Annotated in this window: 46 protein-coding genes (1 of these 46 running past the window's edge); 4 read left to right on the forward strand and 42 right to left on the reverse strand. The window is 46.4% G+C overall.

Annotated features, from left to right (window positions below; all coding sequences use genetic code 11):
* Positions 1-238: 238 nt before the first annotated feature.
* The 7 genes from RT269_RS12455 to RT269_RS12485 form a co-directional block, all read right to left on the reverse strand.
* The gene (locus RT269_RS12455) at positions 239-3,349 is read right to left on the reverse strand and encodes an alpha-mannosidase (RefSeq protein WP_313183025.1); all 3,111 of its coding nucleotides are present in this window, start codon (positions 3,347-3,349) and stop codon (positions 239-241) included.
* Between the two features lie 18 nt (positions 3,350-3,367).
* Complete coding sequence (locus RT269_RS12460) at positions 3,368-4,615, reverse strand: serine hydrolase domain-containing protein (protein ID WP_313183027.1); 1,248 nt, start codon at positions 4,613-4,615, stop codon at positions 3,368-3,370.
* A gap of 7 nt (positions 4,616-4,622) precedes the next feature.
* Positions 4,623-6,125 (reverse strand): response regulator, encoded by a 1,503-nt coding sequence (locus RT269_RS12465; RefSeq protein WP_313183029.1) that lies wholly within the window; start codon positions 6,123-6,125, stop codon positions 4,623-4,625.
* A gap of 1 nt (position 6,126) precedes the next feature.
* Positions 6,127-7,911: a sensor histidine kinase gene (locus tag RT269_RS12470; protein ID WP_313183030.1), complete on the reverse strand. Its 1,785-nt coding sequence runs from the start codon at positions 7,909-7,911 to the stop codon at positions 6,127-6,129.
* 161 nt (positions 7,912-8,072) lie between these two features.
* The gene (locus RT269_RS12475) at positions 8,073-8,903 is read right to left on the reverse strand and encodes a carbohydrate ABC transporter permease (protein ID WP_313183032.1); all 831 of its coding nucleotides are present in this window, start codon (positions 8,901-8,903) and stop codon (positions 8,073-8,075) included.
* 1 nt (position 8,904) lies between these two features.
* Complete coding sequence (locus RT269_RS12480) at positions 8,905-9,762, reverse strand: carbohydrate ABC transporter permease (protein WP_313183033.1); 858 nt, start codon at positions 9,760-9,762, stop codon at positions 8,905-8,907.
* Between the two features lie 173 nt (positions 9,763-9,935).
* Entirely contained in the window at positions 9,936-11,309 is a 1,374-nt protein-coding gene (locus RT269_RS12485) for an ABC transporter substrate-binding protein (protein ID WP_313183034.1), read from the reverse strand.
* 302 nt (positions 11,310-11,611) lie between these two features.
* Between RT269_RS12485 and RT269_RS12490 the strand changes: the two genes are divergently transcribed.
* Positions 11,612-13,804 carry a family 78 glycoside hydrolase catalytic domain gene (locus RT269_RS12490; RefSeq protein ID WP_313183035.1) on the forward strand — a complete coding sequence of 731 codons (2,193 nt, stop codon included), beginning with the start codon at positions 11,612-11,614 and terminating at the stop codon, positions 13,802-13,804.
* A 230-nt stretch (positions 13,805-14,034) separates the two neighbouring features.
* Here RT269_RS12490 and RT269_RS12495 read toward each other — a convergent pair whose 3' ends face one another.
* The 5 genes from RT269_RS12495 to RT269_RS12515 are packed head-to-tail and all read right to left on the reverse strand — an operon-like array spanning position 14,035 to position 19,768.
* On the reverse strand, positions 14,035-14,841 hold the full coding sequence (locus tag RT269_RS12495) for an HAD-IIA family hydrolase (RefSeq protein WP_313183037.1): 807 nt from the start codon (positions 14,839-14,841) through the stop codon (positions 14,035-14,037).
* A 46-nt stretch (positions 14,842-14,887) separates the two neighbouring features.
* Positions 14,888-16,657: a glycoside hydrolase family 2 protein gene (locus RT269_RS12500; RefSeq protein WP_313183039.1), complete on the reverse strand. Its 1,770-nt coding sequence runs from the start codon at positions 16,655-16,657 to the stop codon at positions 14,888-14,890.
* A gap of 11 nt (positions 16,658-16,668) precedes the next feature.
* On the reverse strand, positions 16,669-17,499 hold the full coding sequence (locus tag RT269_RS12505; RefSeq protein WP_313183041.1) for a carbohydrate ABC transporter permease: 831 nt from the start codon (positions 17,497-17,499) through the stop codon (positions 16,669-16,671).
* A gap of 8 nt (positions 17,500-17,507) precedes the next feature.
* Positions 17,508-18,398 (reverse strand): carbohydrate ABC transporter permease, encoded by an 891-nt coding sequence (locus RT269_RS12510; protein WP_313183043.1) that lies wholly within the window; start codon positions 18,396-18,398, stop codon positions 17,508-17,510.
* Positions 18,399-18,448: 50 nt separating this feature from the next.
* Complete coding sequence (locus RT269_RS12515; RefSeq protein ID WP_313183044.1) at positions 18,449-19,768, reverse strand: ABC transporter substrate-binding protein; 1,320 nt, start codon at positions 19,766-19,768, stop codon at positions 18,449-18,451.
* 306 nt (positions 19,769-20,074) lie between these two features.
* Between RT269_RS12515 and RT269_RS12520 the strand changes: the two genes are divergently transcribed.
* Together RT269_RS12520 and RT269_RS12525 are read left to right on the forward strand one after the other, a co-directional pair.
* Positions 20,075-21,043 carry an ArsR/SmtB family transcription factor gene (locus RT269_RS12520; RefSeq protein WP_313183046.1) on the forward strand — a complete coding sequence of 323 codons (969 nt, stop codon included), beginning with the start codon at positions 20,075-20,077 and terminating at the stop codon, positions 21,041-21,043.
* A gap of 22 nt (positions 21,044-21,065) precedes the next feature.
* Positions 21,066-21,872 carry a sugar phosphate isomerase/epimerase family protein gene (locus tag RT269_RS12525; protein WP_313183048.1) on the forward strand — a complete coding sequence of 269 codons (807 nt, stop codon included), beginning with the start codon at positions 21,066-21,068 and terminating at the stop codon, positions 21,870-21,872.
* 169 nt (positions 21,873-22,041) lie between these two features.
* On the opposite strand, the gene RT269_RS12530 is transcribed toward RT269_RS12525, so the two are convergent.
* The 24 genes from RT269_RS12530 to RT269_RS12645 form a co-directional block, all read right to left on the reverse strand.
* Entirely contained in the window at positions 22,042-23,445 is a 1,404-nt protein-coding gene (locus RT269_RS12530) for an FAD-binding oxidoreductase (protein ID WP_313183050.1), read from the reverse strand.
* Between the two features lie 2 nt (positions 23,446-23,447).
* Entirely contained in the window at positions 23,448-24,641 is a 1,194-nt protein-coding gene (locus RT269_RS12535) for an electron transfer flavoprotein subunit alpha (RefSeq protein ID WP_313183052.1), read from the reverse strand.
* 11 nt (positions 24,642-24,652) lie between these two features.
* The gene (locus RT269_RS12540) at positions 24,653-25,441 is read right to left on the reverse strand and encodes an electron transfer flavoprotein subunit beta/FixA family protein (RefSeq protein WP_313155222.1); all 789 of its coding nucleotides are present in this window, start codon (positions 25,439-25,441) and stop codon (positions 24,653-24,655) included.
* 16 nt (positions 25,442-25,457) lie between these two features.
* Positions 25,458-26,999 (reverse strand): L-lactate permease, encoded by a 1,542-nt coding sequence (locus tag RT269_RS12545; protein ID WP_313183053.1) that lies wholly within the window; start codon positions 26,997-26,999, stop codon positions 25,458-25,460.
* 31 nt (positions 27,000-27,030) lie between these two features.
* Complete coding sequence (locus RT269_RS12550; RefSeq protein ID WP_313183054.1) at positions 27,031-28,014, reverse strand: electron transfer flavoprotein subunit alpha/FixB family protein; 984 nt, start codon at positions 28,012-28,014, stop codon at positions 27,031-27,033.
* A gap of 12 nt (positions 28,015-28,026) precedes the next feature.
* A complete protein-coding gene (locus RT269_RS12555; protein ID WP_313155228.1) occupies positions 28,027-28,803 on the reverse strand; it encodes an electron transfer flavoprotein subunit beta/FixA family protein in 777 nt (258 codons plus the stop codon).
* Positions 28,804-28,821: 18 nt separating this feature from the next.
* Positions 28,822-29,958 (reverse strand): acyl-CoA dehydrogenase family protein, encoded by a 1,137-nt coding sequence (locus RT269_RS12560; RefSeq protein WP_313183056.1) that lies wholly within the window; start codon positions 29,956-29,958, stop codon positions 28,822-28,824.
* Between the two features lie 34 nt (positions 29,959-29,992).
* Positions 29,993-31,420, reverse strand: coding sequence for an FAD-binding oxidoreductase (locus RT269_RS12565; RefSeq protein WP_313183058.1), 1,428 nt, complete (start codon positions 31,418-31,420; stop codon positions 29,993-29,995).
* A gap of 22 nt (positions 31,421-31,442) precedes the next feature.
* Positions 31,443-32,738, reverse strand: a complete 1,296-nt coding sequence (gene larA, locus RT269_RS12570; RefSeq protein ID WP_313183060.1) for a nickel-dependent lactate racemase — start codon at positions 32,736-32,738, stop codon at positions 31,443-31,445.
* A gap of 22 nt (positions 32,739-32,760) precedes the next feature.
* Positions 32,761-33,600: a 3-hydroxyacyl-CoA dehydrogenase family protein gene (locus RT269_RS12575; protein ID WP_313183062.1), complete on the reverse strand. Its 840-nt coding sequence runs from the start codon at positions 33,598-33,600 to the stop codon at positions 32,761-32,763.
* Positions 33,601-33,652: 52 nt separating this feature from the next.
* Positions 33,653-34,429 (reverse strand): enoyl-CoA hydratase-related protein, encoded by a 777-nt coding sequence (locus tag RT269_RS12580; protein ID WP_313183064.1) that lies wholly within the window; start codon positions 34,427-34,429, stop codon positions 33,653-33,655.
* A gap of 40 nt (positions 34,430-34,469) precedes the next feature.
* Entirely contained in the window at positions 34,470-35,651 is a 1,182-nt protein-coding gene (locus RT269_RS12585) for an acetyl-CoA C-acetyltransferase (protein WP_313183065.1), read from the reverse strand.
* Between the two features lie 50 nt (positions 35,652-35,701).
* A complete protein-coding gene (locus RT269_RS12590) occupies positions 35,702-37,114 on the reverse strand; it encodes an AMP-binding protein (protein WP_313183067.1) in 1,413 nt (470 codons plus the stop codon).
* Between the two features lies 1 nt (position 37,115).
* Positions 37,116-38,315, reverse strand: coding sequence for an acyl-CoA reductase (locus RT269_RS12595; RefSeq protein WP_313183069.1), 1,200 nt, complete (start codon positions 38,313-38,315; stop codon positions 37,116-37,118).
* The gene (locus RT269_RS12600) at positions 38,305-39,378 is read right to left on the reverse strand and encodes a LuxE/PaaK family acyltransferase (RefSeq protein ID WP_313183070.1); all 1,074 of its coding nucleotides are present in this window, start codon (positions 39,376-39,378) and stop codon (positions 38,305-38,307) included. The genes RT269_RS12595 and RT269_RS12600 overlap by 11 nt, the downstream gene beginning before the upstream one ends.
* A 23-nt stretch (positions 39,379-39,401) precedes the next feature.
* Complete coding sequence (locus RT269_RS12605; protein ID WP_312446501.1) at positions 39,402-39,638, reverse strand: acyl carrier protein; 237 nt, start codon at positions 39,636-39,638, stop codon at positions 39,402-39,404.
* 6 nt (positions 39,639-39,644) lie between these two features.
* Positions 39,645-40,370 carry a MaoC family dehydratase gene (locus RT269_RS12610; protein ID WP_313183071.1) on the reverse strand — a complete coding sequence of 242 codons (726 nt, stop codon included), beginning with the start codon at positions 40,368-40,370 and terminating at the stop codon, positions 39,645-39,647.
* Positions 40,371-40,390: 20 nt separating this feature from the next.
* On the reverse strand, positions 40,391-41,281 hold the full coding sequence (locus tag RT269_RS12615) for a LysR family transcriptional regulator (RefSeq protein ID WP_313183072.1): 891 nt from the start codon (positions 41,279-41,281) through the stop codon (positions 40,391-40,393).
* A gap of 106 nt (positions 41,282-41,387) precedes the next feature.
* The gene (locus RT269_RS12620) at positions 41,388-41,711 is read right to left on the reverse strand and encodes a hypothetical protein (RefSeq protein WP_313183074.1); all 324 of its coding nucleotides are present in this window, start codon (positions 41,709-41,711) and stop codon (positions 41,388-41,390) included.
* A 21-nt stretch (positions 41,712-41,732) separates the two neighbouring features.
* Positions 41,733-43,046, reverse strand: coding sequence for an acetyl-CoA hydrolase/transferase family protein (locus tag RT269_RS12625; protein WP_313183075.1), 1,314 nt, complete (start codon positions 43,044-43,046; stop codon positions 41,733-41,735).
* A 4-nt stretch (positions 43,047-43,050) separates the two neighbouring features.
* Complete coding sequence (locus tag RT269_RS12630; protein WP_313183076.1) at positions 43,051-44,367, reverse strand: acetyl-CoA hydrolase/transferase family protein; 1,317 nt, start codon at positions 44,365-44,367, stop codon at positions 43,051-43,053.
* 118 nt (positions 44,368-44,485) lie between these two features.
* A complete protein-coding gene (locus tag RT269_RS12635) occupies positions 44,486-45,934 on the reverse strand; it encodes a 4-hydroxyphenylacetate 3-hydroxylase family protein (protein ID WP_313183078.1) in 1,449 nt (482 codons plus the stop codon).
* 111 nt (positions 45,935-46,045) lie between these two features.
* Positions 46,046-47,161 (reverse strand): 4-hydroxybutyrate dehydrogenase, encoded by a 1,116-nt coding sequence (locus RT269_RS12640; RefSeq protein WP_313183080.1) that lies wholly within the window; start codon positions 47,159-47,161, stop codon positions 46,046-46,048.
* Between the two features lie 12 nt (positions 47,162-47,173).
* Positions 47,174-48,532, reverse strand: a complete 1,359-nt coding sequence (locus RT269_RS12645) for an aldehyde dehydrogenase family protein (protein WP_313183081.1) — start codon at positions 48,530-48,532, stop codon at positions 47,174-47,176.
* Positions 48,533-49,192: 660 nt separating this feature from the next.
* On the opposite strand from RT269_RS12645, the gene RT269_RS12650 reads away from it, so the two are divergent.
* Positions 49,193-50,554 (forward strand): MATE family efflux transporter, encoded by a 1,362-nt coding sequence (locus tag RT269_RS12650; protein WP_313183083.1) that lies wholly within the window; start codon positions 49,193-49,195, stop codon positions 50,552-50,554.
* A gap of 510 nt (positions 50,555-51,064) precedes the next feature.
* Here RT269_RS12650 and RT269_RS12655 read toward each other — a convergent pair.
* The 6 genes in view from RT269_RS12655 to RT269_RS12680 are tightly spaced (at most 39 nt apart) and all read right to left on the reverse strand, a layout consistent with a single transcriptional unit that may run on beyond the window.
* Complete coding sequence (locus RT269_RS12655; RefSeq protein WP_313183085.1) at positions 51,065-52,309, reverse strand: CaiB/BaiF CoA transferase family protein; 1,245 nt, start codon at positions 52,307-52,309, stop codon at positions 51,065-51,067.
* 14 nt (positions 52,310-52,323) lie between these two features.
* The gene (locus RT269_RS12660; protein WP_313183087.1) at positions 52,324-53,505 is read right to left on the reverse strand and encodes an FAD-binding protein; all 1,182 of its coding nucleotides are present in this window, start codon (positions 53,503-53,505) and stop codon (positions 52,324-52,326) included.
* Positions 53,506-53,531: 26 nt separating this feature from the next.
* Entirely contained in the window at positions 53,532-54,317 is a 786-nt protein-coding gene (gene etfB, locus RT269_RS12665; protein ID WP_313183089.1) for an electron transfer flavoprotein subunit beta, read from the reverse strand.
* A 27-nt stretch (positions 54,318-54,344) separates the two neighbouring features.
* The gene (locus RT269_RS12670; RefSeq protein ID WP_313183091.1) at positions 54,345-55,487 is read right to left on the reverse strand and encodes an acyl-CoA dehydrogenase family protein; all 1,143 of its coding nucleotides are present in this window, start codon (positions 55,485-55,487) and stop codon (positions 54,345-54,347) included.
* Positions 55,488-55,499: 12 nt separating this feature from the next.
* Entirely contained in the window at positions 55,500-57,083 is a 1,584-nt protein-coding gene (locus RT269_RS12675) for an AMP-binding protein (RefSeq protein ID WP_313183093.1), read from the reverse strand.
* A gap of 39 nt (positions 57,084-57,122) precedes the next feature.
* On the reverse strand, positions 57,123-57,671 hold the 3' end of the coding sequence (locus tag RT269_RS12680) for a YkvI family membrane protein (RefSeq protein ID WP_313183095.1). It continues 585 nt past the right edge of the window; the window shows 549 of its 1,134 coding nt (coding positions 586-1,134); its start codon lies off the right edge, out of view — the gene reads right to left on this strand; its stop codon occupies positions 57,123-57,125.

The raw sequence follows: 57,671 nt of genomic DNA on the forward strand, positions 1-57,671 counted from the left end.
TTTATACATTTACATAAACTATTCCTTGACATATGAAGCCTTTCAACTTTGATGCTTAATTTTATACTTATCCACAATTGCAATAAAGGACCGCATTTCTACGATCCTCTACACTCATTACAATCAGCTGAATTTATATTTCACATCACAACCGTTTCACAGATAATACTTCACGGGCTACTATACGCAATTCCCAATTCGCGTTTTACCTTTTATATTCTATCCTTAAATTTTTTCTTCACACTTCCATCCACACCTTAAAGCTCCTGCTTTCAAATGGCTGCAAAACTGCGGATATGCCTGCAGCTTCCCTGATTCCCGCATCCTGTTCCAGCATATTGCAGACCGTCCATTCTTTTATCCGGTAATCTGATTTTATGCCAACTTTCTGCCTGCTGCCTGTCGTCTCATGAATCCTTACCACCAGGCATTCCTCTTTCTCCGCCTTTTTCACCGTATCCACAAGCACTGCCGGGTTATCGGTCCACAACAATCGTTTGCCTGCAAATGCTTCCTTTTCCATTCCCTTCACGGAGCCCACCGGCAGATTCAAATTTATACTTTCCGGAATCGTTCCGCCTTCTGTCACCGTCCCTGCATGGGGGTAGAGGGAATAGGTAAATGAATGTACGCCCATGTCCGCTTCCGTATCCGGATATTTTGCGCTCTTTAACAGGGAAATTTTAAGGGTACTGTCCTTTGCGCTGTATCCATATTTGCAGTCGTTCATAAGGCTGACTCCGAAACTGCTGTCGGAGATATCCGCCCACTTGTGTCCCACCACCTCGAACTTCGCCTGGTCCCAGCTGGTGTTGTAATGGGTTGGACGCTCCACATGGCCAAACTGAATATCATAGGATGCTTTCGTGGCCCTGACATCGAAATCAAAGGCAGCCTTTAAAAGCCGGTGATCCTCATGCCAGTCCACCACAGTTTCAAAATCAATCCGGCGGCTTTTTGCATACAGTACCATGTCCTGTTTGATGGAAGAGCTCCGGTAAATGTAGGAGAAGCGGATCACCGCCCTGACCCCGTTATTTTCCACAAGCCTAGGCGCTTCCTTTACCGCTGCCGTCTCCATTTTCTCCATGTAGAACATATCGATATCCCACGCATCATACCGCATGGGCCTGTCTTCAAAGATTTCCAGACGGTTTCCTTCTCCTCTCAGCACTTCCCGCTCATTTTCCCTGTCATAAACAGAAACAAGCTGCCCTTTCTCGTTCCAGCGGATTTGGTAATACGGTGTCTTTGCCTCCACGTTCAAAAACTCCGCCGTCATCTTCTGTGCAGCGGCTTCCTTTCCCGGAAGAAAACGGATGGTCCTCATTTCAAGCCCGCCCATCTTTACATGAAGGAAACAGCCTTCTCCGGTTCTGCCCGCCAAGATGGGGGTTCCGTCCTGCTCTGCAAAGCTTCCCTCTCTCATTTCCTCGACAAACACAAGGTCGTTCCGGTCAAAGCTGCTGAAATTCCAGAGCGTCCAGTGATCATCGTCAGCCTTTACAAGCCGGCTTAGGAGCACGTCTCTCGTCTCATTTAACAGGCGGTCTGCCTCCCGGTATTCCTTTTCCGAATCCTGGTAAACCTCATGAATGGAGGAGCCCGGAATGATATCGTGGAACTGGTTTCGCAGAACGATTTCCCAGGCGTGGTGAATCTCGTTTTGGGGATATTCCCTATCCTCTGTCATCACCTGACTGGCCAGCCATTCCGTTTCCGCCAGCTTCCATTCCAGCTTCCTGTTCCACTTCTTGTTTCTCGCCTGAGAGGTATAGGTGCCCCGGTGGTATTCTAAATACAGCTCGCCGTCCCATACCGGCTGCCGGCTCTTATTTTCTTCCATATCCTTATGAATCTTCTCAAAGTAATTCCCAGCCGTGTCATTCACCACGTTGGGAACGCCCGGAAGTAAATTCATGGAACGCCTGCTCTTTAACATGCCCGGCGTCACCCCTCCTCCCCCATCGCCATGGCCGAAGGATATCAGCACGTCCTTTGTCAGATCCTTATCCCGGAATTTCTCCCAGCTTCCAAATACCTCAAACGGGGTCAGCTTACCGTTATAAGTGGCTCCATGCTTATGTTCTGAACCATCCTGCTCATAAGGTGTGGTTATAAAATAGGTCAGGACCTCACTGCCATCAATCCCTCTCCACCAGAATAAATCATGAGGCATCCGATTGACATCATTCCAGCTGATTTTCGTGGTCGCAAACGTCTTAATGTTACACTGCTTTAAAATCTGCGGCAGGGCCCAGCTGTAGCCAAACACATCCGGCAGCCAGAGATGGGTGCAGTCCCAGCCGAATTCATCCTTAATAAAGTTACAGCCATACAGGAACTGGCGCACAAGTGCTTCGCCGGAGGTGATATTGCAGTCCGCTTCCAGCCACATACCACCGTCCACTTCCCATCTTCCCTCAGCAATCCTGTTTTTGATCTGCTCATAAATCTCCGGACAGTCCTGTTTGATAAACTGGTAAAGCTGGGGCTGACTCTGCAAAAATAAGAAGTCGTCGTTTTGTTCCATCAACCTGAGCGCGGTAGAAAACGAACGCACCGCTTTTTCATGGGTGTGCTTCAGCCTCCAAAGCCATGCCACATCAATGTGGGTATGGCCCACGCAGTGCACCGTGACCTGGCTGTTTTTCGGCATCCGGGCCAGCTGTTCCTCCAGATTCTCCAGCGCCTTCTTCACCGTGGGATAAAACCGGTCCCGATCCCAGTCAATGAAAGAAAATGCGCCGTCAAGTGCTTCCAGAAGTGCGCCCCGTTCTGTGCCTGTATCCGGCATCAGGGCTGTACTCTTAACAATCCCATCGGAATGGTAATAGAAGCGGTCTGCAGCCAGATTCAAGTATCCGATGCCTGCTTTCTTAAAACAATGGATCTGGTCGGTGGGGACACCGCCACCCTCCAGCCCTGTCCAGAGCAGGAAGGTCAGTTCGATATTCTTCCCCGCAAATGCCTCCAGCACCACCTCATTATGGAATGTATCCACTCCCTGATATGGTTTTCCGTCAATAAAAAGCAGAGATTCAAAACCGCTGTTGAAGCCATCCCCTGTCTTTCCAAAATCAAAGACACCGGTAACCTGGCTGCCTTCCTTTTTCTCCGGAACCTTCGCGGTTGTCTGAAGCCAAAGATAGCGGTCCCTGCCGATAAAAAAGTCGCCTTTTCGGACCTGTTTATCACCATTTAACTGCCCCGGGTATTGGACGATGACCTCATCCGTTTCACAGCCGGCGTCCCTGGAGGCCAACGGGAATAAATCCATTGATTCTTCATACCTCCGGTCCCATAGTTCTTTCGTGTAAGCAGTCAATTTCTCATGAGTTAAAAACATCCTGGTTTCCTTTCTGCATCATAAGTCATGCGAAAATAGTATATTTTTCAGTCTTGCAACCAGCTTTCCGGCATCCTTTTTCTGCTGCATCACAAGAAATGTCACCTTTTCCTGGGGACAGTTCACAAAATAACAGCCGAGCCATCCATCCCAACAGTATTCCATCTGCCTTCCAAGGACGGCTGACTGCCAAGGGTTCCACAGAACCCTCATAAAGTTCCCATAGCTGAAGCCGGATTGGCCAGACCATTTCTCAAAGCTCTCCTGCCGGCTTCCTGACAGCCGGCCCCTGGTCAGATACTCAACGGTAGCGGGCTGAAGAATCCTTTTTCCTCCAAGGCTTCCATTGTTGAGAAGCATTCCGGCAAACTTCTCATAGTCGCTGATGGTGGAGACAAGCCCCGCCCCCCCGGATTCAAATCTGGCTTTATCATCCATGGCATTTCTGATTCCCAGGAAATTTCCTGTGTATTCTTCTAATCTTCCGTCTTCTCCCGTTTCATAGGCCTTTGCCAGACGGTCCCGCTTCTCTTCCGATACATTGAATGCTGTATCCGTCATGCCTAGCGGTTCAAAAATTTCTTTTATTAAAAAGCCGCCAAATGATTCTCCGGTAACTTTCTCAATGACCGCCCCCATGATGTCGGCAGAAATACCATACTTCCACGACGTTCCGGGCTGAAACAGAAGAGGGATTTTCCCTGCCTTCCCGGCAAACTCCTGTGTGGTCATCGGCTCTTTTTTGTACAGGCTTCTTTCGGCCTCGTTGAAAAGCCCTCTCGTCCCCATCTCCGTCAAGGACTCCGAATCCCCGTATGTGAGGCCGGAAGTCATATGAAGGAGATCGTACAGGTTCATGGGGCGTTCCACATCTTCCAGCTGCACTTCCCCTTCCCCGGACGCGGGGCCAGCAGACGCTCTGCATAATCCATCGGTTGGAAATGCCGATACGTTCGTGCCGCAGCACACCTTTCCTCCTGCAAAGGACGGTAAATACTCTTCCACCGGAGTCTGCAGGCAAATTTCTCCCCGTTCCAGTAAAATCATGGCAGCCACGGCTGTCACGGGCTTAGTCATGGAATACAACCGGAAAATGGTATCCTTTCCGATTTTTTTCCCCGCCGCTATATCCGCGAAACCGGCCTCCAGATAGCACAGCTCCCTGCCGTCTCTGGTCACGAGCACATTGGCCCCGCCAAGCTCCCGGTTTTCGACTGCTTTCTGAAGGACCTCTTTCATTTTCTGTTCTAATTCCCTGCTCATCATGCGTACCTTATCCGTTTTCTTTTTTATGATTCTGAATCTGTTCCATATAATCCGATGGGCTGATTCCCATAACCGAGGTAAAGATCCTGCTGAAATAAAACTGGTCGTTATAACCTGTCCTGGACGCCACGTCCTTCACATAGATGGACGGTTCCTCATTCATGATCTCCCTTGCACATTGGATGCGTGCCAGGGTCAGATACTTATTGAAAGAATTGCCGGAATACTTCCGGAACAGCTTGTTCAAATACGTAGGAGACAGCCCAAATTCCCTGCACAGCCGCCCCATGGAAAGGTCCTCGGACAGATGGCGCTCTATAAAGGCCGTGATCCTTCCGAAAAATTCTTCTGTATCCATCTTCTGCTGCTGCGGTTCTTTCCTGATCTTCTGCGCCAGCATGTTCTGGATGGCGTCTGATACCTCATCCAAGTTTTCCGCATAGTAGAAGATTTCATCCAGAATTCTTTCTCCGTTTTGCTCCGCCTGCGACAGCAGGCCAAATTTATCCAGCAGGATCAGAAGATACCGCACCTGAGCTTCCACGTACATCTGTGTTTTTTTCGCTCGTTTCCAATAGCCGAACAGCTCGCCCACCGCCGGCAGGATCCGGTCCCGCTGTCCTTTTTCGATGCAGCTTTCCAGTGCGCGGAATTCACCAGTCCCCTTTTCCCAGCCCTTTTGCTTTTCTTCCTGCAATTCTTCCGCAATCAGGATCTGATTCACACCGATAATAATGCTGCGGTCCAGGATCTGATACAACTCCTCGAACACACGGGCCCCATGTTCAATTAAAAACGGAGCCTCCCGGATCACGCCTGTCACATAATTGGAATTGCCGTGCTCCCTGCGGATAGTCTCAGAAATAATCTGATAAAAGCTCTTATAGATGAGAATATCTTCAGGATAAAGATACATGGCTTCCATCTCGTCCCTGCCATACAGGAAAATCTTCTCATTCTTTCCCGAAAAAATCTCGAATCCCGAATTGCCGGAGTACCGTCTGGGAAGTCCGTTTCTCCTCACAATCGCCGCATAGTATCTTCCTGCTGGAAAATAGCGTTCCAGGACCTCCTTGCTCACAGCATTTTTTTCGCAGAGGCTCTTCATCAACTGATTCCTTTTTCTGGCATAGATTTCATCGAGACGCTCCCCCATGCTGTTTAAGACGCTCTGAAGTGCCGCCGGCTTGATGGGTTTTAACAGATAATCGTATACGCCTGACCGGATCGCGGCCTTTGCATACTCGAACTCCTGATACCCGCTCACCACCAGTGACAGAACATCCGGATAGCGTTCCTTAACCTTTTCCGCAAGAGCAATTCCATCCATCACCGGCATCTTCACATCCGTGATCAGGATATCCGGCAGATCCTCTTCCATCCGTTTTAATGCCTCCTGCCCGTGCTCCGCCGTCACGGTCACTTCAAACTGCGGGCATTTGATGGCGATAATATTGCAGATATGCCTGATGGCCGCCGGTTCATCATCCACTACGAGTATACGGTACATATTATAACTCCCCCTCTTTGGACTCACGGATTCCAAGAAATACTTCCGCGCCCTGTTCGTAGTTCCCCACACGGTAGATCAGTTGCTCCGAATAGAGCAGATAGAGCCGGGCATAGGTATTGGCATTCCCCATTCCCCCGATCTCCATCTCCACATTTCGCTGAATCGAGCTGATCTGCATCCGCAGCTTCATAATCTCATCCCGGACATAATTAAGGGATTCTTCTGAAAATCCGACCCCATTGTCCCTGATTCTGATATACCAGCCTTCCTGATCCTGCCAGCCGGAAATCTCCAGCCGCATGGTCTCATATCCATGTTCATAGCCGTGGGATATACTGTTTTCTACCAGCTGCTGTAAAACCAACTTCGGCAGAATATGATTTCTGATTTCGGGCTGTATGTCGATATGATACTCCAGCTTATGCTCATAACGGCACTTTAAAAGCTTGATATACGCTTCCACGTAGTCGGCTTCCTTTTCCACCGTGGCATACCGCTCCTTGGTATTGGTCGAATACCGCAGCATAGCCGCCAGCCCGTCGCAGATATCACAGATTACCTCATCGTCATTTAATACTCCCCTGCCGGAAATGACATTTAAAATATTATAGATAAAATGAGGATTTACCTGAGCCTGGAGTGCGTCGAACTGGGCCTGAAGCTGAATCATGGAGGTCCTCTTCTCCTTCAAAATCGCGCTGTCCAGACGCTTTAACATATTTTCATAGGATTGTCTCAGCTGTTCAATCTCATTATTGGTTGTTTTCAGCTCCACATTTTCCGTGATATTATTCAGTTTCGTGCGCTCCATCAGTGCCGCCAGTTCCTGAACCGGCTTTGCCAGATGATTGGAAGCCGCGACGGTATAGAGGATCGCAATGGCGATGAAGCTGGCTGCAAGCAGCAGCGTAATCGTAAAAATATAGTGCAGGTCGCTCTTTACCGCATCAAACCGTTCCGCCACTATGATTGCAACGCCCGTTTCCTCTGATACGCTCTCGGCAAGAAACTCCTCATATCCTGTGACCGTATTCCGGTATCTTTTTGCACTGGTATCTCCCTGCGCCAGGAATTCTTCATATCCTAAATCGCCGTCATACCGGCCGTTGCTGAACAGAAGCTTTCCCTGTCTATCGAACAGAAGGACTTTAATCTCGGGATTGGATACCTCAAGCAGAGCTTTTAAAGACTCCTCCGTACGCTGCACCTCGATATAACCCAGATTATCTCCCTGAATCTCCTTTATAACGGAATATACATTCTGTTTCTTCTCCCCCCAGTCATCTTCATGCAGGCCGATGACTGCGAACTCTCCGTAGCCGACAGAATCCATCTCCCCCATCCAGGGAAGCGTGTCGATACCGGCCCTTGGGTCCATCTTCCGTTTCTCATGAATCGTGGATACCACCACACCGTTCCGGTTAAAGAAGATGACCCGATAGAAATTGCTTATGATATAGTCTGTATTAAGTAAATTCCGCACCGCTCTGGCAGCTTCGCTGAAATACAGGGAAGCATAATCAGCATCCTTGGGAAATACGGACAGCTTTCGTATCGCATCCAGGGCATCCACATCGCTTAAAACGTAATGGCATACGTTCTTCATCGCCTTGACCGATTCCTCATACTGCTGGTTTAATTGTCTTGATATATCCTCCAGATTCTGCAGCTCCTGATTCACAGAACGCCTGACGCTGGAATAGTAGAAGGCTCCTCCCAGCAAAATGGCTGCGGACAGAATAAACACAGAGTATACCATGATCATCCGGGTGCGAAATTTCATAATGTTTTACCTCTTTTTGTCGTTTCCTTATGCCGGACAGACAGCACGTAAAACTTTCCCGTACCGTCCTGCTTTTCTATCATTAGTCTACAGTTCCATTTCCGATTAATCAAGCACAAATATTTTCCCCTAAACAGCAGAAGCTCTGCCCGGATAAGGTCTTATCCCTTCACGGAACCGGCTACCATGCCGTCCACGATCCTCTTGTTAAAGAACAGGAACAGCACCAGCATGGGGATTGTAATCATGATCACGTTGGCAAACAGCAGGTTATAGGAACTGGAGTACCGCCCGATAAAATTAAACAGCGTCAGCTGAATTGTGGCATTCTTCGTTCCCGGCAGGAAATATAAGGGATTCGTAAAGTCATTGAACACGGCCACCGCGTTCAAAATGATAACGGTGGACGTCACTGGCTTGAGGAGCGGAAGAATGATCTTTGTGAACATCTGCTTCCTGGAACAGCCGTCAATATATCCCGCTTCTTCCAGTTCTACCGGAATGGAACCTACAAAGCCGCGGTAAAGCATAATGGTGAACGGGATCTGAAGCGCGCATTCAATCAGTATCATTCCCGGAATCGTCTTATATAAATACAGCCCCTTCATAACCCATATCGTCGGCAGAATGGCCGGAGGCACCATGAGCCCCGAGAGGATGACGCTGTTTACAACGCCGGTTAAGCGGTCTCTCCTTCTCTGAAGCACATAGCCGGCCATGGAACAAACCACGATCAGCAGAGCGACCGATCCGGCGGTAAGAACCGCGCTGTTTTTAAAGGACCGGATGAGCAGATAATTGTTGGCCTTTATCACTTCCAGATAATTGTCCCACTGGAACACCTCCGGCAGAGACAGCTGCAGTAAATTGGCTTCCCGCCTCCCCTTTAAAGAATTGACAAACATGAAAACAAACGGTACCACAAATATCCCGCCGGCCACAATCAATCCCATAACATCTCCCAAAAGCCGGATTCTTTTTTTATTCGTCATGTCAGTCTACCTCCCTGCTCAGTAAGAATTTCTGGAGCGGATACGCAAGAACTGCGATCATGAGAAACATGATCACATTTCCCGCCGTCGACAGGCCGTAATAACCTGCAGCATACTGTTTATACACGGCTGATGCAACCACCTCGGTGGCATATCCCGGTCCGCCTCCGGTCATTGCCCAGATTAAATCAAAGCTTCGCATGCCTCCGATGAATGCCAGCATGATAACGGAATTCATGGCCGGTCTCGCCAACGGAATCGTGATATAAAGCAACTGTTTTAATTTTCCTGCACCGTCGATCACCGCCGCTTCGTAATAAGTCTTGTCAATCGCCTGAATTCCTGCGATAAAGATCACCGCTGCGACACCAACGCCCTTCCATACATCGGTTCCAACCACAGAATACAGCGCCAGCTTCATATTTCCCAGCCAGTCAATTCCATGGACCCCGATCAGTTCCAGCACCTTGTTGATGAGTCCTTTCGACGGATGCATCAGCGCCGTAAACGTAATCCCCACCGCAATGGTGGAAACAAGATTGGGAAAGAACACAACGGAACGCAGCAGATTCTTCGTCCTAATGCTGCTGGTCAAGAAAACGCCGATTAAAAATCCCAGTACCACCTTGAGACCACATGTCAGTACCGCGTAGATCATCGTATTCCTAACTCCCGTATTTAAGGCCCGTTCTGAAAAGAACATCTTAAAATTGTCCAGGCCGCAAAATTTCACTTCATTGAAATTCCAGATCGTCAGACTGAAATACAGGGAAAGAAGCAGCGGTATCAGAAAAAACACGGTGAATACGGCCATAGCCGGAACCAGAAACCATGTGGAATATATTTTTTTCTTATCCATTTCGTTCTCCTTCAGTTATATGTCCGGCGTGCCGGACTTCTGTGCCGGAACACGGTCCCAGATATCATACGGCCACGCTCCCCGGAGTTTTTCCTCCGGCCAGGTACACTTTCCTGTTTAAGAAAGAACGAAGCGTATCACCAGAAGTGAACGCTTCGTCTGTCATCCTCAGTTTACTTCCAATCCAGACCTAACTGCACCGCCTGTTTCTTACAATCTTCATCGTAAGCGGCTGCCGCTTCTAATGGAGTTGTCTGGCCTGTTCCCAGTTCCTGACAAATTGCCGGGCAGTCAGCACCTTTCACCGGCGTGATAAATTCCAGTGCCAGGCCGGTCTTTCCGGAATCAAAGTATTCCTGAAGATCGTATTTAACCGCATCGTAAGCATTATCCGGTAATTCGTATCCCTTCACGCAGTATGGTCCTTCCGGAAGAAGTGCTGCTGTGTAGGTATCCAGCGCCTCGTCGGAAATCATGAATTCCATTAAGCGCTTGATATCATCCACCTTACCGGAATTCTTATTTCCATACCAGGAAGATGGCTCCCATACGGTCAGTCCCTGCTTGTCCGGATCATCACCCGGAATCGCAAATGCTCTTACATTATTTACTTCATCTCCATACAGTTCATAGATATTGGAGAGCGCCTGGGAACTGGAGAAGTAATGAGCACCCTCTCCGTTTACGATCATGTCGCAGGCATCGTTATAGGTGGTCGCCATGTAGTCCTCGTTATAATAAGGTGTGGTATCCGCCAGTTTTTCCCAGCTGCGCAGCCCGGCTTCATTGGTGGCGAACTTAATTTCTCCCTGTTCAAACTTCTTTGCGAAATCCGGTTCCTGTACCATCACATTATAGTAGTCCCCCAGGAATGGGAACTGGGTCGTCCACTGATCCGCGTAGGAACCGATCAGTGCTACCTCTCCGGCTTCCTTTAAGACATCACAGTTATGCAGAAATTCATCCCAGGTCTTCGGTACTTCTAAGTTGTATTTTTCATAGACGTTCTTGTTGTATAAGATCACGCCGCCCTTGGCAGAGGATGTGGGAATTCCATATACCACGCCGTCTATGGTGACTGCCTGCTTATACGTATCGTCCAGTCTGGCCGCCCAGTCTTCGTTGGTGATATCAATGAAATACTCTGCCGGATTGAGTGCGGAAAGGAGTGCTCCTGAATTGGTTCCGCAGAGGTCTGCCATATCGCCGGAAGCCAGACGCGTCTTGATGATGCTGTCTCCATTGTCTCCGCCGCCGCGGACTTCCACGTCTACGTGAATTCCAAGCTTCTTTTCTGCCAGTGCAAATACGGCTTCGTATCCGGCCGGCGCCAAGTCCGTTCCGATGGAAGCAGTCAGCGTCGCTTCCTTATACTCCCACTCCCCGTCTTCTGCTTTTGCTTCCTCAGCAGTCTTACCGGCGGCCTCTGTCGTACCGGCAGCCGTCTGATCCGCCTCCGGAGCCTTTTGGTCTGCCCTGCTGCAGCCTGCCATGCTGCCGGCGGCTACAGCTGCCGCTATCATGATTGCGATTGTTCTTCGTTTCATCGAGTCAACCTCCCTGTTTTTTATGGCCTAATTTTATCATATCCGTTCCCGTTTTTAGAATGGAAAATGACATCATGATATGGTGAAAATTTCACACAAACAGAGGAAAAAACGCCTCCTGAAACGTTATTCTCCATCTGCAGTGGCGGATTCTCCATACATTCTGCCCCAGGATCGGAAGCGGATTTACCCTGCCGCAGGGCTGTGTTAAATTCTCCGTTCAACTGTGGCGGATTTTCCATGGACAAAGTATTTTCATTATACTATCCTTAACAAAAAAGTTCATTCATTTGGAGGAAACTATGAAACTGGAAAATAAGAATTGGGTACAGTCCTCCCGCTCCTGCGATGCACCGTACTTCAGAAAGACCTTTCAGATACGAAAACCGGCAGAGGCAGTGATCGCCATCTGCGGCCTGGGCTTCTATGAGCTGTACATAAACGGCAGAAAGGTAAATGGCGACTGTCTGATCCCAGTCACATCGGATTACCGGCCCAGGGATATTTCCAGCTTTCTCTATCCCATGAAGGGTACATTCACTCACCGTACCTATTACGATGTCTATTCAGCCGGAGAATATTTACGGGATGGGGAAAATGTCATTGCCGTCGAACTCGGTAACGGCTGGTATAATCAGAAGGAGCGGATCGTAGAGGGTCATCAGTCCTTTGGAGAGCCGCGGCTCACCTTTCGGCTGGAGATCGCCGGGGAGCAGAAGATGACCATCGTGTCAGATGAGACCATGCGCTGGCATAATAGTGAAGTTACGTTCAACAACCTTTTTTTCGGAGAAAAACACGACCTGCGTCTTAAGCTTCCCGGCTGGCAGTCCCCGGATTTTGACGACTCTCACTGGGAACCGGCAGTTTCCGTCTCCCCGATCGAAACCACGATGTGCCGTTCCGACTGCCCCGGCGATAAAATTATCCGGACACTGATACCTAAGAAGCTCCGGGACAATGGAAAAAGCGCCATCTATGATGCAGGCGAGAATATAAGCGGCTGGGTGACGGTGACCGGGACCGTAGAAGATGGAGAAACTATAACCATCCGCCACGCCGACGAGCTTACGCCCGATGGCGAACTGGACTTCGTCTCCAGCGGAGGTGAGGAACAGATTCAGACCACAGAATATATCGGTAACGGCCGCATGGAAACCATGTGTCCCAAATTCAGCTGGCAGGCCTTCCGTTATTTCGAAGTGACCGGCAGGCTGTCCCAATCCGGAGATACGCCGTTCCTGTGTGCCGTCGTTCACACGGATGTGGAACAGACTTCCTGCTTCCGCTGCAGCAATGAGACATTGAACTGGCTTTATGAGGCATATGTACGGACACAGCTTTCCAACATTCACTGCGGCGTCCCGCTGGATACTCCAAACAGGGAGCGGCTTGGCTATACCGGCGACGGCCAGTTAGGCGCCCGCACGATCATGCTTACCCTGGGCGTAAAACGGCTGTACCGGAAATGGATCCGCGACGTGCTGGACTGCCAGGACAGGGAAAGCGGCCGGATTCAGCACACGGCACCCTTCCAGGGCGGAGGAGGCGGGCCGGCTGCCTGGGGCGCCGCAATTGTTGAAGTTCCCTACCAGTACTATGTCCACTACAGGGACACTGAGGTCCTGAAAGAATGTTTCCCTGCCATGCTGCACTGGTTTGAGTACCTGGAAAGCCGAAGCGAAGACGGCCTCGTCGTCTCCGGTGAGCCCGGAGGTTGGTGCCTGGGAGACTGGAATACCACCCAGGAAATTCTGCTTCCCATTCCCTTTGTCAGTACGTATTTCTATATTAAATCGTTGCAGACCGCCTCTGAAATCGCCGGAATTCTCGGCATGGCAGATCAGAAGGAGCTCCTGGCCGTGACGACAGAGAAAAAGAAAGAATCACTGACCGCTCACTACTACAGCCAAAAGGACAACACCTACTGCGGCGGAGTACAGGCTGCAGATGCATATGCGGCGGATATAGGCCTGGCAAATGACGCCATGGTGGACGCCCTCAATAAAAAATACGCCTCCATGAACGAATTTGATACCGGAATCTTTGGCACAGACATCCTCATCCGCGTATTATTCCGGTATGGTTACGCACAGACGGCCTATGACCTGCTGACGGCAGACGGCCCATCTTCTTTTGAAAAAATCCGGCGCACAGGCGCCACAACGCTGTGGGAATCATTCTTAGATCCGAAAGAATCAAAGAATCATCCGATGTTCGGCGCAGTAACCCGTTATCTGTTCTTAAATCTTCTGGGAATCAAATACTGCGGAGACCGTGAAATCAGCATCATTCCTGATATGGTAGATGGCCTGGATTATGCGGAAGGAAAGATCACCACCATATACGGTATAATTGAAGTAAGTTACAAAAAGCGGGAAAAAGAAATTGAATTTTTGATCAACTGCAGCAAAGGGATTCATCCTGCCTTGCATTACGAAGGACAAACGGTGGGGATTGTTCCTGGAGAGAAAGTTTTGATCGAACGTAATTGATGGAATCAAAGAATAAGCGAATTACTAAATTGCCTCAGGGGATCTCCTTGCTGAAGAAAGAAAATCAAGTTTTAATTTTTAATGGGACTGTGCCCTAAATGAATGGCAGGCACAGTCCCTTATGTCTGGTATTTCGGTCATAATCATTTTCCGGGCTTTTGCCGGATACTCCCAACAGGAAGAGTCTTAAATATACCGGCGGCGGAATCTTTTGCACCGTGACCCTTTGATTACCGGATATGTAAATGCTTCAAGATATCTCCCATCTCCTTTATGCTTTTAAAAACAGCATCCGGGGATATCTCGGATACCGCCAGATCTTCTTCTTTTGTTTCTCCGGTCAAAACCAGAATTCCTGCTGCTCCGTTTTTCACTCCAGCCGCCACGTCTGTATAAATCCTGTCCCCAACAAACGCCATCTCCTTTCGGTCAAATCCTGTCTTTTCTTCTACCATATCAATGGTTTCTTTAAAAGGTTTTCCCAGGTATTTGGGGGTTACACCGGTGGAACGGCTGATTGCTGCGCAGACAGAACCACAGTCCGGAATAAATCCGTTTTCTGTCGGACAGTTAATATCCATATGAGTGGCTAGAAACACAGCTCCATTCCGTATATACGTACAGGCCTTTTCCAGTTTTTCATATGTAAGTGTAGTATCAAAGCCAATAACCACAAGATCCGGCATTTCCTGAGTCATAGGAATGCCGGCACTTACAAAGCTTTCTTCCAATGTTTTTGTTCCCATCAAATATGCTTTTTTTCCTTTATAAAAGGTATTGATATACTGAATCGTCACATCTCCTGATGTCATGATCTTATCTTTGCTTACAAAACAGTTCATTTTTTCCAGTTTCTTTCTATAGCTTTCCGGTGATCTCGAAGAGTTATTTGTAAAAAAAACGTACTGGCGTCCGCTACTTTCCACTTCCCTTAAAAAGTCCAGAGCACCGGAAAGAAGCTGATCACCCAGATAAAACGTTCCGTCCATATCCAGTACAAATAATTTCGTTTGATTCAAAATTTCCCTGTTACCCATAATTCTCTCCAATTTCATGATTGCCAAGGCTGATCCAAAGGCTTTCTCATCTTTTCTGGTCGTTTATTCTCCGAATATCTTCCGGCTTAAATTTGTATCGGTGATCCCTCGTTAAAAGTCCATTTGATTCCTGTTCCACATCAGTCAGCTGTGTATAACAAAAACCATTGATCAAAACCGAATCATAGATTGCATGAATCACCCTTTCATACTCTTCCAGAAAATCAGTGTCCGGCACAGAGGTATATCCCCAATCCTGGTCTCCCGCCAGTATTGCCTTCTCTCTGGTATTTTCTTCCGTCTTTTCTTTCTTTACCCGGATTCCGCCACACTCTGTAAGAACAATGGGCTGCCCGCTATAAAAAAAACCTTTTGCATAAGGAAGCTTTTCCATGACCAAAGGAAGACTCTCCACCTTCCTGAGACATTCAACAAACAGCTGCTGCTGCTTCTTATCATCTATCTCACCATGTTTATAGCTATGAATTGCACAGATGTCACTTTCTGTCATTTCCCATCCATCATTCGAAATCACCAGACGTGTCGAATCCAGTCCATGTGCCAGATAGTACAATGACTGTGCAAAACTCTGCTGCTGTTTATTGGTATAAATTCTGGGTACTCCCCAGCTTTCATTCAGCATTCCCCAAACCACAACAGATGGATGATTATAATCTCGCTGTATGACGTCCAGCCATTCTCTGGTAAATGCCGCAGCCGCCTGAGGGGTATAGGACCAGAAACTAGCCATACCTTCCCATACAAGAAACCCCAGTTTATCCGCCCAATATAAAAACCTGGGATCTTCCACCTTTTCATGTTTTCTGCAGCCATTAAATCCCATGGCCTTTGCTTTTAATATGTCATTACAATATTCCTGATCATCAGGGGCCGTAATCAATCCTTCCTTCCAATACCCCTGGTCCAAAACCAATTTTTGATAATAGGGCTGATTATTTAAATAAAGTTTACCGTCTTCTACGTGTATTTTTCTCATTCCAAAGTAAGATTCCACCACATCTGCCCGAATACCGGAATCTCCTTCTTCTACCTGAATGAGCACATGATACAGGATCGGATTTTCCGGACTCCAGTAGTTTCCCATAAAATGAAAGGAACCTTCCATCGCTTTTTTCCGAAAGACATCTACAGTCAGACTGTTTCTTGCCGTATTGCAAAGCATATTTCCGTGAAATATCTCATCCTCTCCCAGAGTGATGAGCAAATGCACTCTGCATGGCAAAATTGACGTTTCAGTCAGCTGATAATCGATGCGTACAGTTCCCTCATCAATATCCGATGTAAAATGCGCCCATTCCAGACAGGTTTTGGAAACCGGTTCCAACCAAACCGTCTGCCAGATTCCCGTACTGGGAGTATACCAGATAAAACTGGACTCATCTTTCCAGAACTGCTTTCCTCTGGGAATCATTTCATCGCTTAACGGATCTTCAACCTCAACCCTTATTGTCTCTTCCGCCCATGTCAGATATTCCGCAATTGGAAATGAAAATGGAGTCTGTCCACCAATATGACTGCCAATACAGCTGTTATTAATATAAACCCTGCACTGATAATCCACAGCACCGAAATTTAAGAGAATCTCTTTTCCCTTCCATTCCTCCGGCATACAAAACCTTCGTTCATAAGTCACATGATCTTCCGTTATTCTCTTATTGACACCACTCTTTTCGCTCTGGCACACGAACGGAACCTGAATCTTTGCTTTTTCTTCACCATATATAAAATCCCAGAATCCGTTTAAGTTCATCCATTCGTTCCTTACAAAATCCGGACGGGGGTATTCTTCTCTCATTACTATTCTCCTTACTTAATTCCCGATTGTGTAAAGCCTTTAACAATATATTTGTTGGCAAAAATGAAGATAACCATGACCGGAAGTACCGATATCACAGTCGATGCCATCATCATTCCCGGATTTGTGTAATTTTCTCCCAAAACCAGGGCTGCAATCCCTAATGTGATAGTTCTTGTTTCATTCCTGTTAATCACCAGCGACGGCCACAAGTAGCTGTTATATAAACCCAGGAATGTAATGAATGCCTGCGTAATAACGACCGGTTTGACTGACGGCAGCACGATATGCCATAATACCTGGAAAACATTGGCTCCTTCCACGAATCCGGCCTCCTCCAACTCCTGCGGGAAAGCTAACAGAAAATTGTAAATCAGATATATGCACATAACCCCGGATCCTGACGGCAGAATCAGAGGCCAGAATGTATTTAAACCTCCCATTAATTTAAACGTATAAAACAGAGGGAAGTACGTCACAATTTCCGGGACTGCCATGGCCCAGATCAGTGATACCAAAAGAAAACTCTTGCCTGGCAACGGAAGTCTGGCAAGGGAATAAGCAGCCAGTACACTGACGGTGATTCTGAGAACTGTACCTGCTACCGTAACAATCACCGTATTAAAAAGCCAGAGGAGTATGGGAGACGTAGCGGTATTCATAAACAACTCCCTGTAATTCTCTAATGTCCATGTTTTAGGAAGAAGTGTTTTGGACGTAACGGATTCCGCAATCCCCTTAAAGCTGGTAAAGAACATAAACAGAAGGGGAAGGAGAAATATATATGCAACCAAACAGGCAAGGACTACTAAAAATATTTTACTGACATCTTTTCCTTTCATAATTCCTCCTACCTTAATGCTTCTTTTTCTTTGGTAAGATAATACTGGCCAATTGAGCAAAGCACAATCACGATCCCCATCAATACCGTCATGGCACTTCCGACGCCCAGATCATTCCGGTCCATAATGGTGGATGTAATCACCATTATGAAGGACTTCGTCGTTTCACCAGGCCCGCCCTTAGTCATCAGCCTGGTCTGGCCATATACATTAAAGGAGGCTATGATCGTAGTCATAAGCACAAAGAAAAATACATTTTTAATCCCCGGAAAAATAATATATTTAAGCTGTGTCCAAAAACCGGCGCCATCAATTGCCGACGCTTCATATAACTGCATATCTATTTCATTCAGGGCATTTACAAACAACATCATATTATAGCCGATTGTCCACCATACAGTGGCTGCTGTTAGTGAGACCCACACAAACGGCTGCTGTTCCAGCCATGGAACCGCCTTTTTGATAATTCCCATGCTAAGCATCAGGTTATTGAGATATCCGCCGTTTCCTTTCATAAGCCATATAAAGACGGCGGTTACCGCTGTAACCGATACAGAATAAGATACAAAATATATCGTCCGGAACGCCCCTCTCACCTTCCCGGGAAGCCGGTCCAGCAAAAGTGCCAGAGCCAGACTTCCCACTACAAGAAAAGGTGTTGTCGCCCCTACAAAAATCAGGGTATTTTTTAAGCCAAGCATAAATGCCTTATGATACATGGAAGAAGAAAATAGTATCTTGATATAGTTATCCAATCCAACAAACCCCTGATTTCCCTTAACAAGGCTGTACTTAGTTACGCTCATAATAACGCCATATACAAACGGCATAAGCCAAAACATAATAAAAAAGATAATAAAAGGTACTATAAACAAGACAGCCATACTCTTTTTCTTCATATTTTTCCTTTACTTTCGATAAACCTTGTTATCTTAACTGAATTTATTGATTATTGTTCCGAAAGCTCAATAGCAATATCCGTTGCATTCTTCAATTCTGCCATCAGCTGATCTCTGGTTAATTCAGGTTCTTGAAGCACCAGAGCCCAGACTGTTGAGTTCACATATTTGACCTGTTCGCGGATATTATAAATTGCGGGAAGGATCATCGCATCATCAAATATTCCGTAATTAACATTTGCAACCGGATATTTGTCCGGGTTGTCCTTTACCTTTTCCATGGTGGCCAGATGGATGGGCGCCTGACCGGAATCTGCCCAGTTAAGCATCACATCTGGCTGATAAGCATATTTCATAAATGCAGCGATACCATCAAGTTTTTTTTGGTCTGTCACTTCAGCAGATACGCCGAAAGTATGTCCTCCGGCTGGTACGCATGGCGTATCTCCGTATAACTGAGGAAGAACCCCAATTCCAAGATTGTCGCCCAGAATTTCTTTCGCTGCCGTATAATTCCATGGTCCTGTCAGACATACGGCGCTTTTAACGCTTGCATTATCCGCAGTTTCATTCACAAACGTATTGTAATGATCCTGGTCTCCAAGCCCTTTGGCACTGAGGTGGTCTTTATAAATCAGATTATGTACCTTCATAAACGCATCGCATATTTCTTCGGTATCCATTTTGATGTGTTCTCCTTCGACCCAGTTGCATCCAGACTGGCCAAGGGCAGTCATCCATGCCCACTGCTGGTCTCCTGTCAGAGGAATTCCAATGGGATAAATACCGGTATTTACCGAATCAAGCTTATCGCGAAGTGCTATCATGTCGTCATAATTCTTTGGCGGAATATCAACCAGTTCCTTATTATAGTAAAACGTTTCTGCATAAAGATCCAAAGGGAAGGCAAAGACTCCGTCATCATATTTCGCATAGGATTGAGTGATCGGATGGAAGTCATTATCAAAAGATATTCCCGCTTTGTCATACAAATCCGATACCTCCCTAAGGAGCCCCAATGCATGATAAGTGGAGATCCAGTCAGCATGAATGATCAGCATATCAAAATGGTCAGACTTAAATTTCGTATAATGATCGGCATCCTGCAACTGTTCTATAACATATTGATCCTGGGATTCGTTAAAACCGTCTACGATTTTTCTCATAAAAGGACCGTCGCCCCCGGTAAATCCATTAATAAAGGTAATCTTTGTTCGTTCATCTCCTTTTGCCGCATCGGATGCAGGTGCTGTCTTCTGCGTTGCTGCCTCAGTTTTTTCTGCCGCCGTTTTCGAAGAAGGGGCTCCCCCGCATGCTGCCAGGGAAAAAGCCATCAATGTGGATAATAATAATACCGCCTGTCTTTTCATGTTTTTCTCCTTTTCTTTTAAAATTTTTACTTGAAAATCCTCCTATTATTTATTATAATAATATTGTAATAAATAAGTAATCAATTCTCATTTGTAGCAAGATTGTTACTGCATTTTTGTTAAGCAAATAGTAACATGTTTTGTCTTATTCGTCAATATCGAGGTTGTAATTTGTTTTTTTTTGTAAACAACGCACAAATTATATTGTTCTCATTTGTCGCAATTTATTTTTTATTCCATTTTTCATGTTTTTAATAATCAATTTTAACTCCATAGATAATGTAATAATGTAAGAAAGGGATTCCTATGAAAAAACAAAAAGCTCCTGTTAAAATCATTGGTGAACGGGATATCGCATTAAACCTAAGTAACCCCGCCCATCACAGTCATATTATATCGATTGGGAAAGCGCTTTCCTCTCCGGTTCGGCTCAATATATTAAATTTGTTAAAAACAACCCCTCTGTCAATACAGGAAATTGCTGCCATCTTATCAATTCCTGTATCATCAACCGCCGCCCATATCAAATGTCTGGAAGAAGCCCGACTGGTAGTGACGGAAACCCAGCCCGGAAACCATGGTTCCATGCGGGTATGCATCTGCAGCATACAGACATTTAGTCTGGAAACCTTTGATTCTGATTTGGATGTTGTGGATAACACCATCGTTGTTGACATGCCCATCGGCAATTATTATCAGTGTCAGGTTGAACCCACATGCGGACTGGCAGATGAAAACGGGGCCATTGACACATACGACAGTCCTACTTCGTTTTATTCTCCTTACCGCATGAAGGCTCAGCTTTTATGGTTTCAGCAGGGATTTATTGAATATCGTTTTCAAAATCTGATCAATCCTTTGCTGAATCTTCATGAGATTTCATTTTCTATGGAATTATGTTCAGAGGCTCCCGGTTATCTGGAAGATTGGCCTTCCGATATTACAATTTCAGTAAATGGGCATGAAATCACTACATTCTGTTCGCCCGGTGATTTTGGAGCCAGACGGGGGCGTCTGACGCCTGCTGCATGGTCCAATGGGAGAACTCAGTATGGCCTGTTAAAAACGTTTTCTGTCAGGGAAGACGGCGGATACTTGGACAGAATGCTGATCAATCCGGATCTGCATATCAGTGATCTGGAACTGGAGAAATACCCATATATTTCTCTGATCATAGCCATTAAAAAGGATGCCAGATATATAGGAGGTATTAATTTATTTGGTGAGAAATACGGTGATTATCCGCAGGGAATTATCATGAACTTAATATATTAATTTGAAAAACAGGAGGAAAGTCATGAGGGACATCAATATCTCCACGATAATCGGAAGTGAAGTGTCTGTGGAGGAACAATTCCAACTTATTAAAGAAGCCGGTTTCAACGGTGTTTTTACCACATTCACCGGTAGGGAGCCCATTGATTTCTGGGCAGAGGAAGCTTTTAAAAACCAGTTGAATTTTGAGACCATACATGCTCCGTTCCAGTATGCAAACCGGCTCTGGGAAGCCGGTTCTGAAGGGAAAGAGTATCTGAATTATTTGAAAACCATCATTAATGCCTGCAGAAAAATCCAGGTAGATAAATGTGTCATGCACGTAACAGTAGGCAACACGGCCCCCAACGTTTCCGAGGAAGGGCTGAATCTGTTTGCCGAATTGTGTTATTACGCAAAATCAAAACATGTGCATATCTGTTTTGAAAACCTCGAGCCACTCCCTCACATTGATGCCGTAATGGAACGCATCACAGATCCTTTTCATGGTTTTTGCTGGGACTGCGGCCATAATGCATGCTATACTCCTCACATTGACATGATTGAAAAATTCGGTTCCCGTCTGAAATGCATTCACATCCATGATAATCTTGGAGTGACACAGCCCGGGAACATCGATTACCGGGATGACCGTCACCTGCTTCCTTTTGATGGAATTCTAGATTGGGACTGGTATGCCGGGAAATTAAATGAGGTACATTATGAGGGACCGCTCACTTTGGAGCTTTCCATCCTGGGAAAACCGGAATATAAGAATATTCCCCTTGCCTCCTTTTTGAGCCAGGCATACGAAAGGGGCTGCCGTATAAGAAACAAGCTTGCAAATTGAAAAAACCTCCATCCCCAATCATTACATACCCACCGGCCTTTAAAATGGATCTGGTGGTAATAAGGATTTCCCTATTGGAAAAGAAGATTAAATTTCAATTATAAAAAGGAGCCTGAACCTTATGGATTTTTATTGATCCATAAGGTTCAGGCTCCTTTATTTCATTCCGTTACATCTGGGCAATCTTGTGAGGATTTAAAATATTATTAGGGTCAAACACCTTTTTAATTCCGTTCATCAGAATTAAATTCACCTCCGGGAGAGATTCCCTAAGATAAGGCTTCTTAGCAAACCCAATGCCATGTTCTCCGGACACCTGGCCTCCCAGCTTCCTGGCCTTTTCATAAACCTTCTCCATAGCTTTGCTCATACGTTTTTCCCATTCCTCGTCGCTTAAATCATCTTTCAGCATATAGGCATGGAGGTTCCCGTCTCCCGCATGTCCGAAGCTCTTGATCCTTAACTCACACTCTTTTTGCAGGCTATGCAGATAGGTGACCATTTCATTGACTGAGCTTCTTGGAACGACCATATCAACCTCATCCATGTAGGTAGTAGAACCTTTGATGGCTTCCAGGAATGCTCCCCGGGCCTTCCAGATGGATTCTTCTCGTTCCTCCGTATCAGAAATCAGAACATCTAAGGCACCCTGTTCCAGGCAGAGCTTTGCAACGCTGTCATATGCCTTTTCAATTTCTTCCACCGAATTTCCATCAAATTTTAAGAGCAGATAAGCGTCTGACTGCTTATCCGGAAATGCCTTTCCTAAATACTGCTCTGCATCAATAATAACTTCCCGCTGCATGAATTCAATGGCTGTGGGAATGGTCTTTGATTTGACAATTAAAGGAACCGTATTGATTGCATGATCCAGGGTAGGGAAGGGAATCAGCAGGCTGATCACCATCTTGGGGCGGGGAATCAGCTTTAACGTGGCCTTTGTAATAAAACCAAGAGTTCCCTCAGCTCCGACCATTAAATCCTTAAGGGCATACCCGGAGCTGTTTTTTACGACCTTCCCTCCGAATTCCGTAATCTCACCGCTTGGAAGGACAACTTCCAGACCCCTTACATAGTCACGTGTCACTCCATATTTCACGGCGCGCATGCCGCCTGCATTGGTGCTGATGTTACCCCCAATGGTAGCAGATTTTTCGCCTGGATCCGGCGGGTAGAACAGATCATGATCTTCCACGTAAGCAGAAAGCTCCATCAGCAGAACACCTGGCTCCACCGTAATTGTCAGATTATCTTCATCCAGTTCAAGGACCTGATTCATCAGCGTGGTATCTATCATGATCCCGTGTTCCATGGCTACGGATGATCCTACCAGGCCGGTTCCGGCACCTCTTGGAGTCACGGGGATGACATTTTCATAGGCATACTTCATAATTTTAGATATCTCTTCTGCTGATTTTGCTTTCACTACAATGTCAGGATAGCTGCTGGTACCGCTTAATTCATCATGGCTGTACTCTTCATTAATAAAATCACCGGTCAGTATACGCTCCTCGTCCAGAATGATACTTTTTATGTAAGCGATATCATCTTTATCCAGTTTCTTATATCCCATGATTATACTCCTTTCTTCTCTTTTACCCTTGTTATCAGTTTCGGGAGAATTTCATAGAGATCGCCTACCAGACAATAGTGAGCTGATTTGAAGATCGGCGCCTTGGGGTCGCTGTTGATTGCAAATATGGTATCTGAATGGTTCATGCCGGCCACAAACTGAATGGCACCGGAAACTCCACAGGTGATGATCAGCTTCGGCCTGACAGTACGTCCGCTTAATCCAATCTGATATTTTGCATCCAGCCAGCCGGATTCTGCCATTGGTCTGGTGCATGCCACCTGGCCTCCCATAAGATCTGCCAGCTCCCGGAGCATGTTTAAATCCTCTTCTTTTTTCACTCCTCTTCCGGCAACTACCAGAACTTCAGAATTCTCAATGAAGGTCTCCTTCTCCTTTGGCAGAATATCAATGACATCCATGTGACAGACAAGCTTTCCCTTATCTATATCACAATTCACGATTTCTCCCGATTTTACTTCCGAGCGGGCAGGGGCATTCATGATCTTATACCGAACGGTAGCAATCTGAGGACGATGGTTCGGGGTCTTGATATGAGCCATAATGTTGCCGCCAAAGGCTGGCCGGATCTGGGATAAATCCGTATTTTCATTCATTTCTAAAATGGTACAGTCCGCAGTCAGGCCGGTTTTCATTCTGGCAGCCACTCTTGGCGCAAGCTGACGTCCTACGGTGGTTGCTCCTACCAGAATGGATGAGGGCTTGACCTTTTTGATGAAATCTTCAAAGACTGCTGTATAGGGCTCTATTTTGAAACGATCCAGCTCATCCTTATCATAGAGGTAGACTTTATCAGCTCCGTAATGGAGGATCTCTTCACTTTTTTCACGGATATCTTTTCCCATGAACAGAACGTATACCTCCTGCCCGGTGACTGCTGCCATTTCCTTTGCCTTTCCAATCAGTTCAAAGGTGACCGGATGAACGGCGCCATCTACATGGTCTGCATAAACAGCAATTCCCTTCCATTCATCTTTGTTGATCCCGGTTCTTTTTACGTCCTCCACATACTCTACTGCGCCCTCAGGACCCTTTTTTACACAAAGGCGGCACATCTTGCAGGCAGCATTTACGATAACTTTTCCCTCCTGCTCCTCCAAAGCTCCAAAGGGGCAGATCTTTATCAATTCCTGATGATCAGGAATTCTCTCCTGATGTATGATTAATCTTGCCATTTCTTCACCTCCTAAACAAATTTCAGCTCTTCAATCTTTTCAAACAGCTTTTTCGCAAGCACATCTCCCGACTCATCCCACACTTCCTTTTTATCGTTTGTTTCCGGAGGGAAGATCTTTTGTACCTGAGTGGGCGATCCGTTAAGACCGTAATTCATTTCGTCCTTATCCTTCATATCATCAAGGGTAAGGACCTGAATCTGTCTGTCCTTTGTCTCTGATTTTTTTACATATGACGGGAGTCTTGGCTGAAAGATATCTTTATCCACTGCTAAAAGGCATGGGAATTTTACTTTAGCTACCTCTACCTCATCGGGAAGATCCATATCTACCGTAATTCCATCTTCTTCTAACTTCCGGATCCTCACAACATTGGATACGCTTGGAAGATTTAACCATTCCGATATTTCCGGGCCTACCTGCGCGGTGTCCCCGTCTGTGGTCTGCTTGCCGCAAAGAATTAAGTCATACTCTCCCATTGCCTTAATTCCCTGTGCCAGGGTATAGCTGGTCGCAAGGACATCGGCCCCTCCAAAACGTCTGTCTGACAAAAGCGTTCCATGGTCTGCTCCCATGGAAAACGCTTCTTTAATGACCTGCATGGCCTGAGGAGGTCCCATGGAAATAACGTCAACAATACCTCCCGTTTTCTCTTTGATCCGTAGAGCAGTTTCAATGGCATACAAGTCATAGGGATTCATCTTTGAAGCCGCTCCGTCTCTTTTTAACACGCCTGTAACAGGATCCACCTCAACTTTATTGCTGTCAGGTACCTGTTTGATGCAAACAAGGATCTTCATTCTTTTTCTTCCTTTCCTAATAAACCCTACTTCCAAAATACGCGATACAGCCGGCAATTATAATGAAAGCAGCGCTGTATTTTACTGCCTGATTTAATACCTTGCTCTCATTGCCCAGCAAATTGGCTGCCGCAGCGCCAATGGCTATGCTCTGAGGGGATATGATTTTACCGATGGTGGCGCCTACGGTACTTGACGCAACCAGCCAGACCGGACTGACGCCCAGGTTTGCAGCCGTCTGAGCCTGCAGGCTGCCAAACAGAACACTGGAAGAAGTCCCGCTTCCTGTTACAAATGCCCCAAGCGCACCCACAAGAGGAGCTGTAAAAGGATAGAAACTTCCTGTCAGTGCCAGCATCGTGCCTGCAATGGCGGCAATCATTCCGCTGTATCCCATAATTTTTGACATGGCCATAATGGTAACAATGGTCAGGATGGTTTTCCACATCTGTTTCATGGTACTGATAAATACCTTCCCAATAAGCCTGAAATCCGCTCCCTGTATCTTACCGCCGATCACTGCCGCTGCTGCAATCAAAACCCCCGGTGTTTCCAGCCAGACAAACGTATATGGCTTTGCTCCCTCCCCTGTGTAAATGGAAACTGATGTTTTAACAGCGGAAAACATCTGATTTACAGGGGGAACCATTGGGGAAGTAAGGAGTAAAAATACAAAAATCAATAGGAAGGGCATCCAGGCTTTTGCTGCTTCCCTGCCCGTTATTTTATTTTTCCCACAGGATTTATTGTCATAAGTCCCATAGTCTGGATCCGGGTTTTTAAACCATTTCTTCACAACACCTATGGTAATTGCCATGGAACAAATGGAACCGATGATCACCGGAAGCTCTGCCCCAAGAAAAGCTGCGGCCAAAAGCTCCGGTACCGCAAAAGATATTCCTGAAATAAGGGCAACCGGCCAGACTCCTTTTAAGGCCTTTACTGATTTTCCGATGATGCACACCATAAGAAAGGGTGTGATCAATAGAAACGGAGTCAATTGAAGGGCTGCTGCAAAGGCCACTTCCCCGCTTGGAAGTTCTGCGATCTGGGCTGCGGTGACCGTAGGAATTCCTACCGAACCAAATGCCGTAGGAGATGCATTGGCAACCAGACACGCTGCCGTTACCGCAATCGGAGGAAAGCCCATACCGCACAGCATACTGGCCGGAATTGCAATTGCAGTTCCAAAGCCTGCCATACCTTCCATAAAGCCTCCAAAGCACCAGCCGATGATCAGGAGCAGAATCCGTTTATCCCCGGATACTCCGGCCAGAATTTGTTTGATGCAGTCCATGCTTCCGGTTGCAATGCAAAGATTATAGGTAAAAATGGCTGCCAGAATCACGAGGCTAATGGGCCAAAGCGCAAGAGCGATTCCCTCTAAGCCTCCGGTCAGACAATTTACTGCCGGCATTTTAAAGAAGGTCATAGATAGTACAATGGCAATTGCCAGTGCAATGGGACAGGCTTTAAATGCCGGAAGCTTCAACAGGCTCAAAGCAATCATAAGCCATAGAATAGGTGCCAATGCCAAAAGAAAGATAATCATATTCATAAACGCCCCCATACAACTTTCATGGTTCTCCCTACAGTGACCGAGTCTTTTTGATCTCCTCTATCAGGAGAGGAATCACCTTGACTGCATCACCTACAATCCCCACATCCGCAATATCAAAAATAGGAGCATCCTCATCTTTATTGACTGCCACAATATATCCTGAACCAACCATACCGGATACGTGCTGGGTCGCTCCTGATATCCCGCAGGCAATATATAGTTTTGGCGCCACAATTTTCCCTGACTGTCCCACCTGATGGGAACGAGGTACCCATTCTGCCTCAATGGCCGGTCTTGTCGCCCCCACAACACCATGACAGGCTGACGCAAGCTTCTCCACCAGCTTAAAATTCTCCTTGCTTCCCATCCCACGGCCGCCGGATACAATAACCTCCGCTTCCTCAAGGTTTACCGCCTCTGCCATTTCTTTTACCACATCAACGATCCTTGTGTGAACAGCTTCTTCTGATTCCACCTTCTCTTCCATGATTTTACCGGTTCTTTCCGCCAGAAGTTCCTTTACAAAGGCCCCTGGTCTGACGGCTGCAACTGCCGGTGTGCCCTTTATGACAAGATCATTGAGAATCGTCCCCCCGTAAACCGGGCAGGTAAAGATAAGACGCTCATCTCTGTCTGATATATCCATTACATCCACAGTATAGCCTGTATGAAATGTTCCTGCAACCAGGGAAAGAAGATCTTTTCCCACAAGGGTTCCTGCTGAAAGAATCAGGAAAGGCTTAAATTTCTCTGCCAGTTTTGTAAGGACTGTTCCGTATTCCTCCATCTGATAACTCTCTTTTTTTACAATGACCGCTTTGTCTGCTCCTGCCATAATGGCAGTACGGGCCGCATCCACCAGATCTCTGCCGATTAAAACAGCAATTACCTCTTCTCCCCTGGCTTCTGCCAGCTTATGGGCTTTTGTAAGCACCTCCAGCGCACCGCCCACAGGAATATCGGAAACGGTCTCAACATAAACCATAATATTTTTTCCATCTGAAAAACTCATTTCTTTCACCTCCTAAAAGATCCTGGCCTCTGTCATGACTGCCATCGCCTGTGCAACTGCCTCCTGCGGGCTATCCGCCTTTATTTTAATGCCTGCTGCCCGCTTTGCCGGTTCGAACACCCGGAGAACCTCCAGCATGCTGTCTTCCTCCTCAGAAGGTGTTAATTCCTTAATCTCCTTTTTTCTGGCAGCCATCTTACTTTTAATGGTGGGATACCTGGGATCGTAATTAGGCTTTTGAACCGTAACAACACAGGGAGCAGGGGCTTCCAAAATCCGATAGCCTTCCTCTGTTTCCTGCTTTATTTTTATAATGCCATCCCCAGGCTCTACCTGGATCACATTGGTTGCTGCCGGCAGGGAAAGCTCTTTCGCCAAAAGAAGTCCAACCTGGCTGGAGGCATAGTCCGTGGATTCCTTTCCGCAGAAAATAAGATCAAACTTTTTACTTGAATTTTCTTCTATTTCATGGGCTGCTTTCCTTAAGATCCTTGCGATATTTAAGGGATCAAGAGACTCTGCATTTTCATGCTTTACCAGATATGCACCGTCTGCGCCCACGGCGAGACAGTTTTTCAGAGAATTTTTTACATCTTCATTACCAATAGAAACTACTGTGATTTCACCGCCCAAAGTTTCCTTTAACCTGGCAGCCATTTCAAGGGCATAGGTGTCGAAGGCGTTCACCACCGGCGTCACTCCCTCCAAATCCGGTAATTTTGCAGCCGGATCCAGGGAGATTTCCACGGAGTCATCGGGTACCTGCTTGATACAAACTAATATTTCCATGATTGGCACGCTCCTTCTTTATTTCCCAATGATATTGCCAGCAATAACAATTCTCTGGATTTCATTGGTTCCCTCAAAGATCTGGAATATCTTCGCGTCTCTTAACAGCTTTTCAACCGGATATTCCCGGCTGTATCCATAACCTCCAAACATCTGGATGGCTTCTGAAGCTACCTCCATGGCAATGTCTGAGGCATAGCACTTGGCAATGGCAGATTCCATGGTATAGGAAAGTCCCATATCCATCCTGGTCAGTGCATGGGCTACCATCTGACGGGCAGTCTCCGTCTTGATCTGCATATCGGCAACTTTAAACTGCATCGCCTGGTTTTTGATGACAGGTTTCCCGAACTGGATTCGTTCTTTCCCATACCCAACAGCCTCATCAATGCCTCTTTGTGCAATTCCTGCCGCAATACAACCCATCCAGGTACGGGCCTGATCCAGTGTCTTCATTGCAATGGAAAATCCCTTTCCTTCCTCACCGATCAAGTTGGAAGCCGGTATCCTTAAATCCTCCAGCACAACGTCACAGGTATTAGAGGTCCTGATTCCCATTTTGTCTTCTTCTTTCCCTGTGCTAAGTCCCGGAGTACCGGCTTCCACAAGAAACATGGACATTCCTTTTACCCCTTTTGTTTTATCTGTCATTGCAGTGACACAATAAAAGGAGGCAACTGCTCCGTTGGTGATGAAGCACTTTCTACCATTTAGTATGTAATTATCTCCATCCTTTACAGCAGTTGTCTTGCCTGCTCCTGCATCGGAGCCTGCCCCTGGTTCTGTCAGGCAGAATGCGCCAAAACCTCCTTCCAAAACCATTTCACACACACGTTCTTTCTGTTCCTTGCAGCCTGCAATCAGCACCGGTTTTAAGGCAAGGCCGCTGGCCGAAATTGTTGTGGCAAAGCCTGCATCTGCAATTGCCATCTGCTCGATCAAAGCAGCCACATCCACACGGCTTAATCCAGGTCCTCCGTATTCCTCCGGGACCTCTAAAGCCTGATAGCCCTGCTCAATTGCCTTATCATAAATACTCCTTGGCCATTCTCCGGATACGTCGTATTCCTTACACGCCTCCTTTACTTCCTTCTCGCAGAAATTTTTCACATCCTGTAATAGGTCCTGCGCTTCTTCTGATATTAAATATGCCATTTTGCTCTCCTCCTGGATAAATGAATTTTATGTTCTAAAGCTTATAGCAGATTTTTCCGGGATTCAAAATCATCTTTGGATCAAATACTTCCTTGATGCCCTTCATCAAGCGCATGCTTGTTTCACCTGCAAATGCTGCCAGATAGTCCATCTTACCATAACCAATGCCATGCTCACCGGAAATAAGTCCTCCGCATTCCGACGCCTTTTTATATATAATATCCATAAATTCTGCTACCTGCCGTTTGAATGCCTCTTCCTCCATTTCATTGGCACAGGTATAGATGTGTAAGTTTCCATCCCCTGCATGACCAAAGCTATTTATGGAAAAATCATACCGGTTTTCCAGTGATTTAACAAAGGAGAGATAGGAAGGTATCTGATTTACCGGCACTACCACATCGCACTCATCCAATAGCTTTGTTTCCGCCTCAATGGCTTCAAGGAAGGTACTTCTGGCTTCCCAGGCTTCCTTCTTTTTCACCGGCGTATCCGCCACCAGGACGTCTACGGCCCCTTCCTCCAAAACCACCTCTGCCGCCTGCTCCGAAAGTTCTTCTAAAAGCTCCAGCTTATCACCGTCAAAGGTGATGAGTAAGTATGCGCCGATATCAACGCCGTCAACTTCTTTTGGAAATACATTCTTTCCCAGATACCGCTCCGAAGAAAGAACAATTTCTTTCTCCATGAACTCCAGTGCCTGCGGCTTTAAGCCGGCCATGAAAATCTTAGGCACCGTCCCGATACAGTCCGTAAGATTTTCAAAGGGGACAATAAGGCTTATGGTTTCTTTGGGCGCCGGAATTACCTTAAGAGTCAGTTCGGTGATAATCCCAAGGGTTCCTTCCGAGCCGATCATTAAATGAATCAGGCTGTAGCCGGTAGAGCTCTTGGAAACAGGCGCACCCAGACTGATGATTTCGCCCGTAGGAAGCACCACGGTCATGGCCCTTACATAATCTCTGGTACAACCGTATTTGACGGCCCTCATACCCCCTGCATTTGTTGAAACATTACCTCCCAGGGTCGCAAACTTCTCCCCTGGATCCGGCGGATATAAAAGTCCCTGACGCTTAGCATCCTCCGCAAGATCGTTAAGCAGAACGCCGGGCTGGACACGGACAACAAAGTTTTCCCTGTCATAATCAAGGATCTGGTTCATCTTACTCATATCAAATAAAACTCCGCCGTGAAGGGCCACAGCCGCTCCCGTTAGACCGGTTCCTGCTCCCCTTGGAATCACCGGAACATTGTTTGAAAAGCACAGTTTCACAATGGCAGCAATGTCCTCCGTACTGGTCGCATCAATTACCACCTCCGGAATGCCTTTTCCATAGATCGGCATCTCATCGTGGAAATAATCCTCATTCATTTCTTCTTTCTCATGAACCTTACCCGGAACGATTTTCTTTAATTCCTGTATGAGTTCCGGGGTAACTTTGTTGTAAGTTACTTCTTCCATCTTAATTTCTCCTTTACGGTAATTACGAAGTCGGTCTGCTCCTGACGATTACGGAAACCCCGTCAGGAATGACCGTAATCTTCCCATCAGCCTTACCCAGATAGTGATCTGCCATGGAAATTGCCTCTTCCACGCTGTCTGCATAATCCATCTGCATGTTACGGACCGTTTCCCTGGGAGCCTGGGTGACCATGATCACCTTATATTTCAAGAGAATTCTGCACAGAATCTGTGCCTCCCACTGATCCGGCACGGTTTTATCCCGGGGCGTATCAAGAAACCGGTTCATGATTGCATTCTTATCTTCTCCCCCTGCAAAAGTATCGTAAAGGGACTGGCCTCCATGGCCGTCGCTGCAGCTTGATACCATGATGATGACACCCCCGGGATTGCAGGTGGCCTCTGCTGCCGTCATGCCTTTTACCGACTGGTATATATTCTGGTCCAGGGGATATCCGCCGTTCGTAGTGATTACAATATCCGCCGGAATGGCATCCACTCCTGATAGCTGGTCCACAAACTTACAGCCTTCCTTATGAGCTTCGTTAAAATGGCCCGCATAGGCCTTTATCACTTTCTTATTTTCATCCAGCACTACATTGACAATAAAAGCAAGCTTTGCCTGTTCTGCGGCATAAACCATATCCCTTTGTATGGGATTTCCCTCCAGAATACCGGTTCTTGCATACGGACTGTCAATAAACTCAGAGCAATGGTTTGCCATGACCGTCACCCCGCTTGAGACTCCCGGCAGCACGCTTTTTCTACCGCCGGAAAAGCCTGCAAAAAAATGCGGTTCGATAAAGCCTTCTGATATTAGAAGATCTGCCTCTGCCGCTATCCGGTTAATCAATAGCTTCCCCTCTGAGGGGAGGGTGTCTATGAAAACCATATCCTCATCCTTTCGGCTTTCATGAACAACAAAGCGGATATCCGGCCGGCCGGCAATTTCCTGGCCGAACTTATCAATGAGCTCCTCCCTGGTGGTGGATCTGTGAAATCCGGTGGCAATAAGGATTGTAAGCTGTGTCTGGGGATTTCCTTCTTTGATTTCCTTTATGACCGCAGGTGCTATCACCCGGCTTGGAACCGGCCGGGTATGGTCGCTTGCTATCATGACAATGTTTTTCTTACCCTTAACCAGTTCTTTCAGCCTTGGGGAGTGGATGGGGTGTTCCATCGCTTTCCGGACCAGCTCCTCTTCCCCACCATCTGCCTGATAGCTGTGAGCTCCCGACATAAGTAACCCGTTTAATCTGCTGTCAGGAATATTCAGACTGATTTTTTCCCTTCCAAAGGGAAGCTGCACAACCGCCATATCTCTTTCTCCTCCCTATCCGTTATCCTTTGTATTGATAGAAACCGCTTCCGGTTTTCTGTCCAAGCTTTCCGCCCCGTACCATCTTCTTAAGCAAAGGATGAGGACGGTATTTGGGATCTCCTGTTTCCGAAGAAAGCACCTCCATAATGGCAAGAACCACGTCAAGCCCGATTAAGTCTCCCAGTTCCAGAGGTCCCATGGGATGGTTGGCTCCCAGCTTCATGGCGCTGTCAATGCCCTCCGGGTCTGCAACTCCTTCTGCATAAATTCCGATTCCCTCATTGATCATCGGTATGAGAATCCTGTTTACCACAAACCCTGCGGCCTCCTCTACCTGTACAGGAACCTTTCCTATGTCAGCGGCTATTTTCTTGATCTCTGTGATCATTTCAGGAGGAGTGTTAAGTCCTGCAATGACCTCCACCAGCTTCATAACCGGCGCCGGATTAAAAAAATGCATTCCCGCAACCGGCCGGTCAAGCCCTGCCCCAAGCTCTGTGATGGAGAGTGAGGACGTATTGCTTACAAACAATGCTTCTTTTTTGCATATATCCTGGAGTTCCTGAAACGTCTGTTTTTTCACTGCCATATCTTCAATGGCTGCTTCTACCACCAGATCACAGTCCTGGCAGATACTGATTACCCCTGTTTGAATTTTGGACAAAACTGCATCAGCACTTTCCTGTGTCATTTTTCCTTTTGCGGCTCTCCGTTCCAGGCCCTTTGCAATTTTCTTTTTTCCATTTGCCGCAAACGCCTCATTGATATCACATAAAAATACTTCATACCCCTCTGTCTGGGCAAATGCCTGGGCAATTCCTGACCCCATGGTCCCTGCACCAATAATTCCGACTTTCATTTCATATCCCTCCTTCTATGTTTATATGTGTCGGGACAAATCACCCCTCGCCTTACTTCATAAGAAACGTTCTCTCTTTCCGTTTCTCAAGAAATGCTCCCATTCCTTCCTTTTGATCCAGGGTCTCAAAGCAGTCTCCGAAAAGCCGTTCTTCAATGGCGACCGCCTGATCCATATCCACCTGAAGACCGTCATTGATGGCTTTTTTACAATTTCTCACCGCAATGGGAGCATTATCAGCAATTCCTTTTGCCATCTTTTTCGCCTCGGAAAGCAGGTCCTCTTGAGGATATACGGCATTGACAAGGCCAATTCGGTAAGCTTCCTCTGCCTTTATATTTCTTGCAGTAAACATCATCTGTTTCGCCATTCCAGGGCCAATGATTCTTGCCAGTCTCTGGGTGCCTCCAAAACCGGGGGTAATGCCAAGACCTGCTTCCGGCTGTCCAAATACGGCATTTTCAGAACAGATCCGTATGTCGCAGCTTAAGCAGAGTTCGCAGCCTCCGCCAAGAGCAAATCCATTTACCGCAGCTATGACAGGAAGGGGAAAGGTTTCCAGACGGCGGAAGATATGGTTTCCCCTTTTTCCAAAGGCCTCTCCTTCCTTTTTTGTGAAGGTGCTCATTTCTGCAATGTCCGCTCCTGCCACAAAGGATTTATTTCCGGCTCCCGTAAGAATCAATGCTCTGACGGAAGCTGTGTCAATCTGGTCAAGAATCTGGTCAAGCTCCTCTAAAACCTGGCTGTTTAAAGCATTTAAAGCATTGGGACGGTTAATGGTAATGATACTTATCAGTCCTTCCGCTTCGTATGTAACAAATTCCATGTACCGGCACCTCATTTCTTTCATTATTATGTCAACCGTTTTATTCTCTTTTCACGATGGTGGCGCAGCCCATACCGCCTCCGATGCAAAGGGTGGCAAGCCCCTTTTTCGCATTCCGTTTTTCCATCTCATGAAGCAGCGTCACAAGAATCCGGCATCCGGATGCTCCTACCGGATGGCCAAGGGCAATGGCCCCGCCGTTTACATTTACCTTTGACAGATCAAGCTTTAAATCTTTCGCCACAGCTAATGACTGGGCCGCAAATGCTTCATTGGCCTCAATGAGATCAAACTCATCCACCGTCATATTCGTCTTTTGAAGAAGCTTTCTGGTTGCTGCCACCGGACCCACGCCCATTATCTCAGGTGCTACGCCTGCAAGGGTACCTGCTTCCCAGTATGCCATGGGCTTAACGCCCAGCTCCTTTGCCTTTTCTTCACTCATGACTACAATTGCTGCCGCACCATCGTTTATGCTGGAGGAATTGGCGGCCGTAACGACTCCCTCCTTTTGAAAGGCCGGGCGCAGTTTTGAGATTCCTTCCGCCGTTGTTCCGGGCCTTGGACCTTCATCCCGGTCAAAGACAACGGTTTCCTTTTTCTTTTTGATCTCCATTGGCACAATCTCTTCCTGAAAACGGCCGGATTCAATGGCTGCACATGCCTTCAACTGGCTGGATGCCGCAAAACAGTCGAGCTCCTCTCTTGTAAGCCCCCACTGCTTTGCCACATTTTCTGCCGTTACACCCATATGGTAATCATGGGATGCATCCCATAGTGCGTCATTTACCATGGCATCAATGAGCTGACCGTGATTCATGCGGTATCCGAAACGGGCATCTTTTAAAAGATAAGGGGCCATGGACATATTTTCCGTTCCTCCGGCCACTACAATATCCGCTTCTTTGCACTGGATCATCTGGGCTGCCAGATTTACACAGTTTAACCCGGAACCGCATACCACATTGATGGTAACCGCAGGAGTCTCCACAGGAATCCCTGCCTTTAATGAAGCCTGGCGAGCCACATTCTGTCCCAGGCCAGCCTGAATCACGCATCCCATATAGACAAAATCAACCTGATTCGGCTTGACTCCTGCCCGTTTTAATGCCTCATTGATAACGGCTGCTCCCATATCCTGGGGAGGAACTGTGCTTAATGCTCCTCCCATGGTTCCGATAGCCGTGCGGCAGGCTCCTGCCAATACAACCCTTTCCCCCATAATAAGACCTCCTTTTCCATCAAATACAACAATGTCATAAGCTACGTTCTTTATTCAAGCTCCTTATAAAGAGTTTTTCCTGACTGGTTTTTAGGAATCTTATCCACCCGGCGAATCCCTGCTGCCCTGGAATTTATCCCTGTCATCTGGTAAAGATGTTCCAGGATCAGCTCCTCTCCAGATTCCTCCCTGTGATCTGTATAAATGACCAGATTGTCATCTGTTCCCACACAGGCAAAATCAATTCCATCAAAATGTTCCTTTAACAGCCGCTCTGCCTCATCAAGATTTACCCTGTTTCCAAACATTTTGATGAAACGTTTCTTTCTTCCGGTGATGTAGTAATAACCGTCCTGATCACGTTTTGCCATATCACCGGTATGCAGGATGCCCTTCCACTCATCTTCTTTTTTTAAATCCTCAGGGCAGCAGGCATATCCAAGGGCTACATTTTCCCCTTCATATACCAGTTCTCCCTGGGTATCCGGTTCTTTGATTTCTTCTCCCTTATCATCCTCCAGCCAGAACCTGCCTCCTGGTATGGCAATTCCCATGCTCCCGCATCGCTCCACTGCTTTTGCAGCGGGCAAATACCCCATTCTAGCCGTGGCCTCTGTCTGTCCATACATTACAACAAATTGCTTTCCTGTCTTTTCTGCATAGGAAGCAAACTCCTTATGAAGGTTCATGGGAAGCTTTCCTCCTGCCTGTGTCATGGTCCGTAAATCCGGTAAGTCCATCTGGAGAAACCCGATCCGTTTCAGAACCTGGTAGGTATAGGGAACTCCTCCAAAGGATGTGGCCTTTTTCTCCTTTACAAAATCCCAAAACGGCTGCTCTACCATACTGCGGACCGTAAGCAAAAGGGCTGCCCCCACGTTTACGTGACTGTTGATGATGGATAATCCATAGGTGTAATTCATGGGCAGTGTGGTAACTGGCCGTTCCTTCTCATGGATATCAAGATATTTACATATGGACTCTGTATTGGCATCGATGTTCCTTCCGCTCTGCCTCACAAGCTTTGGACTTCCTGTACTCCCTGATGTAGTAAGAAGCAGGGAAAGCTCTCCGTAAAGGGAAGGCGGCAGCTTCTCCTTTCTGCGGCACAGACAGTATCCCTGTGTTTTCCATACGATCTCACATTCCTCTGCCTTTAAAAGGCAGTCCTGGGGTATGTATAGAAAAGCCGGGTGGTATTCACGGATCAGCCGCATTAGAAGCTCCTGGTTGATGTGTTTTTCCAGCATCAAGGGAACCACCCCTGTTTTTAAACAGCCCAGATACCCAAGAAGAGACCCAATGGTATTCTGGCATAATATAAAAATCAGTTTTTTCCCTCCGATATACCGGTACAGCTCCTCTGCAAAAGAATCCAGATCCCGGTATGTCACCGTCTGTCCGGCATCATCTGCTGCCAGCATCCGGTCTCCATATGTCTTTTCTTCCTGAAACAGACGCATATTACTCCTCCCAGACAATTTCCCTGGACAGCATCTCAATCAGATCCTGCCCATCCCATACAAGATCCATATTCAAGGCTTCCCCTATGGGCACCACCCTGTGGATTCCATATAAATGGTTATTTATAATATAATCTGTCAGTTCCTTCCTGCGGATTCCGTAATACGTCACCGTCTGAAGTTTTCTGACTGCCAATTGCCCGACTGCCGTCCGGTAATCTCCCTGATACTCAAAAAACAATCCGCAGGTCCCACGGTACCGTTCCGGATTTGGAGGAATTTTAGAAAGCAGGACCGTATAAAGCAGGTTATCGTATTGCTCTGTCCTTAAGATTTCCTCCGTTATCATGGCATATCTGCATAAGGTCTCGTATTTTTTCATGGCCTTATGAGGGCTTAACTCATAAGCGGCTGCTTCTTTCCTCACGGCGTTCCACCATCTTGTGCGGATCTGTTCTGCCTTTTCCGCTTCCTCTTCCTGGTTCCATATGACAAACTGAGGACTGGAGCAGGCATTCTGGTCCATAGCATAAGCATCCTTTACAAATCCGTATGCCAGCGTTTGAAGGACTTCATCAGGAATCGTTCCAATCCGTTTTGTATCCAGTATACAGATGGAATACCGGTCTGGAAACATAACCTGTACGGCATCCGGTCTTAGTTTCATTCCCCTGACCGATTGTATGGCCTGATCTCCTCCCCATACCATAAGACCATCGCATTCCTCCAGCCAGCTTTTGATGATTTCATTGTCTCTTTTACAGGAAAAAACAGAAATCCGATTTCTGACAAAAGAAAATTCCGGCCGGCCCAATAGATTATCAATTATTTCACAAAGTTTGTGATCCTCATCCCGGCTCTTAGAAGAGATCCGTACCACGCAGCTGTTTCCAGCCAATAAACCGATGACCATACTGTATGCAAACAACACCGGGACATTGGAAGAAACAATATGAAATATCACACCTCTTCCTATGCGAAGTTTTCTATCCTCGTACCGCATCCGAAATTCCTCCATATGGGTCCTTCTTAACCAGAACCCAAAAGCCGGGATTTCACGGTAGGTTTCAAGCTCCGTTCTCCTTTTGCGTATTTCAATAGAAAGCTGTTCCAGAAAATCCAAAACAGGTTCGGAAAAAGGTTTTAACGGCTCAGCTTCCGGCTGGCTTACCCCTGCCAGATAGGTAACATCATCCATCATAGGTGTCGCTGCACCCCCTTATCTCAGCCTGGTGTATTCTCCCCAATACATTAAAATATTTTCCCAGACGGCCGCAGGGACAATCATCCTCTCCCAGGATGATTCCCTCATCCTCCGTAAGTATGGAATGCCCGGGATAAGAAAGTGCAAGAGGGGAAAGTACCTGTATGATCCCTTTTTCTCCATGGGAACAAACACTGAAATCCTTACCCCGTCTGGTTATGATATCGGAATATAAGCTTGCATGGAGGTGCCCCTTGGGACATTCCATATAGATGCTGCCTGTCTGTTCTGCCATTCCATAATAATTATGGATTTCCTTTATACTGGACACTTCCCTGATCCTCTCCTTAAATTCATGAGTGGAAACCGATTGATCCTCAAGCTTTTTAAATCCTCCCCCATGGATCAGGATTCCTTCCGAAAGATCCAGCTTCTGTCCGGACTTTGCAAGGGCCTGATAGAAATACTTCCAGATTATATAGGTAAAACCAAATATCAAGATCCGTTTTCCCGTATAACGGTCCAGAAATTGCTGGATTCTTTCCGTATCAAGATTCATATCCTGGTCCAGCCCATAACAGATTCTGGAGGAAAAGATGGAAAATCCAAGGATTCCCGCTCCTCTGGCTGAAAATAAGTTTCTATTTTTTAATACATCCGGACTGTCCAGGACCAGAAGAGGAAGTCTTTCCTCTCCCCAAAAGTCTCCTCCAATGTTTGCCAGCGCCCTCTGTTGGTAATTTGCCGTATCCCTATCCAGATAAATCCTTGAAACCGTCTGCCCTTTTGTTCCGGAAGAAGTCATGGTCTTAAATACCTTGTTTCCTGGGATGCTGATTAAGTCCATATCCTTAAAAAGTCCAACCGGCAGCATAGGGATCTCTTCTTCTCCCATCTGACTATGTTCCGGGATCATAAGGTGTTTTAACAATTGTCCGTATGAATGGCAGTGCTTTCTGTGATAATCCGTCAGTTCTGTCAGCCATTCTCCGTACATCAGTTTTTTCTCATCCTTTACTGTAGAAAACGGCTTCCTGTTCAGAATGCCTTCATAATCCATAATGAATGGCTTCCCCCTTTTTTTTAAATCACAACACCGTATTTTGCCAGAACTTCCTTTCCTTTTTCATAGGATGAAAAAGCCATTACATCCGAAGTACTGATATGGATATCAAACGTCTCCTCCAGATCTGAAATCAGATCCATATGTCCCAGTGAATCCCAGGAATGGGTTCCTCTGTAATTCAGACCGGGAAGGTCCTCTTCCTTTACTCTTAAAGCCCGGATAAATAACCGGTTGTAAGTCTCTAAATTTGTCATAAAATCTCACTCCCTTTCTCCTGCTACGGCAAACAATGTTTTCTTCATCATCTGCCTGCTTCTGACCGTAAGAACTCTTTCCCCATGCTGATTTTTGCAGGTACTGAAAAAAAGTCCGATGTAGCAGTCCTCCTGTTCCTCAAAGGAAACAAACCGGACGGTAATTTCTACCGTATCCCCGCAGAAAACCGGCCGTATGAATCTGGTATTGTGTTCCATGTACACCGTTCCGCTTCCGGGAATCCTTGTTCCCATAAGTGCGGAAACCAGGGAATCTATGAACATTCCATGAGCCAGCGGCCGGTCAAATCCGGTCTTTAAAGCGACCTGTGTATCCTGGTGAAGCCTGCTTTCATCCTGAGTCAGCCTGGCAAACATTTCTATATCCTCTTTCGTTATGGTTCTCTTTGCCGCTGCCGTTTCATGAAGATACAGCACTCTTTTTTCCTGGGATAGGGAGGGGTTTTCCCCATTTGATTTTGAAAGCTCCTGCTCCAGCTGTCTGAAGCTTTCTTCATCCCATACCACAGTCACCTTGTAACGTGCTTTTAAATTTTTCACTTCCGCACATCTTCTGCTGCAGCCGCAAACCACCACCCAATAATCGCAGACCTGGTCTCTCTTTGGGGTCACGTATTCATGCCCTGGGTTTGATTCTCTTAATTTTCCCACCCGTTTTGCCCTGTCATACACAGGATTGCAGCCCCCGCAGTACTTAATCCCAATTACCATCTCCGCCTCCGACAACCAGACTACTTCTGGCATTCCAGCATGCTTTGCAGTTCCTCGGCCACAGCGCCTAAGGGCCTGTTGCTGTCACTGACAATGCAGATCTTACGCTCAGGAATTTGTTCATGAAGCTTTATTTCCAGAATATCCTTCGCCTCAAGGAATGGTCCGGCAAACTCCTCCGGCACAAACCCGATTCCAAGATTCTTTCGGATAACCGGAATAATAAGATCCATAGTAGCCACCTCAATGGCCGGCTGCATGGTAAGGCCGCAGGAACGGTAGAACTCCTGAAGAAAGCCAAAGGTGGTGGTGGTACTGGACATGGTGATAAGAGGAAGCTTCACTACCTCAGAAAGGAACATTTTCCTCTCTCCATATTCCTTATACATTTTTCCACCCACCAGAATGCTCTGAAAGGATTTGACTTCAACAACCTTTAAGCTCTGTTCATAGTCAATGGGGGTTGTGATAATCGCCAGATCTATCTTTCCAGCTTTCAGTTCACTGAGAGTCTGCTTCGTATTATAATTGAAGATATTTAGTTTCACCTGAGGATACTGCTCCTGGAAAACTTTCAGTTTCTCCACCAGGTAAGACCGCATAGCCACCTGTGTCACCCCTACATTGATATGGTCATGCTGCTCTCCCATTAATTCTCTCAGCTTTTCTTCCCCCTGCATCAGTTGTTTGCATGCAGGAGCCACATAGCTGTAGAGATGTTCTCCTTCCGTTGTCAACGTGACGCCTTTTCTGGATCGTATAAACAGCTTGCACCCCAGCATGCTCTCAAGATTCTGCATGCAATATGTAACTGATGGCTGGCTCGTTACCAAGGCATTTGCGGCTCTGGTGAGATTCTTGTATTTGGCTACATAGTAAAAGACTTTATAATGCTCAAAATTAGCAGTCATACCATCACTTCTTTCCTAAAATATTCATATAGCAATCTCCACTGGCAAACTAAAAGCCTTTTATCCTGGCCCGGGATTTGATTCCGGGCCTTTCACATGGTAATGCTTACTGCCCCTGCTCTCTTTCTTTATCTAATTTTACGTTTCTGCAATAAAGCCACATATCGAATGTGATTTCAACAAAATTCAAAAAGTAAAAGAACCAGGATAGGAAAAACAGCCAGTCATTCCCTGAGGGGAATGATCCATACAGCAAAAATTTTCTTACAATTCCAAATATGTATCCCAGCCAGATGAAAATTTCAAAAGAAAGGCTTTTCCCTTTTGCAGTTCCGGACACATAAGACTTATGAATGGAAAACGGCCAGGATAAGCCAAAGCATACAATCATAAGCGTTTCCAGCAAATTAGAAATCATAATGATGTTCATATCTCCCCTCCTTTGTTTACATTACACCAAGAGCACTTCCCCAAATCGCTTTTCAAATTCTCCGGATAATTCTTCCCGGAATGCCGGTGCAGCAATCTTTATCAGTTCCCTTGCCCGTTCCCTTAAGCATTTTCCTTTTAAATGGGCAATTCCATATTCCGTTACTATATAATCCACATCGTTTCTGCTGGTGGTAACCGCTGCCCCCTCTGCCAGAAACGGTACAATCTTAGAGATGGTTCCTCCCTTTGTGGTAGCGCCAAAGGCAATGATTGACCGGCCTCCCTTTGAGGCAGAAGCCCCCCTTACAAAGTCCATCTGTCCGCCTACTGCCGAATATTGCTTTAGACCAATGGCTTCCGCACATACCTGCCCCATGAGATCGATCTGCAATGCGGAATTTATGGATACCACGTTATCATTCTGGCTTATGACGAAGGGATCGTTCACATAGCTGACCGGCATCATGCAAATAGCAGGATTGTCGTGTACAAAATCATACAGCCTTCTGGTACCCATCATAAAAGTTACGACCATTTTCCCTCTGCCAATGTTTTTCTTTTTCCCGGTGATTGCCCCTTTTTCATAAAGATCTATGATACCGTCAGAAATCATCTCCGAATGAATCCCCAGATCCTTCTTATCCCCAAGGAATTTTAAAACTGCATCCGGAATGGCCCCGATTCCCAATTGGAGACAGTCTCCATCCCGCACAAGACCGGCGATGTTTTCTCCTATCTTTTCCTCTACTGCTCCAATTACCGGACGGCCATGCTCATGAATCGGCTCATTGCTTTCCACAATGGCTTCCAAATTGCTGACATGGATAAAATTATCTCCCATAACCCTTGGCATATTGGGATTGACCGCTGCGATTACCTTGGTGCCCGGCTGTTCTCCCACTTCTTTTGCAAAGTCACAGGAAAGGCCGTAGCTGCAGTAACCGTGTTCATCGGGCGGTGATAAGGTTACTAAAAATACATCTGCAGAATTCGTCTGTGTTACGTAATTTGGTATCCGGTTGAAGAAGCAGGGGGTGAAATCGCCCTTTCCGCCTGCTATATAGCTTCTGCTGCGCGAGCCAACAAACAGGGAGGTGTATTGAAAATGTTTCTCCATTCCAGGTTCAAAAAACCTGCAGGCTCCCATATCATGCTGCTGAACAATATGAATGCCCTTTAAATCCTGCTCAGCCGCATGATCAACCATTGCACTCACAAGCATATCCGGTTCAGCTGCCGCATGAGCTATTAACACCGTATCCCCTGAATGAATGATTTTTACAGCCTCCTGGGGGGATTTCACCTTTGAAGCATAGATTTTTTTCCAGTCCATGTAGCTACACCTCCTGATATTTTTCGGCAAAACGTCTTTCAAATTCCTCCGCCAATCCGTCCTTAAACTGTGGTGCTGCAATACGGATCAGCTGACGTGCTCTTTCTCTTAAAGTATTGCCCTTCATTTTTGCAATTCCATATTCTGTTACAATATAATCCACATCATTTCTGGATGTTGTTACCGTGGCTCCCTGGGTCAGGAAAGGCACGATCTTTGAAATGGTTCCTTTTTTCGCAGTGGCAGGGAATGCTAATATAGCTCTTCCTCCCCTGGAAAAAGATGCTCCGCGAATAAAGTCGACCTGCCCGCCGATTCCGGAAAACTGTTTTAAACCCATGGCCTCAGAACAGGCTTCCCCCATGAGATTTACTTCCACCGATGAGTTAATGGAAACCATATTATCATTTCTTCCAATGATCGTAGGATGATTGACATAATCCACGGGGGCCATGTATAGGCCGGGATTGTCGTCTGCAAAATCATAGAGCTTCCGGGTTCCCATAAGAAATGACACCACCATTTTATCCCGGTTAAAATTCTTTGCGCTGCAATTAATCACTCCACGCTCATAAAGGTCAATCACACCATCTGAAATCATCTCAGAATGAATGCCCAGATTTTTCTTATTTCCAAGGAATTTTAAAACTGCATCCGGAATGGCTCCGATTCCAAGCTGCAGGCAGTCGCCGTCATTTACCAAAGATGCGATGTGTTCTCCGATTGCCATCTCAACATCGCCGATGCGGGGAAGCCCAAGCTCCGGAATTTGAGTATCATCCTCTACAATCACATCGATATCGCTCACATGGATAAAGCTGTCTCCCATGGTCCTTGGCATATTGGGATTCACTACGGCGATCACCTTTGCCCCTTCTGCCTCTGCTGCCGGCTTTGTATAATCGCAGGATACTCCAAAGCTGCAATAGCCATGTTCATCGGGCAGGGATAAGGTAACCAGAACCACATCAGGCTTCTTCACATTCTGATAAAAATAAGGAGTCTGGTAAAAATAACATGGCGTAAAATCCCCGCGGCCGCTGTTTACGCAGTCTCTTGTGTTTGCTCCCAGGAACAGGCTGTTTTCCCTGAAATGCTTTTCCATACCAGGCTGGGCATAAAGGGAGTGCCCCATATCCACCTGCTGAAAAATTTCAATGTCTTTTAAGTCAGCCTTTACCGCATAATCCACCATTGTGTCAACCAGCTTCATCGGCTCCCCTACTGCATGCCCAATTACCACACGGTAACCAGAATTTATAAGCTGCACGGCTTCTTCCATGGTTTTAAGTCTTGATAGATATATCTCTTTCCAGTTCATACTTACGTAACCTCCCTGTCACAATATTTTGATATAAAAATATCCGCCATAAATCCAGTTCCATATGTTTATGGCGGATATTCCTCCTCAATAAGCCGTATACATTCAGGCTTCTATATTAATCCTCAATTTTGGCTATGGCTTTAGCAAGCGCTTTCTTTCTTCCAATGTTGCCCTGGCGGGAAATCATGATTCTCTGTGCCTGGGGAGAACCGGCGCCATGGAGAGACTCCGTTCTGTATCCCACAGCCGCTGTGCCAAGAGTCAGATTCTCAATCAGACGCAGAATCCTTAAACGGTTTTCTGTAGAGACTCCCTCGACTCCCTTTAAGTACTTCTCCACATAGCCGCCAATGACCGGATCATTCAAATCCTTTTCAGACGGCGCCGTTACCATAAGGCCGCCGGCAATGTCTTCTGCCAGACGCGCTATCTCATACGGGAACCTGGTAACATTCTGCTTACATACATTGGCCAGCAGAAGGTCAATGATGTAATTTCCGGATTCTGTCGGGGTCCCTTCTGCGGAACAGGCAATGCCGCAGCAATACAGGGTCTCATTTAAATGAGTCATTTCTATCAGCTTATCCTTGATATGAGAAGCCTTAGGCACACCATTGTAATCAGCCGCCAAAGCGGTTGCACCGATCAAAACATCTCCTACGCCTACCTTGCACCCGCCGTAGGACTGTCTGTGGTATCCTGCAAAACGTTCCACCAGAACGCCTGCAAATTCATATTCTCCATCCAGGAAGATGCGGTCATTGGGGACAAATACATCGTCAAATACAACCAGCGCTTCCACTCCTCCGAATTCGCTGTTGCCCACATCGATCTGGCCTCCCTCCAGCTTTCTGGTATCACAGGACTGTCTTCCGATGATCATTGTGATTCCAGCCGCATCCGTAGGAACCGCAAAGGATACCGCAAACTCCTTATCATCAGGCCCCATGGCAACGGTAGGCATTACAATTACTTCCTGGGAATTGATAATACCGGTCTGATGTGCTTTGGCACCTCTTACAACGATCCCGTCTTTTTTACGCTCCACTACTCTCAAATACATATCCTGATCCGGCTGGTCATGAGGAGCCAGCCCCCTGTCACCCTTTGGATCCGTCATGGCTCCGTCTACGGTTAAATCCTCATCCTGAACCATTCTTAAATATTTTTTGAAATTCTCGTGATAATGGGTTCCATGCTTTTTATCAATCTCATAGGTGGTGGACCATTCCGCATTAAATGCATCCATACCTACACACCGCTGAAAACAGGAAGCCGTTTTCTGGCCGCAAAGTCTCTGCATCTTTACTTTTTTCATCAGATCATCCGTACTTCTGTGAATATTCGAAAACCGGTTGATCTTGCGCCCATCTTCTAACGTCACTGTCATTAAATCTTCATATTCCGGCATCTGAGCCAGATCATAAGTGGCCTTTACCGAATTAAGTGACGGTCTTAAAATCGGATTGTCAATGGGATCATCAATTTTTTCCCCAAACATGTAAACATTCAGTTTCATTCTGCGCATGCTTTCCACATACTCTTCCCCTGTCATCAATGCCATAACCATTTCTCCTTTTTTTAACTTTGCAGACTGTCTTCCAGCCTTGTCAATCGGATATCCGCAATCCGCTTCGCTGCTTGATGAGATTAAAGTGTGATTGCATCATTAAGATCAAAATAGTTCCTTGTAAATCTTAAGGACTCTTTGTGCATCTAAGGGCACAAAATTATTTGCCATAAGCCTTCCCTGCCGCTCCATGACACTCTTTGTAAACACCTCAAGATCTTCTGGTTTTACGCCGTATTCATGAAGAGGCTTTTTGGGAAGAATCATCCCCAGCAGATCATCTAACTTGTCATAAACTTCTTTGACCCCGCATCCCAAAAGCTTTGCCAAGCACTGGTTCATCACGGCAATTTCTCCATCCTGGCGTATTTCCATGTAATTTTTCAGAACGCCTGTAAACATGGCATAATTGCTTTCCCCATGAGCCACATGATAGGTTCCTCCAAGGGGATAGCTGGTGGCATGAACAGCCGCACAGCCAGCAGTTCCAAAAGCAATTCCAGCATAGTTGCTTGCAATCAGGAAATCCTTCATGATCGGTATCCTTGCTTCTCTTCCCTCTGCCGCAATCTTCTGGTATCCCCTGATGATCCTTTCAATCGCTTTGTAGCCAAACAGCTTTGTATAAGGGGTGGCTTTTGGAGAAAGGCAGGATTCCACTGCATGAACCAGTGCATCAATGGAACTGGTGGCAAACACTCCAAAGGGAAGCCCCTTAAGAAGCTCCGGTACAAGCACCGCGTCATCCGCATACATATGAGGCGATACCAGTCCTACCTTAGTCCCCAGTCTGGTCCGGTTAATGATGGAAATATTGGTCACTTCACTTCCCGTCCCGCAGGTTGTAGGAAGAATCACCAGGTCTCGTTTCTTTTCAATCTTCTCCGGCGCCTCATAAAGAGAATCCAGGGATTCTCCTGCTGACACAGCCAGGATCTTTGCAATATCAATTACCGTGCCTCCGCCTATGGCGACGATCCGTTTGCAGTCAGTTTTCGCTGCTGCTTCTAAAATCGCATCCACCATGACATCCGTAGGTTCTCCGGTCCCATAGGTTTCCTGAAAGATTGTATGTACCTTTAAGCCCATAGCACCAAAATACGGGTTATATATGTATTCATTGGTCAATACCAGATCATCGCTTCCCAGATGAAAATCCTCAGCGAATTCAGAACAGGTTTCGTAATATGAAATCTGGGATTTTAAAATAACTTCCTTCATAAACGGACTCTCCTATGCAAAAATTTCTTCATCAGACGGCTGTTTCCAATTTTCCCTGACAAATGCAATACGGCTCTTATTCATCAGATGGGTATAGAAGAGGTTCTCGCTGATGGCATTGTTCCCCCAGCTTCCGCAGCCGAGCGTTGTGGTAGGGTTCAATGCATTTGCAAATGCACCTCCGGCCATGCTGGAACAGGTCTGGTTCACAACCACACGGCTTACAGGCAGCTTCACACCTGCATATTCGATATGGGCTTTATCATCAGACTGTATATCTGCCGAGTGGCCTTCTCCTTCTACCAAAAGGTTATCATAAGCAATCTGCACTGCCTCTTCCCATGTCTTATAGCTGTAGGCCGCCATCATTGGGCACATCTTTTCCTTACTCCATGCCACGCCGGCACCATGTCTTTCCGGCTTAACGACAATGACCTTTGTTCCCTCAGGAATGGAAATGCCCGCCAATCCTGCAATGGTCTTAACCGACTGTCCAACCACGTTTTTATTAATGACGCCGCCCGGGAATACAACCTCTGACAGACTGGCAACCACTGCCGGATCATCGATATAATAAGCGCCCTGAGCCACAAACTCTCTGATAATGGAGTCATAATCCTTTTCAGGGGCAATGATACTCTGGGTGCCGGAACAGATAATTCCATTATCAAAGATACGGCTGGCTATCATACGGCCGGCTGCTGCCTTGTAATCGATTCCTTCATCAATCAGTCCCTGGACATTTCCAGGCCCAACCCCATAGCTTGGTTTTCCGCTGGAATAAGCGGATTTCACGACCCCCATACCTCCGGTCGCTATGACAGCATCGCAGGCTGACATCAGTTCTGTGGTCAGATCAATGGTAGGCTCTTCAATTACCAGAAAGATATCTCTGGGAACACCCATGCGGTCTAACTCCTTATAATAAAGATCTGCCAGCGCCATAGCACATTTTTTTCCACGGGGATGAGGAGCTATGATAATGGTATTCTGGCATTTGACTGCAAACATGGCATTGCACATCGGTGTTACAACCGGGTTTGTGCACGGAGTCGCAGCTGCGATGACTCCCATGGGCTTTGCTACTTCGATGAGGCCTGCCTCCTCATCTCTTCCAATGATGCCGATGGATTTCTTTCCTTTGAGTGAGTTCCAGATAATTCTTGATTTTCCCTTGTTTTTAGTAATCTTGTCCTCGTACACACCCATTCTGCTTTCATCTGCGGCCAGCTTTGCCAGCGGCTGTGCATGATCGAACACAACTTTTGCGAACATTTTTACAATTTCGTCCGTCTTTTCCTGATCATAAGTGCATAGGATCTGCTGTGCTTTTCTGGAACGTTCTACCAATGACTGAATAAATTGACTCATTTTGGGTTCCTCCCTACTTATTATTAGTGATTTTTTTAACATTGTTCCTGATACTAGTTTACCTCTTATTCTCAAGAATTAAAAATACTAGTTCTTTATCATAAACGATAGAATTTTTATATGCCACTTTTTATGCATTTTACACAATATTTTATAAGTCTATTATGGAATCCCTATATTATACTTATTTTTTATTTTGTTTTTATTACCTTTATTGACAAAATGGCCAAATACAAATTTGTTTCATAGAGCTGATCCATTGGATTTCCTGCATAAATATGGTCTGGTTTTTTCCATTAAATCCATCACTTTTATCCATACCGCGTACATCATTGTTATAAAATAAACAATATGAAGCAAAAGAGAGATGATTGTCCACCGATGCAATCCAGTCCTTTAAAACTCGTATTACAATGACCTTGTTTTCTTTTACAACAAAGAATATATTTTTGATGCGGCATGCCTCCCATTTATGCTCCGCAATATCATTGCCCGGCTCCTGCTGCGGCTCTCCTGCTTCATAGACCGGTATACAGAATAAAACACAGATTACCGCAGCGAAAGTTTTCTTGACATTCCATTTCCAAAAGCGTATAGTTAAGGATTGTACGGTACTGACTGAAAACTCTACCGCAAATCTACTGATCAGGTGAATCGACCATGCAATCAAACTTTTTAAAACAAAGCACCGAGCAGCGGCGGGATTTAATTCTCAACGGCTCCGTTTCTGCGACCATATTATTTCTTTCCGTTCCCACCCTTATGATGGGTCTTATACAATCCGCTATACCGGTCATCGATGGTCTGTTTCTTAACAATCTCGTAGGAACCCAGGCGGCAAGTGCCGTTACATACTGCACACCCATTGTAAATATGATCTCTGCCCTGGCTCAGGGAGTGAGCGTGGCTGGAATGGCCATTATCGGGCAGTCCAATGGAACCGGCGACTTTAAGCACAGCCGGAAGATTTCCACTCAAATCATCGTTTTTACTTTTCTGCTGGGTTTTATCCTGGCGCCCTTGCTGATTGCCCTTGCCTTTCCCATATCCGCCCATGTAAATGAAGAGATTTCTCACGATGTCTTTGTCTATCTTGCACTTAGCGCCTGTGTGACGCCCTTTTCCTTTATGGAATCTATTTATAATTCCATAAAGAATGCCAATGGCAAGCCGGAGGATACGTTTGTCCGCATGGTGATCATGCTGATTTTAAAAATCATTTTCAGTGCCCTCTTTATTGTGGTCTTCCACTGGGGACTTGTAGGCTCTGTCATGGCCTCTCTGGCATCCAACTTTTTAATTACCGGGTGGATGTATTTTGAATTATTCTTAAAAAAAACGGGGGAACGCTATGTTTTGTCCGGCTTCCGGTTTGACTGGTCCATCATCAACACCCTTTTACGCATAGGCTTTCCTGCTATGCTTTCCAGCCTGATGCTCAACCTGGGCTTCTTCCTCATCAATAATGAAGTGGAAAAGTACGGGGCCGTTGTTTTAAACGGGCAGGGAATTGCCAATAACATTACGTCCATCTGCTTCATACTGCCCTCTTCCTTCGGTTCCGCCGTCACAACCATGGTCAGCATGAATGTGGGAGCAAAACAGCCGGAAAAAGCAAAAAAAGCCTGTTTGATTGGCTGTGTCATAAGTGCCATTACCGCCGCCCTTTTGATCGCCCTGGTCGTACCTCTGTCTTCAAGGCTTACGGTGTTATTCACCAGGGATGCTTCCGTCCTTGCCGTAGCGAACCAAGCGCTTCATATTTACACGTATTCCGTGATCGGCTTTGGGATCTGTATGGTCCAGCAGGGCGCCTTTATCGGACTGGGAAAGACCCGGATCACTCTCTTCATCAGCCTGCTGCGGGTATGGCTCCTGCGGTACATATTTATATTGGTAACAGAGCACTACTTAAGCTTTTATTCGGTGTTCTGGGGCAACCTGTTTTCCAATTACATGGCCGCCATTATTACAACCATCCTGATTTTCAGGGTGAAATGGGTTTCTGATATAAATTACTGATAAAATGGGTTATACAGACTTTTCCCATCATTGTCTGGCAGCCAAAAGCCCAGTACGATATTCTCAAATAATCTTAAAAAGCAGAAAAGGGATACATAGAACCCCTTTTCTGCTTTTATTTATTCACAGCCTCTTCCCGCCACTTCGCCTATCATATCCATCATATAGCCTGCCAAAAGGCAGATTGGCGCATACTGGGTCAGCGGCATATGTATCTGTTATTTTATCTTAATGAAATATGCCATTGATATGTTGAACCAACACATAAGCCTGTCGCAGTTACCTGAAATAACAGGGCATTATGACCTCTCACATTTTATACACGACTTTCAAAACGTATATGAATTGACTCCAACAGAATATTATTATGATAATGCCTTTAATAAGTTTAAAAGAAATGGCGTAGCTTTTACGCTACGCCAAACTTCATTCGATATAGTTTTACTAAGAACGGCCTGATGCCGCTTTTTTGATAGCCTGGAAAGAGCAAATGAATGTCCGAAGGCAAATCTAGTTTTTCTTCTCATCCTTCCATACATAAAGGATTCCCTTCTCCTGAAACTCCTTGATCTCTTCTTTGCTATACCCCAGATTTTCCAGGATCTCCGGTCCCTGCTCTCCGATTAAAGGACCGCCATTGTACTCTGGAACACCCATCTCCTGGAATTTGACCGGCGGTCTTACCAGTGTGCGTACATTTCCATTGTCGTACTGCATTTTATAAAAGCAATCATTGGCCCATGCCTGCTCATCTTCCAAAATTTCTTCCCAGGACTGGGCAACGCTGAAAGCTATGTCGTGTTCCTTTAAAACCGGTACCCATTCCTTGGCTGTCTTCTTTTCCATTGCCTCCATACAGATATCATAGACCTCCGTACCCAGGCCTTTGGCCTGAAGGTTCTGGATTGGGAAGTAATTCTCATTTTCCATCAAATCATCTCTTCCCAGAGCCTTCATGAACGGCTTATAGTAGGTGTTGTAATCAGGCATACAGGTCTGAATGAATCTGTCATCCTTTGTTCTCCATGCCGCATTAAAGGGGTTGGCACTCTCCCTGATATTAATGGGGTATTCCCTTGCCGGGCCATCATAATTGGCTGCCTGGATCATCATTCCCATGTTATAGACAGCCGTCTCAAACAGACTGGTCTCTACCTTTTCTCCCTGTCCGGTTTCTTTTGCATGGTATAATGCCGCAAGGATTCCTGCCGCAAGGTTCATTGCCACGTTATGGTCCCCAACTCCGGGAACCACATTCATTGGAACCGTTCCTCTCTGGCGGAGGGAATGGAGATAGCCTCCTCTTGCAAAGAATGCCGTGAAATCAAACCCCGGAAGATCTTTATCCGGGCCGTATTCTCCATAACCGGTCACCATGGCATAAACCAGCTTGGGATATTTCTCTTTTAATGTTTCATAGTCCAGCCCCGCCCGTTCAAGAGCCTGGACCCTCCAGTTGGTGATCAGCACATCCGCATCCTCCAGAAGCTTAAAAAATGCTTCTTTGCCCTCAGGTGCCTTCATATTAAGAGAAATGCAGCGCTTGTTTCCATTTTCCAAGTCCCAGGTAGTATTTTCATACATATCCAAAGGCCTTCCTTCGGATGGAGCCGTATGCCTTAACGGATCTCCCTTGGCAGATTCGATTTTAATGACATCCGCTCCGCAGTCTGCAAGAAAACGTCCTGCACCTGCAGCCGCGATAAAGGTTGCCAGTTCCACTACTTTGATTCCTTCTAACAGTTTCTTTCCCATATTAATTCCCTCCTTTATTTGTCCAGTGCTTCTATAAGCGCAGGGATCACCTGATTATAATCCCCTACGATGCCGTAATCGGCCACTTCAAAGATCGGAGCTGCCGGGTTTTTATTGATCGCAATGATCTGCTCTGAGTTCTGCATACCTGCCACATGCTGAATGGCCCCGGAAATGCCGCAAGCAAAATACAGTTTAGGGCGTACCGTGGTTCCGGTCTGCCCCACCTGATAGGAATGGTCGATCCAGCCTGCGTCTACGGCTGCACGGCTTGCTGCAACCACACCGCCCAGCTTATCAGCCAGTTTCTTTAACAGTTCAAAGCCTTCGGCTCCGCCAAGACCCATACCGCCGGATACAATGATTTCCGCATCAGTTAATGATACCGCCTCTCCTGCCTGCTTTACCACTTCAAGGATACGGGTTCTTATATCGTCTTTTTCAAAACTTACAGAAACAGGAATGACCTGGCCCTTACGGCCCTCCTGCCTTTCGGCTTTTTCCATAACTCCCGGACGAACCGTGGACATCTGAGGCCTGTGGTTTGGACAAACGATGGTTGCCATTAAATTTCCCCCAAAAGCCGGGCGGGTCTGCTTGATCTTCTTATCTTCCTCATCGATTTCCAGCTTGGTGCAGTCTGCAGTCAGTCCGGTATTGCAGCGGACCGCCAGACAGGGACCTAAGTCACGGCCGATGTGGGTAGCTCCCAAAAGGACGATTTCAGGCTTATAAGATTTGATCGCGTCGTGAATCACAGCCGTATAAGCGTCGGTACGGTAGGATTCCAGTTCTTTATGATCCGCAAGATAAACTTTATCTGCTCCATATTCAAACAGTTCATCCACAAGTCCTTCCACATGGTTACCGCATAATACGGAACAAAGGCTGCATCCAATCTCATCCGCCAGTTTCCGCCCTTCACCCAGAAGTTCTTTTACCACTGGCATGAGTGCCCCTTCTCTTTGTTCTGCAAATACCCATACATCCCGGTATTCCGATAAATCAACCGTATCCTTTGGCTCTTCTGACTTTTCTATCGCATTAAACGGACACTTTTCTACACAAACACCGCAGCCGGTACAGGCAGTACCGATGACGGCCAGTTTGTTTTCCATTGTAATTGCTTCAAACGGGCAATTCTTTACGCAGATCGTACAGCCCCTGCATTTTTCTTTTATTACATTTACAGCCATATGAACCTTCCTCCTTTTCCTGGGTCTTAAAGATAATGCTTCTCTTTCAGTTTCTCTGTCAGCAGTTCTGTCATTTCGGTCACTGTTCCGTTAAGCATCTCCCCTTTTCCCTTGGGAGCGGGAGTAAAGGAACGGAAAACCTGTGTGGGGGAAGCATTTAAACCGCAGTCTTTGGGATCCAGTACCACATCCTCATGATTCCATACGGTCACTTTTTTTGCATAGGCGTCCATGATACCGCCTATGCTCATGTAACGGGGCTCATTCAGCTCCTTTACCGCAGTGAGAAGGCAGGGCATCTGGACTTCCAGAATTTCATAACCATTTTCCATCTGCCTTTGTACGATTACCTTATCTTCACAAAGCTTTACATCCTGAACATAAGTCACAACCGGGATGCCGAGTCTCCAGGCTACCTGGGGACCTACCTGGGCCGTATCACCGTCAATGGCCTGGCGTCCTGCAAAAATCATGTCATAATCTCCGATTTTCTGGATGCCGGCAGCAATGGTGGTGGAGGTGGCACAGGTATCGGCCCCGCCAAAGGCCCTGTCGCTGAGAAGATACGCCTCATCCGCTCCCATTGCCAGGCATTCCCTTAACATATCATCAGCCTGAGGCGGCCCCATGGTAATGACGGAAACCGTTGTTCCAGGCTTTACATCTTTTATCTTCAATGCCTCTTCCAGGGCATTTGCATCATCAGGGTTTAAAATGCTGGGAACTCCGTCACGGATCAATGTACCCTTTACCGGATCGATCTTTACTTCATTGGTATCCGGCACCTGTTTTACACAAACCAAAATTTTCATCGTATCATTACTCCTTCCGTGTAGTCCTTATTTCTTAAGCAGTTTTCCGGAAATCACCAGCTGCTGGATTTGTGAGGTACCTTCATAAATGGTGAACACACGGCAATCCCTGTACATGCGCTCGATCTTATAATCTTTGATAAATCCATAACCGCCATGGATCTGAAGGGATTTTGATGCAATTTCATTGCAGACTTCAGAAGCATAATACTTTGCCATAGATGCTTCCAGGGTTGCAGGCTGATGGGTATCCATTAAGTAGGCGGTCTTATAAACCAGCTGCTTTGCAGCTTCCAGCTTAGTCGCCATATCTGCGATCATAAAGGCAATTGCCTGGAAATCTCCGATCCGTCTTCCAAACTGTTTCCTTTCCTTTGCGTATTTAATGGCCTCGTCCAAAGCGCCCTGGGCAACTCCTATGGACTGGGCGGCCACTCCCATACGGCCGGTATCCAGAGTTTTCATGGCATTTATAAAACCCATGCCCTCCTCGCCAAGAAGGTTCTCTGCCGGAATTCTTGCATTGTCCATAATGATATCACTGGTAGCGCAGCCGATAACGCCCATTTTATGTTCCGGCTTTCCGCATGAAATCCCAGGAGTGTTTTTCATATCCACAATAAATGCGCTGATTCCTTTTGTCCCCTTTGTCATATCCGTCTTTGCGTAGACGACCGCATAATCTGCCAAAGGTGCCATGGTGATAAAGGTCTTTCTTCCATTCAATATGTAGGTATCCCCATCCTTTACCGCAGTTGACTGCATACCGCCTGCATCGGAACCTGCTCCCGGCTCTGTCAGGGCAAAGCAAAGCTTTTTGCTCCCGTTTATCAATGAGGGAAGGTATTTCCGTTTCTGTTCCTCTGTGCCGGATAATAACAGGGGACCTCCGGAAAGGGAATTTGGAGAAGATACATAAATGCTTGCAACTCCGCTGACTCTTGCCATTTCCTCCATCACCAGCACGTAACAGCGGGCATCGCCGCCTGAACCTCCGTATTCCTTTGGCGTCTTAATGCCGAAAAATCCGGCCTTTCCCATTTTGTAAAGGATTTCCTCCGGAAATGTCCCGCTTTCCTCAACCTCATCGAGGATTTCATTGGTCAGTTCTTTTTCCGCAAACTCCCTTGCCAGTTTCCGGACAAGCTCATGCTGTTTTGTAAAATACATGTTGTTTCCTCCTTAACCTCTTTTCGCTAACCGTTTCTCGACTTCCTGACGCAACTCATGGACCTTAACCTTTCCGCTGTTGCCAAAAGGAAATGAATCAAATCGATAAACATATTTGGGAACCTTATAATCCGCCAGATTCTTACGAACGTGCTCCCTGATCCTTTCTTCTGAAAACTCCGCTCCAGACTCCATGATGATACAAGCAGCTATTTCTTCCTGGAGAACCTGTGCATCAACTCCTACTACCTTTACAGTCCTGACTTCCGGAAGCTCCAGAATACAGTTTTCAATTTCCACCGGCGCTATGTTTTCACCGCCCCGGATAATCATCTCTTTTTTTCGTCCGGTTATAGTAAGACAGCCTTCCTCATCCAGATAACCGCAGTCACCGGTATGAAGCCAGCCTTCTTCATCCAGCACATTTTCCGTTTCTTTCGTTTTGTTGTAATAGCCCTTCATGATGTGATATCCCCGGGACTGGATTTCTCCCACAATGCCTGGCCTGGCAACGGTTTTTCTTTCTTCATCCCAGATCCTTAATTCCGTATAAGGTATTTTTTTTCCTGCTGTAAGGGCCTTTTTGCAGATTGGATCCGTATATCCGGTCATGGTAATCGCAGGGGAAGACTCGGTCTGCCCATAGGAAGGCTGCAGATGCTCCATCTTCAGCTCTTCACAGATATTGATATAATCTGACGGATGAATGGCGGAACCTGCGATAATTCCGCTCTTTAAGGAACTTAAATCGTATTCATTTCTCCTGCTGTTCTTTATCATAGCAAGGAACATACTTGGAACGCCGTTTAGAATGGTGCATGAATTTTTCTGAATGTTTTCCATAACTCCAATGGACTTATAATACTGATTGATATAAATCGCCGCTCCGGGATGGACAGCGGACAAAATGCCCGCTGTGATGCCAAAACAGTGAAACAGGGGGACGGATAAGCACATGCGGTCACTTTCGTTCCAATGCATGGAACGCACCATTTCGGCTGCATTGTTGACCATGTTTTCGTGGCTTAACATCACTCCTTTGGGAACACCGGAGGTACCGGAGGTAAAAAGTATATTTGCGGTATCCTTTGAGGATAAGTTCTGTTCCATTTCTTTTAAAAGCCGTTTCTCTTCCTCCCTATTTTCTCCCATTTCACAGGCAGACAGATGGTCCAGAGAAACAATCCCCTTTAAGAAGCTATCTGGACCATACAGTCCGGCTTTTGAAATGACCGGTTCATAATCCGCATTGTTGCAGCCTTTTCCATAGAACAGATAGTCTGCATCTCCTTCTTTTAAGATCCGGATTAATTCCTGTTCCTTATAGCATGTATTGACCGGGATCACAATTGCCCCGGACTTCATAAAAGCAAAATACGCCATGATCCATTCCAGGCTGTTGATCCCCCACAACGCGACATGTTTTCCGCGTGAAATTCCTCTTCTTATAAAGTCAGATGCCCAAAAATCTGAAATTTCATCCGCCTCTTTCCAGGTATAGCATCGATCCTGGTAGCAGATTCCTGCTCCATTCGGCGTAAGAACAGCTCTTTTATGAAGCAGTTCTCCGATTGTTTCTGATAAAAGGCCTGTCATATTCATTCTCCTGCTAACCTCTGCCCATATTTCTATCAGTTATTTCTCGACTTTACCCATGGCTTCTCCGATCATTCGGATCAGGAACGGAACCAGTACCACTGCAATGGTTACATAACCCAGATATCCATATCCTACCGTTACCAGCGGAAGAAGTCCGAACTGGGCGATAGCAAAAGCAAGAATGGTACATAGCAAAGCACAGATTAAGGTTTTTGCCGAAGGCTTTCCGTCATCTTTCCTATCCTCCGGCTTTTCAAGGGCAACCACAACTCTCTGGACTGCTCCGGCAATCATGTTGACCGCTGTTGATACCGCTCCTAAAATAATAAGTATGGAAATCATCGGGTTCATGAAGCCGGCTCCAACTCCGCCTTTGATCAGAGTGATGACCGGAAGGGGATCCTTAGATAAATCAGGATTGGTTGCAACTGCCATAAGACCTAAAGTGGAAAGCATAATCAATCCGGAGTTAACAAGGAATCCGTAAATCATGCTGGTTTTTGCTTCTTTTTCTGTTTTAAATGATTCTGCATGCTGATACAACAATCCGATGGAAGCCAGCTGGAAGGAAGCATAGATAAAGCA

Source organism: Lacrimispora sp. (genome assembly GCF_032078915.1).
Taxonomy (GTDB): domain Bacteria; phylum Bacillota; class Clostridia; order Lachnospirales; family Lachnospiraceae; genus Lacrimispora.

Coding starts and splice junctions, on each gene's coding strand:
- RT269_RS12455 (WP_313183025.1), bottom strand. CDS start 3,349: ATGTTTTTAACTCATGAGAAATTGACTGCTTACACGAAAGAACTATGG.
- RT269_RS12460 (WP_313183027.1), bottom strand. CDS start 4,615: ATGATGAGCAGGGAATTAGAACAGAAAATGAAAGAGGTCCTTCAGAAA.
- RT269_RS12465 (WP_313183029.1), bottom strand. CDS start 6,125: ATGTACCGTATACTCGTAGTGGATGATGAACCGGCGGCCATCAGGCAT.
- RT269_RS12470 (WP_313183030.1), bottom strand. CDS start 7,911: ATGAAATTTCGCACCCGGATGATCATGGTATACTCTGTGTTTATTCTG.
- RT269_RS12475 (WP_313183032.1), bottom strand. CDS start 8,903: ATGACGAATAAAAAAAGAATCCGGCTTTTGGGAGATGTTATGGGATTG.
- RT269_RS12480 (WP_313183033.1), bottom strand. CDS start 9,762: ATGGATAAGAAAAAAATATATTCCACATGGTTTCTGGTTCCGGCTATG.
- RT269_RS12485 (WP_313183034.1), bottom strand. CDS start 11,309: ATGAAACGAAGAACAATCGCAATCATGATAGCGGCAGCTGTAGCCGCC.
- RT269_RS12490 (WP_313183035.1), top strand. CDS start 11,612: ATGAAACTGGAAAATAAGAATTGGGTACAGTCCTCCCGCTCCTGCGAT.
- RT269_RS12495 (WP_313183037.1), bottom strand. CDS start 14,841: ATGGGTAACAGGGAAATTTTGAATCAAACGAAATTATTTGTACTGGAT.
- RT269_RS12500 (WP_313183039.1), bottom strand. CDS start 16,657: ATGAGAGAAGAATACCCCCGTCCGGATTTTGTAAGGAACGAATGGATG.
- RT269_RS12505 (WP_313183041.1), bottom strand. CDS start 17,499: ATGAAAGGAAAAGATGTCAGTAAAATATTTTTAGTAGTCCTTGCCTGT.
- RT269_RS12510 (WP_313183043.1), bottom strand. CDS start 18,398: ATGAAGAAAAAGAGTATGGCTGTCTTGTTTATAGTACCTTTTATTATC.
- RT269_RS12515 (WP_313183044.1), bottom strand. CDS start 19,768: ATGAAAAGACAGGCGGTATTATTATTATCCACATTGATGGCTTTTTCC.
- RT269_RS12520 (WP_313183046.1), top strand. CDS start 20,075: ATGAAAAAACAAAAAGCTCCTGTTAAAATCATTGGTGAACGGGATATC.
- RT269_RS12525 (WP_313183048.1), top strand. CDS start 21,066: ATGAGGGACATCAATATCTCCACGATAATCGGAAGTGAAGTGTCTGTG.
- RT269_RS12530 (WP_313183050.1), bottom strand. CDS start 23,445: ATGGGATATAAGAAACTGGATAAAGATGATATCGCTTACATAAAAAGT.
- RT269_RS12535 (WP_313183052.1), bottom strand. CDS start 24,641: ATGGCAAGATTAATCATACATCAGGAGAGAATTCCTGATCATCAGGAA.
- RT269_RS12540 (WP_313155222.1), bottom strand. CDS start 25,441: ATGAAGATCCTTGTTTGCATCAAACAGGTACCTGACAGCAATAAAGTT.
- RT269_RS12545 (WP_313183053.1), bottom strand. CDS start 26,999: ATGAATATGATTATCTTTCTTTTGGCATTGGCACCTATTCTATGGCTT.
- RT269_RS12550 (WP_313183054.1), bottom strand. CDS start 28,014: ATGAGTTTTTCAGATGGAAAAAATATTATGGTTTATGTTGAGACCGTT.
- RT269_RS12555 (WP_313155228.1), bottom strand. CDS start 28,803: ATGGAAATATTAGTTTGTATCAAGCAGGTACCCGATGACTCCGTGGAA.
- RT269_RS12560 (WP_313183056.1), bottom strand. CDS start 29,958: ATGGCATATTTAATATCAGAAGAAGCGCAGGACCTATTACAGGATGTG.
- RT269_RS12565 (WP_313183058.1), bottom strand. CDS start 31,420: ATGGAAGAAGTAACTTACAACAAAGTTACCCCGGAACTCATACAGGAA.
- larA (WP_313183060.1), bottom strand. CDS start 32,738: ATGGCGGTTGTGCAGCTTCCCTTTGGAAGGGAAAAAATCAGTCTGAAT.
- RT269_RS12575 (WP_313183062.1), bottom strand. CDS start 33,600: ATGAAAGTCGGAATTATTGGTGCAGGGACCATGGGGTCAGGAATTGCC.
- RT269_RS12580 (WP_313183064.1), bottom strand. CDS start 34,429: ATGGAATTTGTTACATACGAAGCGGAAGGACTGATAAGTATCATTACC.
- RT269_RS12585 (WP_313183065.1), bottom strand. CDS start 35,651: ATGGGGGAAAGGGTTGTATTGGCAGGAGCCTGCCGCACGGCTATCGGA.
- RT269_RS12590 (WP_313183067.1), bottom strand. CDS start 37,114: ATGCGTCTGTTTCAGGAAGAAAAGACATATGGAGACCGGATGCTGGCA.
- RT269_RS12595 (WP_313183069.1), bottom strand. CDS start 38,315: ATGATGGATGATGTTACCTATCTGGCAGGGGTAAGCCAGCCGGAAGCT.
- RT269_RS12600 (WP_313183070.1), bottom strand. CDS start 39,378: ATGGATTATGAAGGCATTCTGAACAGGAAGCCGTTTTCTACAGTAAAG.
- RT269_RS12605 (WP_312446501.1), bottom strand. CDS start 39,638: ATGACAAATTTAGAGACTTACAACCGGTTATTTATCCGGGCTTTAAGA.
- RT269_RS12610 (WP_313183071.1), bottom strand. CDS start 40,370: ATGGTAATTGGGATTAAGTACTGCGGGGGCTGCAATCCTGTGTATGAC.
- RT269_RS12615 (WP_313183072.1), bottom strand. CDS start 41,281: ATGACTGCTAATTTTGAGCATTATAAAGTCTTTTACTATGTAGCCAAA.
- RT269_RS12620 (WP_313183074.1), bottom strand. CDS start 41,711: ATGAACATCATTATGATTTCTAATTTGCTGGAAACGCTTATGATTGTA.
- RT269_RS12625 (WP_313183075.1), bottom strand. CDS start 43,046: ATGGACTGGAAAAAAATCTATGCTTCAAAGGTGAAATCCCCCCAGGAG.
- RT269_RS12630 (WP_313183076.1), bottom strand. CDS start 44,367: ATGAACTGGAAAGAGATATATCTATCAAGACTTAAAACCATGGAAGAA.
- RT269_RS12635 (WP_313183078.1), bottom strand. CDS start 45,934: ATGGCATTGATGACAGGGGAAGAGTATGTGGAAAGCATGCGCAGAATG.
- RT269_RS12640 (WP_313183080.1), bottom strand. CDS start 47,161: ATGAAGGAAGTTATTTTAAAATCCCAGATTTCATATTACGAAACCTGT.
- RT269_RS12645 (WP_313183081.1), bottom strand. CDS start 48,532: ATGAGTCAATTTATTCAGTCATTGGTAGAACGTTCCAGAAAAGCACAG.
- RT269_RS12650 (WP_313183083.1), top strand. CDS start 49,193: ATGCAATCAAACTTTTTAAAACAAAGCACCGAGCAGCGGCGGGATTTA.
- RT269_RS12655 (WP_313183085.1), bottom strand. CDS start 52,309: ATGGGAAAGAAACTGTTAGAAGGAATCAAAGTAGTGGAACTGGCAACC.
- RT269_RS12660 (WP_313183087.1), bottom strand. CDS start 53,505: ATGGCTGTAAATGTAATAAAAGAAAAATGCAGGGGCTGTACGATCTGC.
- etfB (WP_313183089.1), bottom strand. CDS start 54,317: ATGAAAATTTTGGTTTGTGTAAAACAGGTGCCGGATACCAATGAAGTA.
- RT269_RS12670 (WP_313183091.1), bottom strand. CDS start 55,487: ATGTATTTTACAAAACAGCATGAGCTTGTCCGGAAACTGGCAAGGGAG.
- RT269_RS12675 (WP_313183093.1), bottom strand. CDS start 57,083: ATGACAGGCCTTTTATCAGAAACAATCGGAGAACTGCTTCATAAAAGA.